Raw genomic sequence first — 57,671 nt, 5'->3', positions numbered from 1 at the left:
TAACAGAATTCCGTTCGCCCGCTCCGACGGCGCCTACGCCAACGCGTCCAACCAGGACATGTTCACCGCCGCGCTGGCCGGTCTGGTCGACCGCTACAACCTGGCAGGCGAGACGCTGGGCGCGGTGATCGGCGGTGCGGTGCTCAAGCACAGCCGCGACTTCAACCTGATCCGCGAGTGCGTACTCGGCAGCGCGCTGTCGTCGTACACCCCGGCCTTCGACATCCAGCAGGCGTGCGGCACCGGCCTGCAGGCCACGATCGCGGCGGCCGACGGGATCGCCGCGGGACGCTACGAGGTCGCGGCGGCCGGCGGCGTCGACACCGCCTCCGACGCGCCGATCGCGCTGGGCGACGACCTGCGCCGCACGCTGCTCGGGCTGCGCCGGGCGAAGTCAAACGTCGACCGGCTCAAGCTGGTTGGCAAGCTGCCGGCGTCGCTGGGCGTGCAGATCCCGGTCAACAGCGAACCCCGCACCGGCATGTCGATGGGCGAGCACGCCGCCGTCACCGCCAAGGAGATGGGCATCAAGCGCGTCGACCAGGACGAACTGGCCGCCGCCAGCCACCGCAACATGAGCGCCGCCTACGACCGCGGGTTCTTCGACGACCTGGTCACCCCGTTCCTCGGGGTGTACCGCGACAACAACCTGCGCGCCGACTCGTCACCGGAGAAGCTCGCCAAGCTCAAGCCGGTGTTCGGCGTGCGCAACGGCGACGCGACCATGACGGCGGGCAACTCCACCCCGCTGACCGACGGCGCGTCGGTGTCGCTGCTGGCGTCCGAGGAGTGGGCGTCGGCGCACGGCATCGAACCGTTGGCCTACTTCGTCGACGCCGAGACCGCCGCGGTCGACTACGTCAACGGCCGCGACGGCCTGCTGATGGCGCCGACGTACGCGGTGCCGCGCCTGCTGGCCCGCAACGGGCTGAGCCTGCAGGACTTCGACTTCTACGAGATCCACGAGGCGTTCGCGTCGGTGGTGCTCGCCCACCTGCAGGCATGGGAGTCCGAGGAGTACTGCAAGGAACGCCTCGGCCTGGACAAGGCGCTCGGCGCGATCGACCGGTCCAAGCTCAACGTCAACGGCTCGTCGCTGGCGGCCGGGCACCCGTTCGCCGCGACCGGCGGCCGGATCGTCGCGCAGCTGGCCAAGCAGCTGGCCGAGAAGAAGAAGGAGACCGGTCAGCCGGTGCGGGGGCTGATCTCGATCTGCGCGGCCGGCGGGCAGGGCGTCGCCGCGATCCTCGAGGCCTGACGGTCCCGCAAAAAATTTGTGCCGGGGCTTGTAACGCCCGCGGCGGGGGTGTCGATAGACCGGGTAGCTCCGTACTGCCGTCTGACCCCCCGACCCGGCGGCAGTGCGGGGCTCTTTACGTTTCAGGATCCCACGTTTTCAAGACCGGGCGGCGGATCCTTTCTCGCCTTGATCGGATCGGACCCCGGCGCGACGAACAACGCGCCGCCGACGCTGTGGCGCGCGGTGCGCACCGCCACCAACGCCCAGGTGCCGAGCAGCCCGACGTAGGCGATCGCCGCGGCGACCGCGAACGCCGGCAGCCCGGTGTGCTTGGCCAACTGCGTCGTGCCCGTGACGAACGTGCCGACCGGGAACGTCAGGCTCCACCACGTCAGCGCGAACGGCATCCCGCGGCGCATCGTGCGCACGGTCAACTGCGTGGCCAGCACGATCCACAGCACCGCGAAACCCCACACCGGAACCCCGAACAGCACCGCGAACACGTTCATCGCCGCGGCCAGTTCGGCTGGGACGGCGAGCGCGGCCTGCGCACCGAGAAGGCCCGCTGCGGTGATGCCCTGCCCGAGCGGTCCGAGCACGATCCACAGCGTCGGCACCCGCGCGGTGCCCGACGTGCCGTACAGCGCGAGCCTGCTCCAGATCATCGTGATGATGATCAGCGCGGCGATCAGCGACAGCCCGAACATCGCGTAACAGCCGTAGAGCATCGTGGCGCGGCCGGTTCCCGGCGCCATGTGCGGGATCAGCAGCGCACCGGAGGCGGCCGACACCATCGGCGGCACCACCGGCATCAGCCAGCCGCCGAACGCGGCGTCGGGTTCGACGTGCAGTTGGGTGAACATCAGGAACGGGATGGTGGCCGCGGTGAACAGCCCGCCGATCGTGCCTGCGGTCCACAGTACCCACGCCAGGTCCACGGCCACCCGCTCACCGAGCAGGTCCTTGCCCAGCAGCAGTGACCCCGAGGCGACGGTCAGCAGCGCCATCGGCGCGGCACCGTAGAAATGGGTCATCTGCGGGTTGCGCACGTACCCGCGCGCCGCCACCGGATGACGGATCCGCTGCGCGCCCACCGCGACGGCGAGCACCACCAGCAGCACGGCCGCGAACACCCAGACCACCCGCGAAAAGACATGCAGGCCAGGCACATTCACCGGTAGTGTGGCGCCGGCCGTCGCGACGATGCCGGTGCCCATCACCGACGCGAACCAGTTCGGACCCAGATGCTGCAGCCGGGCGAGCTCGGTCGAAGCGGCGTCGGTGGCCATGGATCAGTATGTAAGCATGCAAACGAGCCTGAGCATCGTCGGACTGAATCCCAGCGAGCCGTCGCCGGTCGACACGCTGGTCGAGAAACTCGCGACCCTGCGCGACGAGGGTTTCCGCCGAGTGTGGCTGGCCCAACTGCCGTTCGACGCCGACCTGCCGACGATGCTCGCGATCGCGTTCCGCGAAGTCGACGGGCTCGAGATCGGCTCGGGCGTGATCCCAATCCAGGCCCAGCACCCGTGGCAGCTGGCGCAGCGCGCCCTGACGCTCAACCTCATCAGCGGCGGGCGGTTCGCGCTCGGCATCGGCATGAGCCACCGCGTGGTCACCCAGGGAGTGTGGGGCGTTCCGTGGGACCGGCCGGTGCGCCAGATGCGCGAGTACCTCGACGCCCTACAGCCGCTGCTGGCCGGTCAGCCCGCGGACGCGGCGGGCGAATTCTGGACCGCCCGCGGATCGCTGCAGGTCCCCGCGCCGGCACCGGAGGTCTACCTGGCGGCGCTCGGACCGCAGATGCTGCGGCTGGCCGGGCGCCGCACGAGGGGCACGCTGACGTGGATGACCGGCCCCAAGACGCTGGCCGGCCACATCGTGCCGGTGCTGCGCGACGCCGCGGTCGAGGCGGGCCACGGCGCCGACGACGTGCGCGTGGCGGCGTCGCTGCCGGTCAGCGTGACCGACGATGTGGACGGCGCCCGCAAACAAGCGGCCGAGGGTTTCGGGGTCTACGGCACGCTGCCGTCCTACCGGGCGATGCTCGATCGCGAGGGGTTCGCCGGACCCGAGGACGCCGCGATCATCGGCGACGAGAACACGGTCGCGCAGCGGCTCGCGGAGCTGCGCGACAGTGGGGTCGACGAGTTCGTGGCCAGCGTTTTCGACACCGACCCGGAGGCTCAGGCCCGCACCCGGGCGCTGCTGCGAGCCCAGGACGAATGAGCCGGGAAAATTCGGTCTGGTGTGTTCTCGATCACGGGCGTACGATCGATCGCACGACGGGTTCGGGAGTGGCCAATCCGAAGAGTCGGCAAAGGATGAAAGCCGACCGCGTGTAACTGATGTGACGCGCCTATCTGCCCTCCCGAACCCGCCTTCATGTCCGGGGTACGGGCAGCCACACCACGGATCGGCCGGACACCACGATCGACCGCAGCGCCGTCGCCCACCACGATGGATCCCGTGACGACAACCGCCCCCGCAGCTCGGACGCTGTCCCAACCGCTGCGCCCCGAGGCCTGGCGCACCTACGCGTATTTCCTGCTGGCCACCGCGCTGGCAGTCGTCGGGGTCGCGTTCCTGTTCGCCGCCGGTCTGGCCTCCGGTCTGCTGTTGGTGACGCTGATCGGCATCCCGCTGCTGGCGCTGATCGTGATGAGCGGCCGGGCGTGGAACCGGCTGTACCGGTCCCTGGCCCGGCTGACCGGCGTCGAGATCGAGGCCCCGCCGCCGTTCGTCCGGCCGCCGGGCCGGTTGCAGACCGTTGCGGCCGCGCTCACCGACGGTGTCGGTTGGCGCAGCCTCGGGTTCGTCGCGCTGCACTCGCTGGTGATGACGCCGGTCGGCTACGGCCTGATCCTGGCCGTCGTGGTGTGCGCGTCGGCCGTCGCCTCTCCGGTGGCATTCCTGGTGACCGGGGAACCCTTCATCACGATCGGGGAGCCGATCGACTCACTGCCGCTGTATCTGCTGCTGTCGGTGGCCGGCGTGGCCGGGCTGTACGCAACGGGTTGGCTGATTCTCGCCGCGAGCCGCTTCGACGTGTGGATGGCCCGGGCGCTGCTCGGCGCGACCGACCGCGACCGCCGGGTCGGTCACCTCGAGCGAGCCCGCGCCGACGTGGTCGACGAATCGGCGGCCACCTTGCAGCGGGTCGAACGCGATCTGCACGACGGGACCCAGGCGCGGCTGATCACGGTGGCGATGGCGTTGGCCCGCGCCGAGGACCACTTCGCCGCCTCCGACGTCGGCCGCGCCCGCACCCTGGTGTCCGACGCGCTCGCCAACACCAAAGACACGCTGGCCGAGCTGCGCGAGATCGTGCGTGGGATCCGGCCGCCCGCACTAGATCTCGGTTTGGAGGCCGCCGTCGGGACGCTGGCCGCCCGCAACCCGCTGCCGGTCGAGGTGTCGGTCGACCTTCCCGTGCGTCCGTCGTTGGGCGTGGAGACCATGGCCTACTTCTGCGTGGCCGAGCTACTGGCCAACGTGTCGCGGCACTCGGGGGCCGACCACGCCGCAGTGAGCATTCGAAGCGATCCCGCCGAACTACGGATCACCGTGCGTGACAACGGCTCCGGTGGGGTGCAGGTCGGCAACGGTTCGGGCCTGACCGGTCTGCGCGACCGGTTGGCCATGCTCGACGGTGAGCTGACGGTCGTCAGCCCTGACGGCGGACCGACAGTGGTCACCGTGACCGTGCCGCCGGGAGCCGGCCGGTGATCCGCGTCGTCATCGCCGAGGACAACGCGATCCTGCGCGACGGCCTGGCTCAGCTGCTCGCAGAGCGTGGCCACGACGTCGTCGCCAAGGTCGGCACCGCCGAGGAACTGGTCCGCGTCGTCGAGGAGTTGACGCCCGCCGTCGCGATCGTCGACATCCGGATGCCGCCGACATTCACCGACGAGGGCCTGGTGGCCGCGGTGTCGCTGCGCCGCTCGCACCCGTCGGTGGGGATGCTGGTGTTCTCGCAGTGGGTCGAGACCCGGTATGCCACTGAACTTCTCGGTGGCGCACCGGAGGGTGTCGGGTATCTGCTGAAGGACCGGGTGACCGACATCGGCGAGTTCGACGCGGCGCTGCGGCGGGTCGCCGACGGCGGGACGGCGCTCGATCCGGAAGTGGTGCGCCAGCTGATCGGCAGCTGGCAGGCCTCCACGGTGCTGGACCGGCTGACCCCGCGCGAGTCAGAGGTGCTGGCGCTGATGGCCGAGGGGCATTCGAACAGCGGTCTGGCCCGGCATCTTTCGATCAGCGAGCGGGCCGTCGAGAAGCACGTGTCGGCGATCTTCACCAAGCTGGACCTGCCGCCCTCGCAGGCACACCACCGGCGGGTGCTGGCGGTGGTCACCTACCTCAACTCGTAGGCCGTCAACTCGTAAACCGCAACGCAAAACGCCCCCGGGAAGAGTCCGGGGGCGTTTTGGTCAAAGAAGCGGGCCGAAGGCCTCAAAGGAACCGGACTAGAAGGCCGCTTCGTCGAGTTCCATCACGTCGTTGTCGAGATTCTCGACAACCGACCGGGTGCTGGTGAGCAGCGGCAGGAAGTTCTTCGCGAAGAACGACGCCACCGCGACCTTGCCCTCGTAGAAGGCGCGGTCGTCGCCGCTGGCACCCTCGTCGAGCGCGGTGACCGCCACCGCGGCCTGCTGCTGCAGCAGCCAGCCGATGACCAGGTCGCCGACGCTCATCAGGAAGCGCACCGAGCCCAGGCCGACCTTGTACAGCTCGGTCGGGTTCTCCTGCGCGGCCATCAGGTAGCCGGTCAGCGTCGCGGCCATGGCCTGGACGTCCTCCAGCGCGGTAGCCAGCAGCGCACGCTCGGCCTTGAGCCGACCGTTGCCCGCCTCGCTCTTGACGAACTGCTCGATCTGGCCCGCCACGTACGCCAGCGCCTGGCCCTTGTCCCGCACGATCTTGCGGAAGAAGAAGTCCTGCGCCTGGATCGCGGTGGTGCCCTCGTACAGCGAGTCGATCTTGGCGTCGCGGATGTACTGCTCGATCGGGTAGTCCTGCAGGAAGCCGGACCCACCGAAGGTCTGCAGGCTCTCGGTGAGCTTGGCGTACGCCTGCTCGGAGCCGACACCCTTGACGATCGGCAGCATCAGGTCGTTGACCCGAACGGCCGTGTCGGCGTCGACGTCGTGGACGGCCTTGGCGACCTCCGAGTCCTGGAAGGTCGCGGTGTACAGGTACAGCGCGCGCAGGCCCTCGGCGTAGGACTTCTGGGTCATCAGCGACCGACGCACGTCCGGGTGGTGCGTGATCGTGACGCGCGGCGCGGTCTTGTCGGTCATCTGGGTCATGTCGGCGCCCTGCACACGCTCCTTGGCGTACTCGAGCGCGTTCAGGTAACCGGTCGACAGCGTGGCGATGGCCTTGGTGCCCACCATCATTCGTGCCTGCTCGATGACGTCGAACATCTGCGCGATGCCGTTGTGCACCTCGCCGACCAGCCAGCCCTTGGCGGGCGTGCCGTGCTGGCCGAAGGTCAGCTCACAGGTGGCCGAGACCTTCAGGCCCATCTTGTGCTCGACGTTGGTGACGAAGACGCCGTTGCGCTCGCCCAGCTCGCCGGTCTCGAAGTCGAAGAGGAACTTCGGCACGAAGAACAGCGACAGACCCTTGGTGCCCGGGCCTGCGCCCTCGGGGCGGGCCAGCACCAGGTGGAAGATGTTCTCGAACAGGTCATCGGAGTCGGCCGAGGTGATGAAGCGCTTCACGCCGTCGATGTGCCAGGAGCCGTCGTCCTGCTGGACGGCCTTGGTCCGGCCCGCACCGACGTCGGAACCGGCGTCGGGCTCGGTCAGCACCATGGTGGCGCCCCAGCCGCGCTCGGTGGCCAGGACTGCCCACTTCTTCTGTTCCTCGGTCGCGTTGTGCGCGAAGATCTGCGCGAACGCGGCACCGCCTGCGTACATCCACACGGCGGGGTTGGCACCCAGGATGTGCTCGTTGAGCGCCCACAGCAGCGCCTTGGGGGCGGGCACACCGCCGAGTTCCTCGTCGAGGCCGACCTTGTCCCAGCCGCCCTCGATGCAGGCGCGCACCGACTTCTTGAATTCTTCGGGCAGTGTCACCGAGTGCGTCGCGGGGTCGAAGACCGGCGGGTTGCGGTCACCCTCGACGAACGACTCGGCGATCGGGCCTTCGGCCAGCCGGGCCATCTCGGAAAGCATCTCGCGGGCCGTGTCGGCGTCGAGGTCGCTGTACTCACCCGTACCCAGCGCCCGGTCGAGGCGCAGCACCTCGAACAGGTTGAACACCTGGTCACGTACGTTGCTCTTATAGTGGCTCACGGTTCCTCCTCGGTGAGATAGCCACTCACGGTTGGGTACTCGGGATAAGTTACCCACCAGTAACTGGGTCGGACTATACCCATCAGTAACTTCAACTCAAACCCCCCGCGGCCAATTCCTCGGGCCGCACCGACCACCTGGTTGGCCGGGCCGCCCAAACGCCCAGTTGACACGTGCCTGACCAGTCATTTCCCGGTGATGTGAGAATCGTCACGCGGCTCCCGGCTAGGGTGTGGCGATGCTTCGCGTGGCGGTCTGGGGTACCGGAAACATGGGTGCGACGGCGATCCGCTCGGCGGTGGCGTTCCCCGGTCTGCAACTGGCCGGCGTCATCACCTCGACGCCCGAGAAGGCGGGCCGCGACGCGGCGTCGTTCGCCGGGCTGGACCCGGTGGGTGTCGCCGCGACCACCGACGTCGACGCGGCGCTCGGCGCGTGTGACGCGGTGGCCTACATGGCTTCCGGTGACATCCGCCCCGACGACGCGGTGGCCGACATCGAACGGTGCCTGCGCGCCGGCCGGCATGTGGTGACGCCGTCGCTGTATTCGCTCTACGACCCGCGCTCGGCGCCGCAGGAGTGGCTCGACCGGCTCACCGCGGCCGCCGAAACCGGATCGGCGACGCTGTTGGTCAGCGGTGTCGACCCGGGCTGGGGCAACGACGCGCTCGCGGTGATCGCCGCCGGGCTGTGCACGCGCATCAAGACCATCCGCTGCCAGGAGATCTTCGACTACTCCACCTACGACCAGCCGTACGCGGTCAAGGTGTCATGCGGCTTCGGCGGGTCGATGGACGACACCCCGATGATGCTGCTGCCGTCGATCCCAACCATGGTGTGGGGCGGCAACATTCGACTGGTCGGCCGGGCACTCGGCGTGGAGATCGACGAGATCACCGAGGACGTGCAACGGCGACCTCTCGAGGAGTCGGTCGACACCGTGATGGGCCCGTTCGAGAAGGGCACCCAGGGCGCGTTCTGGCTCAAGGTCATCGGTCGCTCCGGGGGCCGCGAGCGGATCGTCATCGACCACATCACCCGCATCCACGCCTCCTGCGCACCGGACTGGCCGTACCCCGACCAGGGCGTCGGCGATCACCGCGTCATCATCGACGGCGACCCGCAGCTGACCATCACCACCCGCGCCGACGTGCCCGGCGGCACCCGCGCCGACGGCGGCAACACCACCGCGGCCAACCGGTTGCTCGGCGCGCTGGCCTGGCTCGTCGAGCAGAAGCCCGGTATCTACGACGGCCTCGACGTGCCGCTGCAGACGACGCTGCCGCCCGAGGTTCAAGCCGAGCGCTGGGCCTAGCCTCAGCTCTCCGCGGGCGGTGGATCTGCGGGCTGCGGCTCCGCTGGTTCGGCGTCGGGCAGCTGACCCACCAGGTACTCGGCGAGCCCGCCGATCGTCGGGTAGTCGAACACCGCGGTCGCGTTGATGGTGAACTTGCCGCCGAACTGGCTGTGCAGCCGGTTGCGCAACTCGATCGCCATCAGCGAGTCCGTGCCGAGGTCCAGGAACCGGCTCGACGGCGCCGGCGGCTGGGCCAGCCGCAGGAACGTCTGCACCTCCCGCTGCAGGAACTCGGTCACGAAACCGGCGCGCTGCGGAACCGGGACCTCCATCAACTGCTTGAGCAGCTCACTGTCGCCGGTCACCTCGCCCTCGGGGCGCGGCAGCACCAGGTCGAGGATCGGCGGCCGGGTGGCGCCCAGCAGCTTGGCGGCCCGGGCCCAGTTGGCCTTGACGACGGTCGCCTGGGCGGTGCCGTTGGCCACCACCTCGCCGAGCGCGGTGAGCGCGGCCGACGGTTCCAGCGCGATCAGCCCCTGCGCGTTGAGGTTTGCGCGCGCGGCCTCCGAGGACGCCATCCCGCCGTCGGCCCACGGCCCGAAGTTCACACCGGTCGCGGGCAAGCCGTGTGCCCGGCGGCGGGCCACCAGACCGTCGAGCCACGCGTTCGCGGTCGCGTAGTTGGCCTGCCCGGGTGAGCCGAAGACGCTGGACACCGACGAGGACACGATGAAGAAGTCGACGTCGTCGTCTCTGGTCAGCCGGTCGAGGTGGAACGCCCCGAACGCCTTGGGCGCCAACGTGGTCCGGAAGCGTTCGACATCCTGCTGCGAGAGCAGCGCGTCGTCGAGCACACCGGCGAGGTGCACCACCCCGGCCAGCGGCGGCAACTCCGCCCGGATCCGCTCCAGCAGCGCCGCCACCTCGGCCTCGTCGCCGACGTCGGCGGACATGGTGTGGATGCGGCACCGGTGCCGCTCGGCGATCTCGTCGATGGTGCGCTGCGCGTCGGCATCGGGTGCGCGCCGGCTGGTCAGCACGATGTCACCGGCCCCCAGCTGCGCCAGATACGCGGCCGTGTGCAACCCGATCGCGCCCAGCCCACCGGTGACCAGGTAACTCCGATCCGGCTGCGGTGCAAGCGGATTGGGGATCTGCAACACGATCTTGCCGATGTGCCGCGCCTGCTGCATCCGCCGGAACGCGGTCCTCGCTTCGGTCAGCGGGTAGATCTCCGCGGGCAGCGGGGCCCACTCGCCGGACGCCAGCCCGTCGGACACCTCGGTCAGCAGCCTGCGGATACGTTCGGGCTCCTGGAACGTCACCGTGTCCAGCGCGACGATCTCGTAGGCGATGTCGGGCCGGGCGGCGGCCATCTGCTCCGGCGTCCAGATGTCGCGCTTGGCGATCTCGGCGAACCGGCCGTTCTGCGCGGTGGCCCGCACGGTCGCTTCGATGAAGCCCTCGTTGGTCAGGCTGTTGAGCACCACATCAACACCGTCGCCGCCCGTATCCTCGAGGATCTGGTCGGCGAAATCGGTGGTGCGCGAGTCGTAGACGTACTTGACGCCCATCTTCTGCAGCGTCGCGCGTTTGTAGGTGCTCGCGGTCGCGAAGACGACGGCGCCGTGCTGCTGGGCCATCTGGATCGCGGCCAGCCCGACACCACCGCTGGCGGCGTGGATCAGCACCCGGTCGCCGGGCTGCAACTGCGCCCAGTCGAACGCGAGGCGGGTGGTCAGCGCCGCCGCGGGAATGGTCGCCGCGGCCACCGGGTCGAACCCGTCGGGCACCGGCGCCACCAACTGCGCGGGCACGTTGAACCGGCTGGCGAACGCGCCCTGCATGAACCCGTAGACCCGCTGACCGACCTCCAGGCCGGTCACCCCGTCACCCAATTGCGTGACCACACCGGCGAAGTCGCCGCCGATCGGACCCGGGTCGCCCGGGTACAGACCCAGCACGTTGAGCACGTCGCGGAAGTTCAGGCCCGCCGCCTCGACCCGCACCTGCACGTAGCCGTCGGCCGGTGCCGGCACGTCGGCTTCGGTCAGCCGCAGGTTGTCGATCGCGCCGCGCTCGGTCGGGGCCAGCACGTAGTCGGTCGACCGCGGCACGTTCAGATGCCCGCTGCGGGCCCACGGCAACAGCCGCGACGCCAACAGTTTGCCTTGGCGCAGCGCCAGTTCCGGCTCCTCAACCGGTGCGGCCAGCAGATCGGCCAGCGCGCGCACCGCCTCGGGCGAGCCGTCGCAGTCGACCAGCTTGCAGCGCAGCGCCGGTTCCTCGTTGATCGTGGTGCGGCCGAAACCCCACAGCGCGGCCTGCACCGGATCGGCGGGTTCACCGGATTCGCATGCCACCGCCCGTTCCGTGACGATCCACAGTCCGCCGGGCAGCTTCACCGGGCTCTGCACGGCGCTGAGCAGGTCGGCGATCTCGGCCTCGATCCGCGAGGCCACATCGGAGCTCGACTCGTCGTGACGCGGCGTCATCGCGCGCCACACCACACCGGTGAACGGCAGCCCGCGCTCCTGCGCCTGCACCAGCATGTCGCCGAGCGACTCGCTGTCCGCGGACCGGTCGGCCGGGATGCAGCCCGGCACCGTCGCGGCGAGTTCGTCGAACCCGGAGATCAACCAGGTGCCATCGGGGGTGGCCGATTCCGGCAGCGGTACCTCGTGCCAACCCAGGGTGTAGAGCAGCCGCGTCGCGTCGCCGCCGAGTCCGCGCAACAGCGCCTCGCGCGGCGCGCGTTTGACCGTGAACTCGGTGATGCCGCCGAGCGGACGCCCGTCGCGGCTGATGAACTCGAGGTCGAAGACCTGCGTCTCGCTCGTCAGTTCGCTTGTGCGCCAATGTGCGCGGCAGTAGAACCGGCGCGGCATCTTCTCCCGCAACGCCACCTGCCCGTAGCGCAGCGGCAGGAACAGGTCGCTGACGCCCTGTTCGGCGGCCAGCAGCGCCGGGAACGCCGGGAACGCGACACCGGTGCACAAATCCATCAGCACCGGGTGCATCGGCTCGGTGCCCAGCTGCTCGGCCAGCTCCTCGCCGACGAAGACGTCGCCGATCGCCTCGCCGTCGCCCAGCCACAGCGACTTCAGCGATCCGGACCACGTCGGGCCCCACGACAGTTCCATGTCCGCGAACGTCTCGAACAGGTCCTGCGGGCGCATGCGGTTGCACCGCTCGATCGCCTCGTCGACCGGATCGGTCGACACCGGCGCGTCGTCGAGTCCGCTGACCACGGTGCCGTCGGCGTTCAGCGACCATTCGGCGCCGCTCTCGCCGTGCGCGCGGCTGTGCACCTGGAACGTCCACTCGCCGTCGGTCCCGCTGGGATGCAGCGTCAGCTGCACTTCGCGGGAACTCTTCTCCGGCAGGATGATCGGCTCGTAGAAGAAGACCTCCCTGACCCGCGCCGGCGCGCCGACCGCGGTCAGCGCCATCGCGGCGTAGGTGGCGCCGGGCACCACGACGGTGCCGTAGATGACGTGGTCGGACAGCCACGGCTGCGACTTCACCGACAGCCGGCTGGTGTAGACGGTGTCGCCGGAGGCCAGTTCCTTGGCGCTGCCCAGGAGTCCGGACATGGCGGGACCGTCGACCGAGATGCTCGACGTCCTGGGCCAGAACCGGCGGCGCTGGAACGGATAGGTCGGCAGCTCCAGTGGGCGGCCCGGCTGCCGGTACAGCGCGGCGAAATCGGGTCGGTGCCCGCCGACGTAGGCCGCGGCCAACGCGTCGGCGATCTGGCGCCGGTCGGCCACGCCCTTGCGCAGCGAGGCGATCGCCCGCGGGGCGGGCATGTGCTCGGGCCAGACCTGCACCGCGGCACCGGTCAGCACCGGCTGCGGGCCGATCTCCATCAGCACCGAACATCCCAGTGCGGCGACGGTGCGCACACTCTCGGCGAACTGCACCGGCTGGCGCGAGTGCCGCCGCCAGTACTGCGCGTCGAGCGGGCTCTGGGCGGTGAGCACGGCGCCGGTGCGGTTGCACACCAGCGGCAGCGTGGGCGCGGCGAACTCGAACTGCCCTGCAAACGCCTCGAACTCGTCGAGCACCGGGTCCAGCAGCTCGGAGTGGAACGCGTGGCTGGTCTCCAGCCAGGTGCAGCGGATGCCCTCTTCGGCGAACTTCTCGACGACCTGCTCGACATCGCCGCCGGGACCGGACAGCACGGTGTTGGGCCCGTTGTAGGCGCCGACGGACACCCGCGGGAACTCCGCGGCGACCTGCTCGACGTGCTTGGCGTCGGCGAATATCGCCACCATGCGGCCGCCGTCGGGCAGGCTGCCGAACATCCGGCCGCGCTCGGCCATCAGCCGCGCGCCGTCCTCGAGGCTGAACACGCCTGCCACGCAGGCCGCCGCGTACTGGCCGACGCTGTGGCCCAGCACCACGTCGGGTTCGACACCCCAGGACTGCCACAGCCGCGCCAGCCCCATCTCGATCGCGAACAGTGCGGGCTGCGCGTACGACGTGTGCCGCAACCGGTTTCCGATCTCGCGGTCGGTGGCGAACAGCACGTCGAGCAGCGGGACCGGGAGCAGGTCGCGCACGGCTTCGGCGCACCGCGTCACGGTCTCGGCGAAAACCGGTTCGGCGTCGAACAATTCGCGGGCCATGCCCGGGTACTGGCTGCCCTGGCCGGTGAACAGCCACGCGGTGGTCGGCTGGTGGGTGTGCTCACCGAGCACGACGCCGGGGCGGCTGCGGTTCTCGACCACGTCGGCCAGCCCCTGGCGGGCGGCGGACACCGAGTCGACCACCATCGCGGCGCGGTACTCGAAATGCGACCGGCCGGTGCCCGCGGTGCGGCACACCTCGGCGAGGTCGACGTCGGGACGCTCGGCCAACCATGTGTCGTAGCGCTTCGCCAACGCCACCAGGGCCTCCGGTGAGCGCGCCGACAGCGGCAGCACGTGCGCGGCAGGCTGATCGGGGGTTGCTTCCGACTCGCGCTCGGCGGGTGTCGGCGGCTCCTCGATCAGCACGTGCGCGTTGGTGCCGGTGAACCCGAACGAGCTCACACCGGCCCGGCGCGGCCTGCCGTTGGCCTGCCACGACACGGCCTTGTCGACGACGCGCACCGGCAGCGAGTCCCACGGGATGTGCGGCGACGGGTTCTGGAAGTGCAGGCTCTGCGGAAGCAGGTTGTGCTGCAACGACAGCACGACCTTGATCAAACCGGCGGCGCCGGACGCCGACTCGGTGTGCCCGATGTTGGTCTTGACCGACCCCATCAGCAGCGGCCGGTCCGCGGGACGCGACCCTCCGTAGGCCGCCGCCGCGGCCTGCACCTCGATCGGGTCGCCGAGCGGGGTGCCGGTGCCGTGCGCCTCGAGGTAGTCGACGTCGGCGCCGGTCCACCCGGCCCGCGCCAGGGTCGACTCGATAAGCCGTTGCTGCGCACCGCCGTTCGGGACGGTCAGGCCACTGGACGCACCGTCCTGGTTGACCCCGCTGGCGGAGATCACCGCGCAGATCCGGTCACCGTCGCGTTCGGCGTCGGGCAGGCGCTTGAGCACCAGCACGCCGCAGCCCTCGCTGCGCACGTAGCCGTCGGCCGACTCGTCGAACGTCTTGCAGCGGCCCACGGGCGACAGCATCCGCGCCCGCGAGGCCGCGACCACGGTGACCGGGCTCAGCAGCACGTTCACCCCGCCGGCGAGCGCGAGGTCGCAGTCACCGGAGTGCAGCGCCTGCACGGCCTGGTGCACGGCGACCAAAGCCGAACTGCACGCGGTGTCCACGGCCACCGCCGGACCTTCCAGGCCCAGCGCGAACGCCACCCGGCCCGAGATCGCGTTGAGCGCGTTGCCGGTGATGAAGTGGGGTTCGATCTTGTCGATCGACTCGGCGGACAGCAGGTGGGCGTACTCGTTGGCGGCCACCCCGGTGAAGACGCCGGTCCGGCTGCCCCGCAGCTCGGCCGGGGAGTACCCGGCGCGTTCGAGTCCCTCCCAGACGGTTTCGAGGATCAGCCGCTGCTGCGGTTCGATCCACACCGCTTCCCGCGGCGAGATGCCGAAGAACTCCGGGTCGAATCCGTCGATGCCGTCGAGGAACCCGCCGAACCGCGTGTAGGTCTTGCCGGGGGCGTCGGGGTCCGGGTCGTAGAACTCCTCGATGTCGAAGCGGTCCTCGGGCACCTCGCGGATCGCGTCCACACCGCCGGAGAGCAGGTCCCAGAACGCCTCCGGGTTCGGTGCGCCCGGGAACCGGCACGACACCGCGACGATCGCGATCGCGTCGTCGTTGCGCGCGACCGACGCAGGCGGGGCGGCCGGCTTCTGCGTCTGCTCGGCCAGCCCGAGCACCTCGTCGAGCAGGTAGTTGGCCGCGTCGGACAGCCGCGGCTGATCCATCACCAGCGTGACCGGAATCTCCTTGCCGAGCCCCTCTTCGAGGCGGCGGCGCAGTTCCACGGCCATCAGCGAGTCCATGCCGAGGTCGAAGAACCCGGCGTCCTCGCGGATCTCGGCGGCGTCGACGCGGGTCACGTCGGCCACCGCGTCGCGCAGATAATCGGTCAGCAGTCGTTTGCGTTGCTGCACAGGAGCGTTGGTGAGCCGATCGACCAACGGGGTCCGGCCTCCGGTCGCCACCGCCGGGGCCGCGACCGCGGTGGGCACCTCGCGCTCGACCTCCGCGAGGAACCCGCGCCGACCCGTCTGCTGGTACAGCGGAAGGAACCGGCTCCAGTCGATGCGGGCCACCACGCCCTGCGCCAGGCCGGGAGCGAGGACGTCGGCCAGCCCGGCCAGCGCGTCGGCCGGCGAAAGCGTGTGCACGCCGCGCTGTTCCAGGCGCGCCCGGGATTCGCTGTCGGCCATGCCCGCCGCCCACGGCCCGAAGTTCACGCTCGCTGCGGCGATGCCGTTCTGGCGCAGGCGCCAGGCCAGCCCGTCGAGGAACGCGTTGGCCGCACCGTAGGCGGTCTGCCCGAAACCGCCCCACACCGAGGCGATCGACGAGGTGCTGACGAAGAAGTCGAGCTGCATGTCCGCGGCGGCTTCGCTCAGATTCCAGGCGCCCCAGACTTTCCCGGCGAAGACGCGGTCCACCTCGGCGTCCTCGAGGTCGGCGAGCGGGGTGGTGCCGATCTCGCCGGCGGCGTGCACGATCCCGGCCAGCGGAGGCAGGTCGGCGATGCCGGTCAGCAGGCGCGCGACGTCGTGCGCGTCGGCGACGTCGGCGGTCACGACCCGGATGTCGGTGCCGTGCTGCGCGGTGAGCGCGTCGATGCGGGCGCGCGTCGCGTCGCCCGGGGTGCGGCGGCTGGTGAGCACCAGGTGGCCTGCGCCGTTCGCGGCGAGGTGCCCGGCGATCTCCAGGCCGATGGCCCCCAGGCCGCCGGTCACCAGATACGTTGCGTCCGAACGTAGCTGCAGTCCTGTGCCGTTGGGCTGACCGGCGCGACGGATGAGCCGGGGCACGTACGCATTCGGCCCGCGCAGCGCGATCTGGTCATCGACGCCACCGGAGGCGATCCGGTCGAGCAGCGCCGACCACTCGTCGCCGCTGCCGTCGCCCAGGTCGGCCAACCCGCCCCACAGGTGGGGAAGCTCCAGGGCCGCCGCCCGGCCGAAGCCCCACAGGCAGCTCTGGTCCGGCGCCACACTGTCGGCGTCCACGACGCGCTGTGCACCACGGGTGACCAGCCAGACCGGCGCCCGCACACCGGTGGCGGCCAGCGCGCGGAACAGGCGACGCGTGCCGCCCAGGATCTGGTGCTGCATGCGCAGCAACGACCGCATCGACGGCGCGACACCGGAGTCCAGCGCCGCCACGTGCACGATGCGCAGGGGCGCGTCGTCCTGCGCGGCCGCACGGATCGCCGCCTCGAACTGCTCCTGGTCGGCGTCGGAGGCCGGCAACCCGACGAGGCGGTGCCGCTGCCCGCGCGCGGTGAGCGCGTCGAGCAGCGGCCGCACCTCAGGGGTGTCGTCGCCGACCAGCAGCCACGTACCGGTCTCACCGGTTGCGGCGGCCGATGCGGCCTTCTCCCAGCGGATCTCGTAGCGGGCATCGGCGATCGACTGCGTGGTGCGCTGCTGATTGTGTTGCGCAGCGAGCTTGGTCAGCACGTCGAGGGTCTGGGGATCGCTCGTGTCGCCGAGCAGGGTGGCCAGTTCCTCGAACCGGCCGTCCTCGAGTAACCGGACCGCCTCGGTGGGCGCGGCCGACGGCGCGGTCTGCTCGGGCGCCTCGGGTTCACCGTCGGGCCGGTTGTCGTGGAACCAGTACTGGCGGTGTTCGAACGGGTAGGTGGGCAGGTCGACCTTGCGCGCGTCGGGCCGCCGGAACGCCGCGAACTCCGGCGTATGGCCGAGCACGTAGGCGTCGCCGAGGGCCTCGATGATCTGCCGGTGGTCGGGGGCGTTGCGGCGCAGCGAGGCGACCGCGCGGGGCGCGGTGGCGGGGTCGGGCCAGGCGGACAGCGCCGCGGCGGTCAGCACCGGTCGCGGGCCGATCTCGAGCAGCACCTTGCAGTTCATCTCCGCCAGCGTGCGCACACTCTTGGCGAACTCGACCGGTTGGCGCGCATGCCTGCGCCAGTAGGCACCGTCGAGACGCACAGTGCGGCCCAGCGCCGCGCCGGTGCGGTTGTCGATCAGAATCCGTTGCGGCGCAGCGAAATCGAACTTGTCGGCGAATGCCTCGAACTCGTCGAGGATCGGGTCCAGCAGCGCCGAGTGGAACGCGTGGCTGGTGTCGAGCCACTCGCAGCGCACGCCGTCGGCCGACAACGCGGCCACGGCGCGCTCCAGATCCGTTGCCGGACCGGACAGCACGGTGTTGGCGCCGTTGTAGGCGGCCACCGACAGGCTCGGGTACTCGTCGGTCAGGCTCTCCACCCGCTCGGCGGGCGCGAACACCGCCGCCATCCGGCCGCCCGCGGGCAGGCTGCCGAACAACCGGCCGCGCTCGGCCATCAGCCGCGCGCCGTCCTCGACGCTGAACACGCCGGCCACGCACGCCGCCGCGTACTGGCCCACGCTGTGGCCCAACACCACGTCGGGCTCCAGCCCCCACGACTGCCACAGCCGGGCCAGGCCCATCTCGATCGCGAACAGCGCGGGCTGCGCGTAGGCGGTCTGCCGCAGCGTCTCCTCGGGGCCGTCGAAAATCACGTCGAGCAGCGGCTTTTCGAGCACATCGGCGACCGCCTCGGCGCACTGCCGCACCGTCTCGGCGAACACCGGTTCGCTGTCGAACAGCTCGCGGGCCATGCCCGGGTACTGGCTGCCCTGCCCGGTGAACAGCCACGCCGTCTTCGGCGGGTCCTGGGAGTCCCCGCGGATCAGGCCGGTGGCGGGACGGTCGTCGGCGAGCGCGTCGAGCAGGTCGACCGCGGACTGGCGCGAGTTCACCACCAGTGCGGCGCGCTGCTCGAGATGTGCGCGCCCGGTGCCTGCGGTGAAGCACACGTCGGCCAGCGGGACCTCGGGGTGCTCGGTCAGCCAGGTGCGGTACCGGTCGGCCAGTTGCTTGAGCGCGGCCGGTGTGCGCGCCGACAGCGGCAGCAGCGCGACCGTGTCGTCGTCCTCGGCTGACACCGGCGGTGCCGGTTCGGGTGCCTCTTCGAGGATGACGTGGGCGTTGGTGCCCGCGAAGCCGAACGAGCTCACCCCGGCGATCCGAGGCCGGCCGGTGCGCTGCCACGGCCGCGTCTCGGTCACCACCTCGACCGGCAGCCGGTCCCACGGGATGTGCGGTGACGGGGTCTCGAAGTTCAGGTGCTTGGGCAGGGCCTCGTGCTCGAGTGACAGGACGACCTTGATGACACCGGCGATGCCCGCCGCGGCCTCCAGGTGACCGATGTTGGTCTTGGCCGAACCGATCAGCAGCGGCTGGTCCGGGTCGCGGCCCGCGCCGAATGCGGCACCGGCGGCCTGGGCTTCGATCGGGTCACCGAGCGAGGTGCCGGTGCCGTGCGCCTCCAGGTAGCCGACGTCGCCGGGCTGCACCCCCGCGCGGTTGAGCGCATCGGTGATAACGCGTTGCTGCGCAACGCCGTTGGGCACAGTCAGCCCGCCCGAGGCACCGTCCTGGTTGATGGCGCTGCCGCGGATCACCGCGCGGATCCGGTCGCCGTCGCGCACCGCGTCCTCGAGGCGCTTGACGACGATGACGCCGCAGCCCTCACCGCGCACGTAGCCGTCGGCGGCGGCGTCGAACGTCTTGCACCGGCCGTCGGGGGCCAGCATGCGGGCGTTGGAGAACGTGATCATGGTGGCGGGGGTGAGCAACACGTTCGCCCCGCCGGCCAACGCCAGGTCGCATTCACCGAGCTGCAGCGCCTGGCAGGCCTGATGGATGGCCACCAGCGACGAACTGCACGCGGTGTCGACCGCGACCGCGGGGCCCTGCAGCCCCATCCGGTAGCTGATCCGTCCCGCGGCGGCGGCGCTGGACGTGCCGATCGCCATGTACGCCTCGATCTCGGGGTACGTCAGCTGATCGGACACCATGCCCAGGTAGTCGTGGGTGGCCAGGCCGACGAACACCCCGGTGTTGGAGTTCGCCAGCGATGTCGGCGCGATACCGGCATGCTCGACCGCGCGCCAGGCGGTCTCCAGCAGCAGGCGGTGCTGCGGGTCGACCATCCGGGCTTCGCGCGTCGACATCCCGAAGAACGGTGCGTCGAAGCCGGTGGAGTCCTCGACGAACCCCGCCCGGCGGGTCACGACCTTGCCGGGCGCTCCGGGTTCGGGGTCGAAGAAGTCGTCGACGCTCCAGCGGTCGGCGGGCACTTCGGAGATCGCGTCACGGCCGTCGCGCAGCAGTTCCCAGAACTCGTCGGCGTCAGCGGCACCGGGGAACCGCGCCGCGTATCCGACGATTGCAAAACGAGCAGCCTCGTTCGGGTTTGCGGCCGATCCCATACCCGTGCTGTCCTCCCTAGAAGCAATGATCGGGAGAACATGACCAACGGGACACCTTTCGCGCCCGAAAATAACGTTCCCCCGCCGCACACTATGGCATGTTCGCAAGCTGTATGCGCGTCGCCGTCAACCCGGCCGTAGCACGGGCCGAGCACGGGCCGGGCAACGTGGCACGGGCGAGAGTATGTTGATCCGGCGACTGCCCATACGCCGATCGTCAGCCGGCGGATCGGGCAGCACTGGGAAGGACAAGAAGCTTTTGCGGATCGGCAAGATCACGGTTGGCGCACTTGAGGAATGGTCGTTGAGCTCGGGCGCTGTCACGTCGTGGCATCCGACGGCCGCTGCGGTCGACAAGGCGCGCAAGGCGCCGGTGAGCACCGTGCCCGTCAGCTACATGCAAGGTCAGCACCTGCGCAACTACTGCGAGCGCACCGACGCGGGGATGAACTTCTCCCGCCAGATCATCGCCAGCTGCGAGGTCGGCGGCCAGTGCGACATCGACGCCATGGACCACGCCGTCAACGCCTATCTGCGCCGGCACGACACGTTCCGCAGCTGGTTCCGGCATGCCGGTGACGGGCAGTTCATCCGGCACGCGCTGGAAGACCCGGCCGACATCGAGTTCGTCCCGGTCGACCACGGCACCATGACCGTCGAGCAGATCCGCGAGCACGTCGTCGGCATCCCCGGCCCGCTGGAGTGGGGGTGCTTCACCTTCGGCATCATCCAGAACGACGGCCGGTTCACGTTCTTCGCGGCCATGGACCACGTGCACGGCGACGCCACCCTGATCGGCACCACCATGCTCGAAGCCAACGGCATGTACTCGGCGCTGAGCAGCGGCGGAGAGGCGCTGGTGCTGCCGGAGGCCGGCAGCTTCGACGAGTTCTGCATCCGCGAACGCGAACGTACCGCCGAGCTGACCGTCGACTCGCCCGAAGTGCGGGCCTGGATCGACTTCGCCGAGAACAGCGGCGGCGGTTTCCCGGAGTTCCCGCTGCCGCTGGGCAACCACCTGGAAGCGAAAAGCAGCACCATGACCACCGAGGTCCTGATGGACACCGGGCAGACCGAACGCTTCGAGGCGGCCTGCGCGGCGGCCGGGGCGCGGTTCGTGGGCGGGCTGTTCGCCTGCCTCGCGCAGGTCGAGCACGAACTGACCGGTGCGCTGACCTACTACGGCCTGACCCCGCGCGATTCGCGCACGGCCACCGACAACTTCATGACCCAGGGCTGGTTCACCGGCCTCATCCCGATCACCGTGCCGATCGGCGCGGCCTCCTTCGCCGACGCGGCCTGGTCGGCGCAGGCGTCGTTCGACTCGAACCTGAACATGGCCAAGGTGCCGTATTACCGGGTGCTGGAACTCGCGCCGGACCTGAACTGGCCGCAACCGAACTTCCCGGTGTCCAACTTCTTCCACGCCGGCGCCGCCCCGCTGAACGCGGTGCTGGCCGCCGCCGACATGGGCCTGGCCGACAACATCGGGATCTACCCCGACGGGCGGTTCTCCTACCAGCTGACGATCTACATCTTCCGGTACGGCGAGGGCACGGTGATGGCCATCATGCACCCGGACAACAACGTCGCGGCCAAGTCGGTCACCCGCTACATGCAGACCATGCGATCGGTGTGCTCACTGGTCGCCGACAGCGGCAGCTGGGGACGCGTCGCTTAGCGTGGAGCTTCAAATCTCGGTGAGGACGATATGCGGCGGTTAGCCGATTTTGTGGTGCGCTGGCCCTGGGCGGTCATCGGCGTGTGGCTCGCGCTGCTGGTCGCGCTGCCGCTGAGTTTCCCGTCGCTCGGCGAGATGTCTCAGCGCAACCCGCTGTCGATCCTGCCGGCCGACGCGCCGTCGACCGTGACGGCCACCAAGATGGCCGAGGCGTTCGGCGAATCCAGCAACGACGACCTGCTGCTGATCGCGCTGATCAACGAGAACGGGTTGACCCGCGAGGACGAGGACACCTACCGCAAGCTGGTCGACACGCTGCGCGACAACGTCACCGACGTGGTGTCGGTGCAGGACTTCGTCGCCACCCCGCAGCTGCGGCCGTTCCTGACCAGCGAGGACAAGACGACCTGGGTGCTGCCGGTCAGCCTCGAGGGTGAACTGGGCACCCCGCGGGCGTTCGACTCGTTCACCCGGGTCTCCGACACCGTCGAGCAGGCCGTCGCGGGCAGCACGGTCGACGTGTACCTGACCGGCCCGGCGGCCACCGTCGCCGACCTCACCGTCGCCGGTGAACAGGACCGGCTGCCGATCGAGATCGCGATCGCGGTGCTGGTGCTCGGTGTGCTGCTGCTGGTCTACCGGAGCCTGGTCACGATGCTGCTGCCGCTGGTGACGATCGGGTCGTCGCTGCTGATCGCGCAGGGCGCGGTGGCCGCGTACTCGTCGCTGACCGGGGCCGGGGTGTCCAACCAGTCGATCGTGTTCCTCAGCGCGATCATGGCCGGCGCGGGCACCGACTACGCGGTGTTCCTGATCAGCCGCTACCACGACTACCTGCGCTCGGGCGACGGCTACGAGCACGCGGTCCGGGCGGCGATGAGCTCGATCGGCAAGGTCATCACCGCGTCCGCGGCGACGGTCGGCCTGACGTTCCTGATGCTGAGCTTCGCCCAGATGGGCGTGTTCAAGACCGTCGGGGTGTCGTCGGCGATCGGCATCGGCATCGCCTACCTCGCCGGGATCACGCTGCTGCCGGCGATCCTGGTGCTCGCGGGCCCGCGCGGCTGGGTCAAACCGCGACGCGAACTGACCGCGCGGTTCTGGCGCCGCTCGGGCATCCGCATCGTGCGCCGCCCGGTGCCGCACCTGGTCGGCAGCCTGCTGGTGCTGGCGCTGCTGGCCGGCATCGCGGTGTTCGCCGACTACAACTACGACGACCGCAAGGTGGTCGACGCGTCGGCGCCCAGTTCGGTCGGGTATGCCGCGCTGGAACGGCACTTCCCGATCAGCCGGTCGATCCCGGAGTACATCCTGATCCAGTCGCCGCACGACCTGCGCTCACCGCGGGCGCTGGCCGACCTCGAGCAGCTGGCCTCACGGGTGGCGCAGCTGCCCAACGTCGGGCTGGTCAGCGGCATCACCCGCCCGGTCGGGGAGGTGCCGCTGGAGTTCCGGGCGACGTTCCAGGCCGGCATCGTCGGCGACCGGCTGGCCGACGGCTCCGCCCAGATCGGCCAGCGCACCGGCGACCTGAACCGGCTCACCGACGGCGCCGACACGCTGGCCGAGAGCCTCGCCGACGTGCGCGGCCAGATCAACACGATCGCGCCGAGCATCCAGGAACTGGTCGACACGTTCTCCTCGGTGCGCACCGAGTACGGCGGCGACAAACTGGTCCGCGACGTCGAGGTCGCCGCCAAACTGGTCACCAGTATCAACGCGCTGGGCAACTCGATGGGCGTGAACTTCCGCACCGTCCGGGACATGTTCGCCTGGATCGGCCCGGTGCTGGCGGCGCTGAACGGCAACGCGGTCTGCGACGCCAACCCGTCCTGCGTCGACACCCGCCAGCAGTTCCAGCGGCTGGTGCAGGCCCGCGAAGACGGCAGCCTCGACGAGATCAACGGTCTGGCCCAGGAACTGCAGGGCGTCGAGGACCGGGAAACCCTCAACGACGCGGTCAAGAAACTCAACAACGCGATGGCCAACGTCACCAAGGCGGTCAACGCGATGGGCCTCGATCAGCCCGGCGGCCCGCAGCGCGGCCTGGCCGAACTGCAGCGCGGCGCCAACCGGCTGGCCACCGGCAGCCGCGAGGTCGCGGGCGGGGTGGACGAACTCGTCGAGCAGGTCAAGGTGATCGCCGCCGGCCTGAACGAGGCGTCGACGTTCCTGCTGACCATGCGCAACAACGCCGCCGACCCGAACCAGGCCGGGTTCAACATCCCGGCCGAGGTGCTCAACCTGCCGGACTTCAAAAAGGCCGCGGCCGCGTACATCTCGCCGGACGGGCGCTCGGTGCGCTACCTGGTGCAGACCGAGCTGAACCCGTTCAGCGCCGAGGCGATGGATCAGGTCAATCAGATCGCCGACGTCGCGCGCGGCGCGCAACCGAACACCATGCTCGCCGACGCGACGATCTCGATGGGCGGCTTCCCCGTCGCGCTGCGCGACACCCGCGACTACTACCAGCAGGACATCCGGTTCATCATCGCCGCGACCCTGATCGTCGTGCTGTTGACACTGATGGTGCTGTTGCGCGCGATCATTGCGCCGCTGTACCTCGTCGGGTCGGTGGTGGTGTCGTACTTCGCGGCCATCGGCATCGGGGTGCTGACGTTCCAGATGCTGCTGGGACAGGAATTGCATTGGAGCGTGCCACCATTGGCGTTCGTGGTGCTGGTGGCGGTCGGCGCCGACTACAACATGCTGTTCGTGTCGCGGCTGCGCGACGAGTCGCCGCACAGCGTGCGTTACGGAGTGATCCGCACGCTGGGCTCGACCGGCGGTGTGATCACCGCGGCGGGGTTGATCTTCGCCGCCTCGATGGCCGGTCTGCTGTTCTCCAGTATCGGCATCGTGATCCAGGGCGGTTTCGTGATCGGAGTGGGAATCCTGTTGGACACCTTTGTGGTTCGCACCATCACGGTGCCCGCGATCGCCGCGATGGTGGGCCGGGCCAACTGGTGGCCGTCGCGCCTGGACACCCCGGGCCCCGCCGAGCGCGTCCCCGCGGACTCGACGAGCTGACCCGTGACCACACCTCAGTCCTCGATCCTGTCGATTCTGCACGGCCGCGCCAGTCTGCGGCCCGACGATCTCGCGTTCACGTTCACCGACTTCAGCCGCGACTGGGCCGGGGTGCCCGAGCGCCTGACCTGGTCGCAGCTGGCGCGCCGCACGATGAACGTGGCCCGTGAGATCCGCAGGCACGGGGCGGTCGGCGACCGGGCGGTGATCCTGGCCCCGCAGGGTATGGAGTACATCCTGGCGTTCCTCGGCGCGATGCAGGCCGGTTTGATCGCGGTGCCGCTTCCGTTGCCGCATCCGGGATCCGGGCACGAGCGGGTCGACTCGGTGCTGGCCGACACCGCGCCGACGGTGGTGTTGACGACGTCATCGGCGGCCGCCGACGTCGGCGACTTCGTCGGTGGGTTGGACACCACGCCGACGCTGATCGAGATCGACTCGGTGTGCCAGGACGACGACGGTGTGGTCGAGTTGACCGAACTGCCGGATATCGCCTACCTGCAATACAGTTCGGGTTCGACCCGGGCGCCGACGGGCGTGATGATCTCGCACCGCAACCTGCAGGTGAACTTCGAACAGGTGATGGGCCGCTTCTTGGCGGGGGTATCGACCGACGCGACGTTCGTGTCGTGGTTGCCCTTCTATCACGACATGGGTCTGGTGCTCGGCATCTGCGCCCCCATTCTGTCCGGCATCCCCGCCGCGCTGACGAGCCCGACCGCGTTCCTGGAGCGGCCGGCCAGATGGATGCAGGCGCTGGCGGAGAATCCGCGCGCATTCTCGGCCGCCCCGAACTTCGCCTTCGACCTGGCCGCCCGCAAGACCGTCGACAGCGATCTGGACGGGCTCGACCTCGGTGGCGTGCGCGGCATCATCAACGGCGCCGAACGCGTCGACCCGGCCACCTTGGAGCGGTTCGCGGACCGCTTCTCGCACTTCAACTTCGAGAGCCACATGCTGTGTCCGTCCTACGGTCTCGCCGAGGCGACGGTGTTCGTCACGGCCGGCTCCTGGAGCGATTCGGTCGAGGTGGCCCGCTTCGATGTCGACGAGCTGTCGGCGGGCCGTGCGCAGCGGTGTGACTCGCGGACCGGGTCGGCGCTGGTCAGCTACGAGCTGCCGAAGTCCCCGGTGCTGTGCATCGCCGACAGCGAGACATCGCGCGAGTGCGCGCCCGACGTCGTCGGCGAGATCTGGGTGCACGGTGAGAACGTCGCCGACGGCTACTGGGGCAGACCGCCCGGGGAGCAGAGTTGTTTCGGCGCAACACTTGTCGACCCGTCGCCGGGAACGCCCGTCGGCCCGTGGCTGCGCACCGGCGACCTCGGCTTCGTCCACGGCGGTGAGCTGTTCATCGTGGGCCGCATCAAGGACCTGCTGATCATCCGGGGCCGCAACCACTACCCCGAGGACATCGAGGCGACGGTGCAGGAGATCACCGGCGGGCGCGTCGCGGCCGTCGCGGTCCCCGGAAGCGGCGCCGAACGGCTGGTCACCGTCATCGAGCTGAAGAAACCGGCCGACCTCGACGACGACGCGCAGCGCCGGCTGGCCGGCATCAAAAGCGATGTCACCGCGGCGATCTCCAATGCCCACGGGCTCAGCGTCGAAGACCTGGTGCTGGTGCCTGCCGGGTCGTTACCCACGACCACGAGCGGCAAGGTCCGCCGGGCGGCGTGCGTGGAGCTGTATCAGCGCGGCGGGTTCGACAGACTGGATGGGGCCCGACGTGACGCGGCGGGGTAAGGTTTGGTGGCAGTGCGACCGACAGGTCGGGGAGGTGTGCGAACAGGCATGAGACGATTTCTCGCCTTCGGGTCCGCGCTGACAACCCTCGGCGCCGCAGGCTGTTTCGGCCTCGGTGTCGCGGCGGCCGACGAACGACCCGCACCGCCACCGCCGCCGGCCCCGGCCGACGGGCCGCCGCCGCTGGGCACGCCGGGACGGGCGTACGCGCTGGGCGGTGCGCACGTGCTGGGCATCCCGTACGACGAATACATCATGCGCACGGGCGCGGACTGGTTCCCGGGCCTGGACCGCCAGATCGTCGACTATCCGGCTGGTCAGGTGCAGGGACACACCCTGGAGCGGCTGTTCCCGGGTATCGGCGCGTTCGGCGACCGCTACGTGCCGGGCCTCGGCCTCGACGGTCCGAGCGTCGGCGAGTCCGTCGACGTCGGCACCCCCAACGTCATCAACGCGGTCCGCGAGGGTGGCCAGGGCACCGTGATCGGGCTGTCCGAGGGCGCGATGGTGCTCAACGACGTGCAGGCCAAGCTGGCCTACGACCCGGCCGCACCGCCGCCGGACCAGTTGAGTTTCGCGATGTACGGCGACCCGGTCGCGCGGCACGCGTTCGGCGAGAGCTTCCTGACCCAGATGTTCCCGGTGGGCGCCGTGGTGCCGTCGCTGGACTACCGGATCCCGCCGCCGGTCGAAAGCCAGTACGACACCTACCAGTTCGTCTCGGCTTACGACAGCATCGCCGACTGGCCCGACCGCCCCGACAACTGGATCTCGGTGGCCAACGCGATCGTCGGCCTGGCGACCGGTCACACCGCGGTGGCGTTCACCCGCCCGGAGATGGTGCCGCCGCAGAACATCCGCACGGTCGTCAACTCGCGCGGCGCGAAGACCACGACGTTCATGATCCCCGAGGAACACCTGCCGCTGGTGCTGCCGTTCAAGTACCTCGGCGTCGACCAGGAGACGCTGATCAAGCTGGACGCGGTGCTCAAGCCGTACGTCGACGCCGGCTACTCGCGCCACGACAACCCGTTGACCGCGCCGATCACCGTCGACCCGGTCAACGGTTACGACCCCGCGGAGGTCACCGCCCCGGCCACCCAGGCCGCGTTCGGCGGCGGCGCCGACCCGGTGTCGCAGCTGCTGTCGGGTCTGCAGTACGTGCTGAACAACCCGCCGACCTGACCCCGACCTGAGCGATTTCGGCGTAGTTGGGTGCGGTGAGCGCAACCCAGTACGCCGAGATCACCCGAGGCCGGCGAGGCCGACCGCGAGCAGCACCCCGCCGGCGACGGCCAGTAGCGCGCCGACCCCGCGGCGGCCCTGCGCGCGCAGCCAGTCGTAGAGCGCCGACAGCGCGGCGCGGGTGCGGTGCGGGGCCACCAGGTAACACAGCAGCGGGATCTCCACCAGCGCGAACGCCACGACGTTGAACACCAGCAGCGCGCCCAGTTGGACCGTCGTCGCGGCGCCGGACGCGGCGATCAGCGCCAGCGCCGCCAGATAGTCGACCGAGGGCAGCGCGATGCCCAGGCCCGCGACCGTCGCCGTCCACAGCGACCGGCCCTCGAGCACGCGTCGGGCGCGGGCGGTCAGGGGGCCGAACCGGGATTCGGTGAGGTTCGCGGCGTCCAGCCCGCGGCTCCACACGCCGGCGACCACCAGCGCCGCGTTGACCAGCAGCACCGCGCCGACGACGATCTGCACGACGGGCAGCGTCGAGTCGCTGCCGCCGAGCGCGGGGCGCAGCAGGAACAGTGCGACCAGACCGACCGCGATGCCCATCGCGAAGCCGCCGGTGAGGAAGGCGAGCAGTTGGCGCGCCGGCCGGGGGCGATTGATCATCAGGACCGTCATGCCCACCCGGAACGGCTCGAGGCTGACCGCGACGGCCATCACCAAGAGCGTGATCCACATGCGATGCGTCAGTCCTCGGCGTAGCGGTCACCCGGGCGGGCGTCCGCGTCAGGTTACCGGTTGGGCTCAGCGCGATTCCGAAGCACGCCGGTGCTGTGCGCACGGCCGATGTCCGTCAGGTGGAACCGGGACTTGGCCGGTCGACCGGGCACCGTGTGAAGATGGAAGCGATGAGCGCTACAGATTTGAACCCCTCGACGCTGCGCGAAGCGTTCGGGCATTTCCCGACCGGCGTGATCGCGATCGCCGCCGAGGTCGACGGTGTCCGGGTCGGGTTGGCGGCGAGCACGTTCGTGCCGGTGTCGCTGGACCCGCCGCTGGTGTCGTTCTGCGTGCAGAACACCTCGGAGACCTGGCCCAAGCTCAGGGAGCTGCCGTCGCTGGGGATCAGTGTGCTCGGCGAGTCGCACGACGCGGCCGCGCGCACGCTGGCCGCCAAGACCGGTGACCGGTTTGCGGGTCTGCAGACGGTGTCACGCGAGTCCGGCGCGGTGTTCATCGAAGGCACCAGCGTCTGGTTGGAGAGCAGGGTCGAGCAGCTGGTGCCCGCCGGCGATCACCACATCGTGCTGCTGCGGGTCTGCGACATCACCGTGCATCCGGATGTCGCGCCGATCGTGTTCCACCGCAGCACGTTTCGCCGCCTCAACAACGGGTGATTTCGGTGCGCCACCAGTCGTCTCGCGATAGGTAGCGCACCCAAACCGCGGTGTTACGGACAGGCGCCGAGCTCGTCGCGGTAGCCGGCGATGCGCTGTTCCAGCTCGGCGGCGTCGGCGGTGCGGCCCTCTCGTCGGGCCAACTGCGCTCGTACGCTCAGCTCGCGGATCGCAGTGCGAATGTCGTTGACGCTATGTCGCTGTCGAAGTGCCACGGTGCAACCTTTCGTCGTTGATTGGCCGCTTCCCCGCAGACTACCTACGGATTCGCGCCCGTCAACGCCCCCGTCAATGCCCTCGTCAACGACGCCGGAACAACTTGTCGCCGAGCCACACCACCGGGTCGTACTTGCGGTCGGCGGCGCGCTCCTTCATCGGGATCAACGCGTTGTCGGTGATCTTGATGTGTTCGGGGCACACCTCGGTGCAGCACTTGGTGATGTTGCAGTAGCCCAGCCCGTGCACCTCCTGGGCGTCCTCGGCCCGCCGCCCGTGCACGTCGAGCGGATGCATGTCGAGTTCGGCCTGGCGCATCAGGAACCGCGGCCCGGCGTACGCCTCCTTGTTCTCCTCGTGGTCACGCACGACGTGGCAGACGTTCTGGCACAGGAAGCACTCGATGCACTTACGGAACTCCTGCGACCGGTTGACGTCTTCCTGCGCCATCCGGTACTCGCCGGGCTGCAGATCCTTGGGCGGCTTGAACGCCGGGATCTCGCGTGCCTTCTGGTAGTTGTACGACACGTCGGTGACCAGATCGCGCACCACCGGGAACGTCCGCAGCGGCGTCACCGTGATCACCTCGGTCTCCGAGAACGTCGACATCCGCGTCATGCACAGCAGCCGCGGCCGGCCGTTGATCTCCGCCGAGCACGATCCGCACTTGCCCGCCTTACAGTTCCACCGCACGGCCAGGTCGCCGGTCTGGGTCTGCTGCAGCCGGTGGATGATGTCGAGCACCACCTCGCCCTCGTTGACCTCGACCGAATAGTCCTGCAGCGCACCGCCCTCGATGTCGCCGCGCCACACCCGCATCTTTGCCTGGTAACTCATGCGTCTCTCCTAGACGAGTGGTTGGCGAGTTCCTCCGGGGTGAAGTACTTCTCGAGCTCTTCGATGTCGATCAGCTCCAGCAGGTCGTCGCGCATCGGCACCTGGTCCTGGCGGGTGATGGCGATGTCGGGCACCGTCGTCTCACCTTCGGCGCGGCACACCAGCAGCGTTTTGCGCCAGGAGGATTCCATCGACGGATAGTCGTCGCGGGTGTGCCCGCCGCGGCTCTCGGTGCGCTCCAGCGCGGCCATCGCGATGCACTCGCTGACCAGGATCATGTTGCGCAGGTCGATGGCCAGGTGCCAGCCCGGGTTGAAGTGCCGGTCGCCTTCGACCTTCACCCGCTTGTAGCGCTCGCGCAGCTCCTTGAGCTTCTCGATGGCCTCGCTGACCTCGTCGGCCTTGCGGATGATGCCGACCAGGGCGTTCATCGTGTCCTGCAGGTCGAGTTGCAGGGTGTACGGGTTCTCGGCGGCGTCCCCGTTGGACGGGCCCTCGAACGGATGCAGCGCCAGCTTCACCGACGCGTCGATCGCCTCCTCGGACACCGCGGGCCGGTCACCGAGCGCGCGCACGTAGTCGGCGGCGCCCATGCCCGCGCGCCTGCCGAACACCAGCAGATCGGACAGCGAGTTGCCGCCCAGCCGGTTCGAACCGTGCATCCCGCCGGAGCATTCGCCGGCGGCGAACAGGCCGGGCGTCTTGGCCGCACCCGTGTCCGGGTCGACCTCGATGCCGCCCATCACGTAGTGACAGGTCGGTCCGACCTCCATCGGCTCCTTGGTGATGTCGACCTCGGCCAGCTCCATGAACTGGTGGTACATCGACGGCAGCCGGCGCTTGATCTCCTCGGCGGGCAGCCGCGAGGCGATGTCGAGGTAGACGCCGCCGTGCGGGGTGCCGCGGTCGGCCTTCACCTCGGAGTTGATCGCGCGGGCCACCTCGTCGCGGGGCAGCAGGTCAGGGGTACGACGGGCGGAGTCGTTGTCCTTGAGCCACTGGTCGGCTTCCTCGATGCTCTCGGCGTACTGGCCTTTGAACACCGCGGGGATGTAGTCGAACATGAAGCGCTTGCCCTCGGAGTTCTTCAGCACTCCGCCGTCGCCGCGCACACCTTCGGTGACCAGGATGCCCTTGACGCTGGGCGGCCAGACCATGCCGGTCGGGTGGAACTGGACGAACTCCATGTTGATCAGCGTTGCGCCCGCGCGCAGCGCCAGCGCATGCCCGTCGCCGGTGTACTCCCACGAGTTCGACGTCACCTTGTAGGACTTGCCGATACCGCCGGTGGCCAGCACCACCGCCGGCGTCTCGAACAGGACGAAGTTGCCGCCCTCGCGGTAGTAGCCGAACGCGCCCGCGATCCGATCGCCGTCCTTGATCAGGTCGGTGATCACGGTCTCGTGGAACACCCGGATGCGGGCCTCGTAGTCGCCGAACTCCTCTTTGTCCTCCTGCTGCAGCGACACGATCTTCTGCTGCAGGGTCCGGATGATCTCCAGGCCGGTGCGGTCGCCGACGTGCGCGAGCCGCGGGTAGGTGTGACCGCCGAAGTTGCGCTGGCTGATCTTGCCGTCCTTGGTGCGGTCGAACAGCGCGCCGTAGGTCTCCAGCTCCCACACCCGGTCCGGGGCTTCCTTGGCGTGCAACTCGGCCATCCGCCAGTTGTTGAGGAACTTCCCGCCGCGCATGGTGTCCTTGAAGTGGACCTGCCAGTTGTCCTTCGGGTTCGCGTTGCCCATCGCCGCCGCGCACCCGCCCTCGGCCATCACCGTGTGGGCCTTGCCGAAAAGGGATTTCGTGATCACCGCGACCTTCAGGCCCCGTTCGCGGGCCTCGATCACCGCACGCAAACCAGCCCCGCCGGCGCCGATCACGACGACGTCGTAGGAGTGCCGTTCTAATTCCGCCATCGAATAAACCTCACTACCGTTTCTCAGAAAGTTCCTACGCGCCAATGAATCTCAGGTCGCTGATGGCACCGCTGGACACCAGCATGATGTAGAAGTCGGTGAGCATCAGCGTCCCCAGCGTGATCCAGGCGTACGTCTTGTGCCGGGTGTTGAGTCGGCTGACCTGGCTCCACATCCAGTACCGCACCGGGTGTTTGGAGAAATGCTTGAGCCGGCCGCCCACGACGTGGCGGCACGAATGGCACGACACCGTGTAGGTCCACAGCAGCACCACGTTGGCCACGAGAATGACGTTGCCCAAGCCGAATCCGAAGCCTTCGGGGGAACGGAACGCCACGATCGCGTCGTAGGTGTTGATCAACGAGATGGCCACGGCGATGTAGAAGAAGTACCGGTGGGTGTTCTGGATGATCAGCGGGAACCGCGTCTCACCGGTGTAGGTCGCGTGGGGTTCGGCGACCGCGCACGCGGTGGGGGCCTGCCACACCGTCCGGTAGTAGGCGCCGCGGTAGTAGTAGCAGGTCAGCCGGAACAGCAGCAGGAACGGCAGCGATATCGCCGCATACGGCAGCCACCACACGTCGGGCAGGAACTGGCCGAAGTGGCTGGACTCCGGGATGCACCCGGACTGTTCGGCGGCGTTCCACCGCGCGAGGCACGGCGAGTAGAACGGCGTCAGATAGTGGTAGTCGGCGACGTAGTACCACTTCTGCATGAACGCCCGCACCGTCGCGTAGATGATGAACGCGGCGAAGCCCAGGTTGATGATCAGCGGTGACTGCCACCACCGGTCGGTGCGCAGGGTGCGCTGCGGGATTTCGGCACGGCTCGGCGAAAAGACGCCGGTCGCCTTGCGGTCGGCGGTGGGTGCGCTCACTGTTGCCTTTCGGTGTTGAGTTGTCCCGGGATCCGGCGGAGGTCCGTGTCAGCGGACCCCGCCGAGCCCTTCGTCGTCGACGCCGCGCCAGAAATCGGTGTCGTACTGGGTGTCCGGGATCGGGATGCGGTCACCGGCGTGGTGGTGCACCACGCCGCGGGCCAGCTCCAGCTCTTCGGCGTCGATGTCCAGACGATCGATGTCGTTGAGGATGCGTTCGGCGTCGTTGACGATGCGGCGCGTGGCCGGAGTATCTCCGTACCTCGACGCCAGCGATGTCACGCACCGGCGCAGGCTTCCAATTAGCTCGTGCAGTTCGGCGAGTTCGGTAGTGCTGGACAAGTGACCTCCTTGGGCTGAAGGGTGTCGGGAATCACAGTACGACACCCGATGCTAGCTACATCATGCAGTGCACAGTGAGACAGATCACGTCAAACCCGTATTAGGAGGCCCGATGCCCGACGCAGCCGCCAATCAGCGCGCGGAGGCGCTGCTGGCGTTACACCAGCCCGGCAACCCGGTGATTCTGCCGACCGTCTGGGACGTCTGGTCGGCGCGTCTCGCGGTCGACGAGGGATTTGCTGCGTTGACCGTCGGCAGTCACCCGCTGGCCGACTCCCTCGGTAAGGCCGACAACGAGGGGATGGCCTTCGAGGACGTGGTGGCCCGGGTCAAGGAGATCACCGCGGCCGTCGACGTGCCGGTGTCGGTCGACCTGGAGGCGGGCTACGGGCAGACCCCGGCACGGCTGATCGAGGGCCTGCTCGAGGCCGGTGCCGTCGGGCTGAACATCGAGGACACCGTGCACAGCGAGGGCGGCCGGCTGCGGTCGGTGGCCGAACACGCCGAGTTCGTCGGCGGGCTGCGTCAGGCCGCCGACGACGCCGGAGTGCATGTGGTGGTCAATGCCCGCACCGATCTGTTCCTGCGCCAGGACGGCGACGAGTCCGACCGCGTCGAGCGGGCCGTCGCCCGACTCCGTGAGGCCGCGTCCGCCGGCGCCGACGTGCTCTACCCGGTGGGCCGCCACGATCCGGACACGCTGCGCCGCTTGTGCTCTGAGTTGCCGCTGCCGGTGAACGCGATCGGCGTGCCCGACCAGGACGACCCCGCCTCGTTCGGTCCGCTCGGTGTCGCGCGGGTCAGCTTCGGGCCCTTCCTGCAGCGCGCCCTGTCGGTGCGGGCCAAGGAGCTGCTGCAGCGCTGGGTTTAAGGTGCGGGGCGTGCCCACCGACAAGCACCACGAGCACGACGAGCATGACGAGCATGACGGCGACGAGCCCGACCGCGACTGGCATGAGCAGCAGCCGCTGGTGATCGCCGGCGGTGTGGCGCTGGCGATCCTGCTGGTGATCCTGGTCTACGCCGTCGTCCGTACCGCTGACTCGTCCAGAACCCCCGAGGTCATCCCGCCGCCGGTGCCGTCGTTGACCCGCACGACGACCACCACGACGACGCCCACGACCACAACGACCACGACGACAACAACGACGACGACGTCGCCGACCACCACCACGACCACGTCGCCCACGACCACCACCACGACCACCACGACGACGACCACGACGACCACGACCACGACTTCATTGACCACGACGGCGACCAGCGAAACGACCGAGACCACAGATACTTTCGAGACCGAGACGACCGTCGGCTGACACGACGAAGCCGGCGGAACCCTTGGAGGTTCCGCCGGCTTTTCGGTCGGTTACTTGCTTTCGATCGCGATGCGCTGCGGTTCGGCGCCGCGGTGCGCACCGGCGACGCGTACGGTCAGCACGCCCGCGTCATACGAGGCGGAGACGGCCTCGCGGCTGACGTGCGACGGGAGTTTGAACGCCCGCCGGAACGACCCGTAGCGGACCTCGCGAAGCGTGCGGCCGTCCTTGTCCTCGGCGCGTTCGTCGCGGCGCTCACCGTGGATCACCAGGTAGTCGCGTTCCACCTCGACGTTGACGTCCTTTTCGACGTCCACGCCGGGGAGTTCCACGCGCACCAGTGCGTCCTCGCCGTCGCGGACGATCTCCGCGGCGGGGGTGAACGCGCCGGCGAACCAGTCGTCGGCGGTCGCGGGGCCGAAGAAGTCGCGTACCCAGCGGTCGATGTCCCAGGCCGGGCGGTTTCTCAGTGCCAGAGTGCTCATGTCCCTCTCCTTTGCTCGACGGACCGGCACCGCGCCGGTCGGCTACCCACTACAACTTGAGTCGACCACGCTCATGTTCCCGCGGTGTCGTTCGCCGCCGGCGAAGCGCACTCACACCACCCGGCAGCGGCTGGTGAGCACACCGTGATCGGTGCTTCACACGAGGCGACATTGCGGCAATATCGGCTGCTTAGCGTCGGCGGCATGCAGGAACCCAGAGATGTGGTGGTCGTCGGCCACGGGATGGTCGGGCACCGGTTCGTCGAGGCGTTGCGGGCGCGCGACGTCGACGGTTGCTGGCGCGTCACCGTGCTGGCCGAGGAGGCCGACGCGGCCTACGACCGGGTCGGGCTGACCTCCTACACCGAGCACTGGGACCGCGGCCGGCTGGCGCTCGCCGGCAACGACTACCGCGGTGACGACCTCGTCGACCTGCGGCTCGACAGCCGGGTGGTCGGCATCGACCGAGCGGCGAAGACCGTGCGCACCGCCGACGGCGGACAGGTGCCCTACGACGCGCTGGTGCTGGCCACCGGCTCGTATGCGTTCGTGCCGCCGGTGCCCGGCCGCGACCTGCCGGTCTGCCACGTCTACCGCACCCTCGATGACCTCGACGCCATCCGGGCCAGCGCCGCCGCCGCCCTCGAGGGCGGGCGCCCGGCGGCCGGGGTGGTGATCGGCGGCGGGTTGCTCGGACTGGAGGCGGCCAACGCGCTGCGCTCGTTCGGCCTGCACGCCCATGTCGTGGAGATGGCGCCGCGGCTGATGGCCCAGCAGCTCGACGAGGCCGGCGGCGCACTGCTCGGCCGGATGATCGGCGAGCTCGGCATCACCGTGCACACCGGCGTCGGCACCCAGGACATCCGCCCGGCGCAACGCAACCGGCCGCTGCGGCGCTCGGCCGACGACGACTCGGTGCGCGTCACGCTCAGCGACGGCAGCACCGTCGACGCCGGGGTGGTGGTGTTCGCGGCCGGGGTGCGCCCGCGCGACGAACTGGCCGTCGACGCCGACCTGGCCCGCGCCGAACGCGGCGGCGTGCTGACCGACCGCGGTTGTGTGACAAGCGATCCCGACATCTACGCGATCGGCGAGGTAGCCGCGATCGACGGCCGCTGCTACGGGCTGGTCGGTCCCGGCTACACCACCGCCGAGGTGGTCGCCGACCGGTTGCTCGGCGGCGCCGCCGAGTTCGGCGAAGCCGACCTGTCGACCAAGCTGAAGCTGCTCGGGGTCGACGTGGCCAGCTTCGGTGACGCGATGGGCACGACGCCGAACTGCCTCGAGGTGGTCGTCAACGACGCGGTCAACCAGACCTACGCGAAGCTCGTGCTCTCCGACGACGCCAAGACGCTGCTCGGCGGGATCCTGGTCGGCGACGCCTCGGCCTACGGCATCCTGCGCCCGATGGTCGGCGAACCGCTGCCCGGCGACCCGATGGCGCTGATCGCCCCGGCCGGAAGCGATTCGGCGTCAACCGGTCTCGGTGTCGGATCGCTGCCCGCGGGTGCCCAGATCTGCTCGTGCAACAACGTCACCAAAGGCGACCTGACCGACGCCATCGCCGGCGGCTGCTGCGATGTGCCGGAGCTGAAGAAGTGCACGCTGGCCGGGACCTCGTGCGGGTCGTGCGTGCCGTTGCTCAAACAACTGCTCGAGGCCGAGGGCGTCGCCCAGTCCAAGGCGCTGTGCGAGCACTTCGGCCAGTCGCGCGCCGAACTGTTCGAGATCGTCACCGCCACCTCGATCCGCACGTTCTCCGACCTGATCGAACGCTTCGGCAGCGGAAGAGGTTGCGACATCTGCAAACCCGTGGTCGCCTCGATCCTGGCGTCGACGAGTTCGGAGCACATCCTCGACGGCGAGCAGGCCTCGCTGCAGGACTCCAACGACCACTTCCTGGCCAACATCCAGAAGAACGGCAGCTATTCGGTGGTGCCCCGGGTGCCCGGCGGCGACATCACCCCCGAGCAGTTGATCCTGATCGGCGAGATCGCGCGGGATTTCAACCTGTACACCAAGATCACCGGCGGGCAGCGCATCGACCTGTTCGGTGCGCGCGTCGACCAGCTCCCCGAGATCTGGCGCCGCCTCGTCGAGGGCGGCATGGAGTCCGGGCACGCCTACGGCAAGGCGCTGCGGACGGTGAAGAGCTGCGTCGGCAGCGATTGGTGCCGTTACGGACAACAGGATTCGGTGCAGATGGCCATCGACCTGGAACTGCGCTACCGCGGGTTGCGCGCCCCGCACAAGATCAAGATGGGCGTCTCGGGGTGTGCCCGCGAATGCGCCGAGGCCCGCAGCAAGGACGTCGGCGTGATCGCCACCGAGACCGGCTGGAACCTCTATGTCGGCGGCAACGGCGGGATGACGCCGCGACACGCGGAACTGCTCGCCGGCGACCTCGACGACGAGACGCTGATCCGCTACATCGACCGGTTCCTGATGTTCTACATCCGCACCGCCGACCGCCTGCAGCGCACCGCGCCGTGGGTGGAGAGCTTCGAAGGCGGCCTGGACCATCTGCGCGACGTGGTGTGCAACGACTCTCTCGGGCTGGCAGGGGAATTCGAGGAGGCCGTCGCCCGGCACGTCGAGGGGTACGCGTGCGAATGGAAGGGTGTGCTCGAGGATCCGGACAAGCTGTCGCGCTTCGTGTCGTTCGTCAACGCCCCCGACGTCGCCGACCCCACGATCGAGTTCGCGGCCCCCGCCGGCCGACGAGTCCCCGTGTCCATCGGAATGCCGAAGGTGCCGCAATCATGAGCCTGGTCAACGACATCGCAGTGTGGACCGTCGCGTGCAGGTACGACTTCCTGATCCCCAACCGCGGGGTCGGGGTGCTGCTGCCCGACGGTGCGCAGGCCGCGCTGTTCCGCCTCGACGACGGATCGCTGCGCGCGGTCGGCAACATCGACCCGTTCTGCGGTGCGGCGGTGATGTCCCGCGGCATCGTCGGTGACCGGTCCGGGCGTCCGACGGTGCAGTCGCCGATCAAGAAGCAGGCGTTCGCGCTCGACGACGGCGTCTGCCTGGATGACCCGGCGGTCGCGCTGCCGGTGTACGCGACGCGGCTCACCGAAGCCGGAATGGTCGAGATCTCAGCGCGAGCAGACGCGAAGTGACCTGTTTTCGCGGGATTTCGGGACAGTTTGCGTCTGCTCGCCGGGGACGATCGCGCGGCGGAACCGGTTGACGATCAGCCGGACCAGCGCCGGGTGGGTGCCCAGCGGGTCGGCCACCGCGTCGGCGCCGCTGAGACGCAGCCGGTCCTGGAACAATCCCTCCGCCAACAGGTACGACGCGACCACGACGCGGCGCGCGCCCAGGCGACGCAGCCGGGCCACCGCGTCGGCGACCCTGGGTTCACCGGTCGCGGCGTAGGCCAACTCCACGCGGTCGCCGGTCACCGCCGACAGCAGCGCCGACATCTGCCGCAGATCCGAGCGCGCCCGCGGGTCCGATGTCCCCGCCGCGGCCAGTACGACGGAATCGCCGGGCCGCCAACCGCATTCAATGAGACGGTCGATCAGGACGCGGACCAGTTGCGGGCTCGGGCCCAGCGCCTCGGTCACCGTCACCGCGGGATGTCCGCTTTCCGCGACGTGCGCCGGAATATCGGTGCCGACGTGATAGCCCCGCGACAGGAAGGCCGGCACCAGCGTGGTGCGGTCGTCGATGCCCTGCAGCACCTCGCACGGCGTCGGGCCCAGCACGTCGACGAACGCCACGTGCACCGGCGCGTCCAGCGTCTGCGACACCTGTTCGGCCAGCGCTCCGATCAGCGTGACGCCGGTCCGTTTGCGGGTACCGTGCGCCACCAGCAGGTAGCTCATCGTGCCTGCGCCAGGTTGTCCTCGACGGCCAGCCGGTAGCCGCGTTTGACGACGGTCGACACGATGTTCTTGTCGCCCAACGCTGTTCGCAGCCGAAGCACCGCGGTCTCCACCGCGTGGGTGTCGGTGCCGCTGCCGGGCAGTGCGCGCAGCAGGTCGGTGCGCGACACCACCGCGCCGGGGCGGTGGGCCAGCGCGCGGATGGTGGCCATCCCGGCCGGCGACACCGCCTTGACCACACCGTCGACCAGCACGCAGGTGCCGCGGATCTCGAGCACGTGACCGGCCACCCGCACGGTGCGCGCGCACAGCAGCGGCAGTTCGTCGGTGATGTGACGGGCCAACGCGCCCAACCGCATCCGCTCCGGCGCCGACGTCGGGACCCCGAGCCGGACCAGCGGCCGCGCGGTCACCGGGCCCACGCACATCGCGTGCACGTCACCGCGCAGCGCGGCGAGCACCCGGTTCTCGATGCCCATCTCGGTGGCGCGCAACAGCATCGACGCCACCGCGGGCGCCGAGGTGAAACTCACCGCGTCGAAGCGGCCGTCGGCGATCCCGGCGACGAGCTGGTCGAACTCGCCGTTGCGGGGCGCCGGACGCCACCGGTACACCCGGATCGGGACGACGTCGGCGCCCGCGGCGCGCAGTTCGTCGAGGAACTCGGGGAACGGGTCCCACTCCTCGGTCGCCCCGTGCAGCTGCACCGCGATGCGCTGGCCGTCGATGCCGCCCTCGACCAGGTAGTGCAGCAGCTCCCGCGACGACTCCGACTCCGGCGACCACTCCTCGGGCAGACCCGCCGCGCGCAACGCACCGGTCGCCTTGGGGCCGCGTGAGACGACCCGCGCCTTGCCCAGCGCGGCGGTCAGCTCGCCGGCCAGACCCCAGCCGTCGGCGGCCGCGATCCAGCCGCGCAGCCCGATCCCCGTCGTCGCGATCACGATGTCGGGCGGCGTGGCGATCAGATCCTCGGTGTGCGCCCGCAGCGCGTCGTCGTCGGGCAGCGGCACCATCGTGATCGCGGCCGCGGTGGTGACGGTCGCGCCGCGGCGTTGCAGCAGCGCGCTCAGTTCCTCGGCACGGCGGGCGGACGTCACCGCCACCCGGAACCCGGTGAGCGGTGCCCAGTCGGGCGCACTCATGAGCCCTGTGTATTCAAGGGTTGTTTCCGAGGAGTTACCCGGCCATTGCGCCGACGTGTCGACGATTCGCGGATACTCATGACGACCACGCTACGCAGGCAGTATTGCCTCAACGTGCCGTGCGGTGACTCCGCCGTGAACTTCCTCTCACGCCCCCGGTCGACGTGCTGTGAGCGTCACCAGGGGTCGCCGTCGCGCCAGTCGCAGGTGATGGCGGCGGTGGTGTCGAGTTCGAGGCCGTCGGGCAGGTTGACCGGCAGCACGAACAGCCCGTTGTCGTCGTCGGGCGTGCGGGTCAGCCCCTGCGGGGCGAGCACCGAGGTGGGGCCCTGCCACGGCAACCACCCGCGCGCGACGTAGAGGCTGCGGCCGGCCTCCGAGGCGCTCAGCGCACCCAGCTGGTACGCGCCGCGCAGCACCTGCTCGATCGCGTCCATCACCGCGCGCGCCAGGCCCTGGCCGCGCCAGTCCTCCCGCACCGCGACGGCCTCGAGGTAGCCGCACCGCAGCGCGGTGTCGCGGTAGAGCAACCGGCGCTGAACCACCGCGCCGTGCGCGATCAGCGCGCCGTGGTCGAAGATCAGCGCGTGCATGCCGCCCAGCGAATGCTCCCAGTCGGTCTCGGTGAAGTCGCCGTCGAAGGCGTCGATCACCATCCGCCGGGCGTCCGCGCGGGTCTCGAAGTCGAGGTCCGAGGTGTGGATCAGGCGCGCGGTGTGGATGCGGGCGACGGCAGCATGGGGGTCGGCGACATGCACACCTTTGTTCTACCAGCGCGCGGCAGCGCTGTCTGTACCAACGCTCAGCTGTCCTGAAACGGCCGCCGCGGCCGCGTCCAGTGCATCCGGACCGTCTGTCCCGGCCGGACCTGGGCCACCTTGTCGATGTCCTCGTCGGCGACGACGCCGATCACCGGATATCCGCCGGTGACCGGGTGGTCCGGCCCGAGGATCACCGGAAACCCGTTCGGCGGTACCTGGATTGCGCCGCGCATGACCCCTTCGCTGGGCAGTTGGCGGTCGGGCTGACGGTATTCGAGGGGCATGCCGATCAGCCGCATCCCGACCCGGTCGCCCTTGTTGGTGGCCTTCCAGTTGGTCCGGGTCAGCACGTCGGGGTCGACGAACCAGTCGTCGCGCGGGCCCGGCACCACATGCAGTTCGACGACGTCGTCCTCGATCGCGGCGACCGGCGCCTGGTCGAGTTCGGGGAACTCGTCGGTGTGCTCGCCGACCGGCAGCACGTCGCCGGGCCGCAGCGGCTGCGGGCCGATCGCCGACATCACGTCGTAGGAGCGCGAGCCGAGCACCGGTTCGACGGCGATGCCTCCGCGCACCGCGAGGTAGGTCCGCAGCCCGGAGTGCGGCGCCCCCAGCGTGATCACCTCGCCGTCGTGGGCGTAGTGAATGCTGTTGGTGCCAAAGGGGATTCCGTTGACCGCGGGATCGGTGTCGGCGCCGGTGACCGCGACGGCCACCCCTTCCTTGCCGCCGCCGTGGACGCGGGCCGCCAGACCACCGAACGTGACCTCGATCGTGGCGTGCTCGCCGGGGTTGGCCACCAGCCGGTTGGCCAGCGTGTGCGAGCGACGGTCGGCGGCCCCGGAGCGACCGACGCCCAGGTGCGCGAGCCCCGGCCTACCGAGGTCCTCGATCAACGCCAGCGGGCCCGAACGCAGGATTTCCAGTGTGGCGGTCATGACCCCACCGCCCGGAACTGCACCCACAGCCCCGACCGAAGTAGCGCGGGCGGGTCGCGGTCGATGTCCCACAGCGGGTCCTGGTCCTCGGAGATGCGCCCGATCAGCTGCCAGCCGCCGGGGGACTCGCGGGGGTAGACGCCGCTGAATTCACCGGCCAGGCCGACGGCGCCTGCGGGCACCTTGGTGCGGGGTTCGGCGCGGCGCGGCACTTCCAGCCCTCCGCCGACCAGATAGGCGAAACCTGGTGCGAAACCGCCGAATCCGACCCGCCACAGCGAGCCGGTGTGTGCGGCCACGACCTGCTCGGCGGTCAGCCCGGTCAGTCGGGCGACCTCGTCGAGGTCGGGTCCGTCGTAGACGACGTCGATGGTGACGTCGGGGCTGCGGCCCTGCGGGGCGGTCAGTTCGGCGTCGAGGTCGGCGCTGATGCGCAGCGTGCCGAGACGCTGGCGCGTCGGCGCCTGATACCGGGGGCCGACCAGTTTGACGAGGATGGTGCGCGCGGCGGGCACGATGTCGAGCACGCCGGGCAACTCGGCCTGCCGGATCGCATCCATCCACGCCAATACTTCGGCGGTGCTGTCGAACTCGAGCAGCAGCGCCTGGTCGCCATAGTCACGCACGGTGCCGAGCTTCCGTCGGTCCACCACATCGGCTGTCACGCTCATGGCCCGAACTTACCCACGAGTAGCTACCGGTACACGCGCTCTGCGAGGCTTGCCAGAGGAGCCTTAACGAAGCCTCATTCGGCGGGCTGATACGACGGCTCATGACGCTTGACGTACGCGATGACGCGGTAGGTCACCGGCAGCACGACGGCCTCCACCGCGGTCTTGTAGAACCACCCCAGCGCGGCGTACACCACGAACGAATTCATGTTGCCGAACCCGATGATCGGCGCGGCGATGGCACAGAACACCACCGTGTCGGCGAGCTGGCCGACGACGGTCGAGCCCAGCAACCTGGCCCACAGGTGCTTCTCCTTGGTGCGTGCCTTGATGCGCACCACCACCCAGGCGTTGACCAACTGCCCGACCAGGAAGCCGGCCAGCCCGGCGACCGCCAACCCGGTGATCGACGCGACGGTGGCGGCCAGCGCGTCCTGGTTGGCGTAGTCCGGCGCGGCGGGCAGGTGCACCGTCGCCCACAGCACGAGCACCGCCAGCGCCTGCATGCAGAAGCCGATGACGACCGCGCGCCGGGCGGCTCGGAACCCGTACACCTCGCTCAGCACGTCGCCGATGACGTAGGTGAGCGGGAAGACGAGGAATCCGCCGTCGGTGAGCAGCGGGCCGAACGCGACGCCCTTGGTGGCGGCGATGTTGGAGATCAGCACCAGGCCGGTGAAGACCGCGACCAGCGTCGGGTAGTAGGCGGATCCGGGGGTCGCGAACCCGCGCTGCTCCGGCGTCTCGGTCACCCGGACATCCTCTCAGGCGAGAGCGTCGGCGATCATTCCCGGCAGCCGGTCGGCCACGACCGGATACGACAGCACCGACGCGAACGCCAGTGCGCCGGCGAGTTCCTTACCGGTGAAGACGTTGGTGCGGGCGGCGACGGCGGGGTCGGCCAGCAGCGCGGCCTGTTCCTCGTCGCTCTCGGTGGCCCAGATCGCGACGTCGGCGTTGTCGAGCCCGTCGGCGAGCGTGAGCCCCATCGCGGTGAGGAACTCGGCGCGCCACGGCGGGCTCAACGGCTGCGGCTTCCCGTCGTCGAGGCGGCCGGCCAGCAGCGCGGCCGATCGGCCCTCGAACGACGGCCTGGCCGCGGCGGCGAACTTCTCGTCGACGCCGGCGATCAGCGCCTGCATCTCGTCGTGCTTGAAGACCGCCTGTCCGATCGTGGTGGCCTGGTCGCGCCACGGTTCGAAGAACGGGGCCTGCCCGCTCTGCGCGACGGTCGGCGCGATCTGCGAGAGGCGGGCGTAGGTGTCGGCGTCGAGGCCGGCGTTGGTGGCCACGATCAGATCCGGTCGCAGCGACGCGATCTGGTCGACCTGGATACCGTCGGCGAGGCTGAGCACGACCGGCTGTGCGGGCCCGAGTCGGGGCTGCGCCCACGGCCAGACGGCGAACGGTTCGGCGCCGAACCAGTCGGTGACGGCGATCGGGACCACCCCGAGCGCCAGCAGATCGTCCTGACCGGTCAGGCCGGCGCTGACCACCCGGGTCGGCGGCGCCGGAATCTTGGTCTCCCCGAAGGCGTGTCTGACGGTTACCGAGCCGTCTTCGGCCACCGTGCCCGGTTCATCGGAACCGCACGCGGTGAGGACGAGCGCCGCGCCCGCGGTCATCGTCAGGAACCCGCGCCGAGTCAGCCCTGTGGCCACCCGGCGAGCGTAGCTAACCGACGTGGAAGTTCCCGAACAACACGGCGGCCAGGCCCAGAGCGACGACGATGTTGACGACGGTGGCCGAGGCGAACAGTGCGACCGGACGCCAGCCCGCTTCCTTGAGGCCCTTCAGCGAGAACTCCAGGCCGATCGCGACGAAGGCGAAAATCAGGAACCAGGTGCGCAGATCGTTGACCGTGCCGATCGCGGCCTTGTCCCCGCCCCACGCCAGGTACAGGGTGCCGATGATCGAGGCCGCGATGAAGCCCAGCACGAACTTCGGGAACCGCTCCCAGAACTGGCCGATACCGGGCCGGGCTTCGGCCGCGGACCGGCGTTCGACCTTGAGCGCGAAGTAGGCGGTCAGCGCGATCGCCACGAGGCCGATCAGCGCGTTCTGGGTGGTCTTGACGATCGTCGCGATCTGCAGCGCCTCCTCGCCGGCGATCGCCCCGGCCGCGGCCACCGCGGCGGTGGTGTCGATGTTGCCGCCGATCCACGCCCCGGCCACCGCATCGGAGAGGTTCAAAACGTCTGCCAGCCAGGGCAACAGGAAGATCGAAGGCAGCGCGAACGCGATCACCAGCGAGGCGGCGTAGGCGAGTTGTTCGCGTTTGGCCTGCACCGCCCCCGCGGCGGCGATGGCCGCGCTGACCCCGCAGATCGACACCGCAGAGGCCAGCAGCGCCCGCAGCTTGTCCTCCAGCTTGAGGACCCCGCCCAGCCACCACGTGAAGCCGAACACGATGGAGATCAGCAGCAGCGCCTGGATGATCGCCGGACCCGCCGCGGTGACGAGGACCTTCAGGTTGATCGACGCGCCGAGCAACACCAGGCCGGTCTTGATGAAGAACTCGGTGCGAAACCCGTTCGACAGCGCGTCGCGCAGCGCCAGCCGCGACAGTACGAAGTTGCCGAGCAGACCCAAAGCGATTGCGTAGACCGGGAATTCGACCGCCTTGGCTACACCCTCGAAAGCGGTGCCGTCGGCCCACTTCGGTACCTGAGCCTCCAGGAACCGGGTCACCGCACCCAGCACGAGGACTACGAGCACACCGGCGACGGCGTAGCCGACCCCGGACGGACGCGCCTTGGGCTCGGCCTCGGTGGCCTGTTCGGTCACGGGATCACGCTGCCCGGGATCGCGCCGACCAGGACGAGCGCAAGCAGCGCCAAGCCGACGACGACGGCGAGCCAGTCCTCATTCATGCGCGCACCGTATGACCCGGTGCCGCCCGGGGTCACCGGTTGGGATCAGCGCGAACCGAAATTCAGGAGTGCGCCAGCTTCTTGTTGATCACCCTGGTCAGCCATGCCGGCGAGAACCGCGACCCGGTGGTGAGCACCTTGGTCTGCGACCCGACCGGGAAGTGCACCTGGTGCAGAGCGCGGCGCAAAAACGACGGCTCGGTGGCCGCCAGGATCGCGTCGGCGACGTCCTGTGCGGTCAGCCGGATTCCCAGCGAGTCGGTGGTGCCGGTCTTGATGTTCTCGGTCATCGCGGTCTGCGCGTACAGCGGCCACATCGCGATCACCCGGATGCCGTAGCGGCTCCACTCGATGTCGAGTGCCTCGGTGATGCCGCGGACGAAGAACTTGGTCGCGCTGTAGTTCGCGAGCTCGGCCTGCCCGTAGATCGCCGATGCCGACGCGAGGTTGACCACCATCGACTTCGGGGTCTCACGTAGATACGGGAACGCCGCGTAGAGCCCGTTGACCACGCCCTTGGCGTTGATGTCGATCTCTTTGTGGTGGCCGGCGATGTCCATCTCGTCGAACCGGCCGGCGCGCAGGATGCCCGCGTTGTTGATCATCACGTCGAGCCGGCCACCGGTCACCTCGGTGAATTCGGCGACGCGGCGGGTCATTTCGTCGGCGTCGGTGACGTCGAGGTGGCCGGTGTGCGACTGTCCGCCCAGCCGGTCGATCTCGTCGGCCAGCGTCTTGAGCCCGACCTCGTCGATGTCGTAGCCGCCGACGAAGTAGCCCTTGCGCGCGAACGTCAGCGCGGTCGCGCGGCCGATGCCTGCGGCGGCGCCGGTGATGAAGACGGTTCTGTGGTTCGAGGTCGGTTTAGTCACTGCAACTGCATACCCGATTCGATGAAAATCAGATGCGCGCATCATGTCCGCTTCCACCGAGCCCTCGACCCGGTCGATAACGGCCATCAGCGCGCCGACCAGTGCCCCGAAGAACGCCCTCGCCCTGAGGTCGTCGAGTTTGCGGCCCAGGCGTCGGTTCTCGGTCGCGGCGCAGTGCACGATCGCGCGTCGGTAGGCGTCGAACTGCGCGGCCTTGAGTTCGGGCACCGAGAACACCACCCGCTGCCGGACCCGTTCGAACGCCCAATCGTCCTCGGACACAGTGGCGGCCGTGGTCTCCAGGGCGCGGCGGAAGGCGGTGAAGGAGTCGAGTTCTCGCGGCTGTGCGGCAAGCAGGGTGAGGAACAGCCGCTCGAGGTCGTCGGAGATCAGCACCGTCTCCTTGTTCGGGAAGTACCGGAAGAAGGTGCTGGGCGAGATGTCGGCGGCCTCGGCGATCTGCTCGATCGTCGTGTTCGCGTACCCGGTGCGGTCGATCAGCCGGATCGTCTCGGTTCGGATCGCTTCGCGGGTACGCAGTTTCTTGCGGTCCCGCAGAGTGCGCGCTTCAGTGGTGACCCCCATGGCCGATGATTGTGTCAGCTGAGCGCCATCCACATGCCGAGTCCGATCATTGTCGCGGCGATCAGACCGTCGAGGACGCGCCACGTCGTCGGGGTCGCGAACAGCGCGGCGAGCCGACGGGCGCCCAACCCGAGGCTGACGAACCACACCGCGCTGGCGGTGACGGCGCCGACGCCGAACAGCCAACGCCCGTCGCGGTGCTCGTTGGCCAGCGCCCCGAGCAGCACCACGGTGTCGAGGTACACGTGCGGGTTGAGCCAGGTCAGCGCGAGGCAGGTGAGAAGGACTTCGAGCAGTCGGGCCGGTGTTCTCTCCGACGGCGTGAGCGCCGACGGCCGCCAGGCCCGGCGGGCGGCCAGCAGCCCGTATCCGATCAGGAACGCCGCACCGCCGAACTTGGCGAGCGCGATGGCTTCGGGGTGCGCGCTGATCAACGCCCCGAAACCGGCGATGCCCGCGGTGATCAGCAGGATGTCGGAGACCGTGCACACCGCGACGACCGCGAGCACGTGTTCGCCGCGGATGCCCTGGCGCAGCACGAACGCGTTCTGCGCGCCGATCGCGGCGATCAGCGCGAACGAGGTCAGGAAGCCGAGCACCAGCGGGGAACCCATGGGCTCGACGTTAGGGACCACCGCGCGATCAGTACAGCTAAAGAAACTAGACAGCCATTAGTATCTCTAATGTGAGGGTCGACGGGCAGCAGCTGGCGGCGTTCGCCGCGGTGATCGAACACGGCTCGTTCGACGCCGCGGCCGCGCACCTGCACGTCACACCGTCGGCGATCAGCCAGCGCATCAAGGCGCTCGAACAGAACGTCGGTCGGGTGCTGGTGGTGCGCGAGAAACCGTGTGCGCCGACGGCCGCGGGGGTGCCGCTGTTGCGGCTGGCCACCCAGACCGCGCTGCTGGAGGCGGAGGCGCTCGCCGAGATCTGCGGTGGATCGGCCGGTTCGCCGCGAATCGCCTTGGCGGTCAACGCCGATTCGATGTCGACGTGGTTCACCGCGGTGCTGGCCGCACTCGACGATGTACTGTTCGACATCCGCATCGAGGATCAGGACCACTCGGCGCGTCTGCTGCGCGAGGGCGTGGTGATGGGCGCGGTGACCACCGAGCGGACGCCGGTGTCGGGGTGCCGGGTGCGTCCGCTCGGCGTGATGCGTTACCTGCCGGTGGCCAGTCCGGCGTACCGGGACCGGTACCTGCCGCAGGGGTTTACGGCCGCGGCGGCAGCGCAGGCACCGTCGCTGGCCTGGAACCGCGACGACGCTCTGCAGGACATGTTGGTGCGCAGGTTGTTTCGACGTGACATCGGCCGGCCGCAGCATTTCGTTCCGACGGCGGAGGGGTTCGGCGCGGCGGTGCAGGCCGGGCTGGGCTGGGGGATGTTCCCGGACGTGCTCGCGGAACCACGGTTCGCCGACGGGTCATTCGTCCGGATCGCCGACGCCCACCTCGACGTGCCGCTGTACTGGCAGTGCTGGAAGCTCGACAGCCCCACCGTCGACCGGGTGACCGAGGCCGTCACCGCCGCGGCCGCGGGACCGCTCGCGGCATGAGGACGCGGCATGAGGACTACGCCACGCGCACGTCGTCGCCGACGCTGACGTCGCCGACCGAGACCACCTCGGCGTACAACCCCGCGCACGGTGAGGGCCCGAAACCCGGCACCTCCACGCGGTTGTTCTTGATCAGATACCGCACCGCATCCGGCAGGCGGTCGAGGTTGCCGTGCTCGAGGGTCGGCACCGAGCACCGCGGGGTCGGCACCATGCCGCGCAGCGTGACGCCGCCGACGCGGATCTCGACACCCGGCCAGTCGTTCTCCGCGAACGGCGGGCCGGGCACGTCGACGATGATGTTCGGCCGGTACCGCAGCGCCTCGGCCATCCCGACGCCGATCTCGTCGAGCGTCGCCGTCGTGATCAGGTGCACCGGGGCGAGGTCGACGAACGCGCCGCCCGGCGCGCCCTGTCCCAGTTCGAGCAGCACCGGATCGAACTCCGCCTCGACGCCGTGCTCGAGCACCTGCAGCGGGTCCGAGCGCTCGAGCACCGCGCCCGCCGCCCGTTTGTCCGCCAGATGCACTGTGCGGCCGAGCATTTCGGACAGCCGGCCCGCAGCCTCGGTGACCGGGATCGCGTCGCCGCCAGGTAGCGTGACCACCACGCCGTCCGCGCCGGTCATCGCCGAGCACTGCAGCAGTGCCTTCCACAACCGCGGATGCTTGGCCGTGGCGACGCGGCCGGTCTCGTCGTCGATGAACGCGAACTGGCGATCGCCCTCGACCCCCGACGGTCCGACCCGCAACGAGTCACGAGGCTCACCGAGCATCGACTTGACCGGATAGCGCTGCAGTGCGGCCACCCGGCCGGCAACAGAGTCGTTCATCAACCGATCTCGGTTTCTTCCGGCTCGGATGCGGGGGCCGGGTCGGCGGTGAGGTGGTCGAGCACGCCGGTCAGTTGCAGGATGCGCTCCAGGTGCGCGGGCCGGTTGTCCAGGTGCAGGCGCGCACCGGCGCTCGACGTCTGCCGGTGCACCTGCAGCAGCGCCGACAGTCCCACCGAATCGCAGAACGTCAGGTCGGCGAAGTCCAGGTGGATGTCGCGCACGGTGCCGGCGTCGGCCAGCAGGTCTGAAACGGCGGTGAGCAGATCGTCGGTGTGCCCGTAGTCCAGGTCGCCGGCGATGCGGAAACACGCCGATCGGGCGGTGGGATCGAAAGTCACGGTGTGAGTCATGCGGTGGTGGGGGTCGAGTGGGTGGTCAAGGCGGTGCGCGCGGCGTCGAGCAGACGTTGCGTGCGGGGAAATTCTCGCAGTTGCTCCGAGAGCACGTCGAGAGTCGGCATCAGTGAGTTCGCCGGCACCCCGCGGGCCGAGAGCACGCTCGCGGTCCAGGTGAGGAACCCGGTGAACAGGTCGTCGTCGTCGGTGTAGAGCGCGGTCGCCAGGAAGTCGACGATGTGCGCGATGTCCTCGGACGTGTGCTGGCGCTGCTGCTCGGTGTACTCCTTCATCGGCGGGAAGCGGTCCTGCAACTCGCCGACGGTGGTGCGGACCAGCTTGGCCTTGGCGGCGCTGACCATCGAGTACTCCTGATCCGCCAGATGCGGCAGATCGTAGATCGCCTGATGGCCGGCGGCCAGCCGCAGCCGGGGCAGACCGGCGCTCAGGCACGAAGCGGCGGTGCGGGCGTCCGGCGCCCAGGCGTCCGCGCCGAGCAACCGGGCGTAGCGGCCGTCGACGCCGAACGCGGCGCCGCCCACCAGCACCGTGACACCGGCGGCCTGGCAGGCGGTGATGGCGGCGTGCGCGGTGGGCAGCCGGGTCGGGATCGAACACGACAGCGCGACGGCGTCCGGCGCGTGCTGATGCAGGTGCGCGATCAGATGCGGGGTCGGCACCTGCGCGCCGAGGAAGTCGACCTGCCAGCCCCGCAGCCGCAGCACCTCGGCGAGCAGCCGCGCGGGCAGCGCATGCCACTCGCCGTCGACGCACGCGACCGTGACGCGGCCCGCCTCGGCCGGAACCCGCGACGCCGGGTGGCGCGACAGCGCGGCGATCACCCGGTCGTTGATCGCGGTGGCGGCGTGCTCCTGCGCGACGGTGATGTTGTTGTCGGCCCATTCGGTGCCGACCCGGCGCTGAACGGGCGCGATCACCTCGAGCAGCGCGTCCTCGGGGGTCAGCCCCGCGTCGATGGCGGCGAACACGGCCCGCACCGCGGCGTCCTCGTCGGCCGCGAGCGCCGCTTGCCAGAGGTGCTCACGCACCGCCGCGGCGTCCGTCGCAGGCGCCTCGGCGCCCTTCGTGCTCAAGCGATATACCTACCCGGTGTGTGGCCGTCGACCGCGCTCAGATGGGTCCGGCGTGGTGCGGTGATGGCGACGACGGCCATGTCGTCGTGTTCCCGGTCGGTTACCCATTCCGAGGCCAACATCATCATCCGCTCGACCACCGCTTCGGCGGGCAGGCCGGCGCACTGCGCCATCGCGGCCTCGAGCCGCTCGTCGCCGAACACCTCCGCGCCCAGCGGGCCGCCGCGGGCCTCGGTGAGCCCGTCGGTGTAGAGCAGGCAGGTCTCGCCGGGAGCCAGCGTCGTCTCGACCGACCGCGCCCGGAACTGCGGCAGCGCGCCGACCAGCATGCCGCGGGTGTCGGCGGCCTCGACGGTGCCGTCGTTGCGCACGATCAGCGGCGCCGGATGCCCGGCGCAGGTCAGTCGCAGTGCGACGTGCCCGTCGCGGCGGGCGACCGACGCGAGCACCACGGTCGCGAAGCGGCTGTTGTCGGGGGACAGCAGCGCACTGTTGAGCAGCCGCAGCACGTCCTCGTGCCGGTCGGCCAGCGGCGCCAGTGCCTGCAGGGTGTTGCGGATCTTGCCGGTCAGCACGGCGGCTTCCAGGCCCTTGCCGCAGACGTCGCCGAGCACCACCAGCGTCTCGCCGTCGGGCGTCTCGGCCGGGTGCACGTCGTAGAAGTCGCCGCCGACCAGTTCGTGGTCCGCCGAGGCCCGGTAACCGCCGGCCAGCTCGAACTCGTCGCGCCGACGCAGCTGCGGCGGCATCAGGTCCTTCATCAGGGTGCGGGTGATCGCGGACTGCTCGGCGTAGAGCCGCGCCGCCGACAGCGCCGCACCGGCCCGCGCGGCGAACAGCCGCGCGAACAGTTCCTCGCCCTCGCTGAACGCGGCCTGCGAGGTGTGGCGCAGCAGGACCAGCGCACCGGCCGGGACGCCGTGGCCCGGCAGCGGCGTGATCAGCACCGAACCCACCGGACCCCGGAAGTGGCGGGGGATCAACCACCCGGGCATCAGCGCGGGGTCGATCCACCGCGACGGCACGGGCGGGAAGCCGCGCAGCGCCTCGCTGAGGCCGGGGACGTCGGCCGGATCGGCGGCGATGCTGTGCTGTTCGGTGCCGTCGGGGCCGCCGCAGACGATGACGACGTCGCGGCCGGTGTCGGGGGCGACGACGACGGCGGCGTCGGCCAGGTACCGCGCCGCCATCTGGACCGTGGCCTCCATGCACCGGTCGTGGTTCAGCGAGGCCATCAGCACCGCGGAGGCGTCGTCGAGGAACGTCGCGCGTTCACGCTCCCGCTGCAGTGCCTGCTGGGTGTCGTGCAGGAAGCGTTCGGTGTCGCCGATGACGAGCCACCAGGCCACCAACCCGGAGGGCAACGGGGTGGGGTGCGCCTCGACCCGGCTGCCGCCGAGCGTGCCTGCGGGAACGTCGGCATCCGGGGCACGGACGTATTCGTCGTGGGCGCGCGCGAGCCATTCGGCGTTGTCGGCCAGCGTCGCGCCGGGGGCCACTTCGGGTAACAGGGTCTGGGCTGCGGCGCTGAGCGCCCGGACGGTGCCGGTGCGGTCCACGACCACGACCGGGTGCGGAACTGACCGCCACGCGGCGTCGATGCCGTCGCCGACGGAAGCCTTATCGCGCAAAACTGGCCTCCTCAACCGGGCCGGCGCCACTTCGCACCGCAACGATCACCCGCGCAGCGTGACTGACGGAGCGCGCCCGTACGTCTGACGGTACAGGCCGGAAAAGCGTCCGGCATGGATGAACCCCCAGCGGGCGGCGACCATGCCGACCGTCGTCTCGGCCGGATCGGCGAGTTGGAGGTCCCGGTGGGCGTGGTCGAGGCGGACCCGGCGCAGGTACTCCATCGGCGTCATGTCGAGGTGTCTGCGGAACATGTACTGCAGCGTGCGGGCGGTCACGTGCACGGCCGCGGCGATGTCGGCGAGCGCGAGATCGGCCTGCGCATTGGATTCGATGAACGCGATCGCCCGGCGCAGCAGCACCGGCCGGGCGTCGACCCGATCGCCGGCATCGGGATCCAGCACGGCGTTGGTGGGCAGCGTCGAGACCACCACCGACGCCAGCAGAGTCGCGGCCGTGGACGCGACCAGCGGCGCGACCTCGCCGGTGTCGGGGGCCACGTATTCGCGCACGAACCCGATGGCGGCGCTCAGTTGACGCGCGGCCTCCTCGGAAACGGGCCGGGTGCCCAGCAGCCGTACCCGCCCGCCGGGACTGTCCGGCCCGGGCGAGGCGACGCGGTTGAGCAGATCCGGGTCGAACATCGTCAGGTCGTAGCGGGCTGCGCTGAGCCGCCCCGAGTACGGCAGCTCAGGGGGCGATGCCAGCGCGACGTCGCCCGTTTTGATCACGTTGTCGGTGTGGCCGCCGATCGTGCCCTCCAGGTGACCGCGGTGGACGCGGCACAACGTGACCCGGCCCAGGGCCTCCGCGTCGAACGCCAGGTCGAAGCCGAAATCGAGTTCGTCGAAGCTGATGTCGCCGAGCCAGCGGCGGGTGATGGACACCCCGGCCCGCTCGGCGTCCCCGCCGATGGACATCTTGGTGTAGACGTCGCTGAGGAAGTCTTCGGTCTCGCCGAGGTCGTCGCTGTCGAAGACGACGCTGGATCCCGGAATCATCGCGCACCCCCACGGACACGGCCATATCAGTCAGGCGTGGGCTCAGCCTCTGGAACGTCCGACTCTACCTGGTGGCCGTCCCGCCGGGTTCGCGGTCAGAACGCGATGACACCGCGAATGTTGTTGCCGGCACGCAGGTCTTTCATCGCCTCGTTGATGTCGTCGAGCTTGAGCGTGCCTGCCTCGTACATCGACAGCAGTTTGCTTGTCTTGCAGGAACTGCCGTGTCGGGCAGGCGGTCGGCTGGCCCGCGGGCGGACATCGCCCGTTGCGCCGCAAGCCGCTGACCGATGTCGCGGCCGTGGACACCTGGGATCAGCCCTGGCCGCCCGTGGTGTCCCGGTCGGCGTCGAACCGCACACTGACTCGCTGAAAACCCTTGACCCGCTCCGCTTTTGCCCGACGCGTGTAGGTCCGGCGATCGGCCGAGGTGAGCTCGACGTCGTCGGTGAACGGGGTCATCAGCGACCTCGGATACAGCTTGTCGACGCGCACCACGTTGACCTCCGCGCACATCACCAACGTCACCGAGACCAGGTACAGAAACGCCAGCAGACCCAGCACCAGCGCGAACACGCTGTTGGTGGCGCTCGCGGTCTTCACCGTGTGCGCGACATAACCCGCGCCGAACCACTGCAGCAGCTGCCAGATCACCGCCGCGGTCAGCGCGCCGGGAAGCACCGCGCGGTACGTCAGGTGCCGCGCCGTGGTCACCCGGAACGCCACCAGGCAGATCACCGCGTTGATCGCGACGGTCAGCACGGTGACTCCGGCCTTGCCCAGCCAACCCAGGTCCGCGGTGGCGTGCCCGGCCGCCGAGAGCACGGTCGCGGTCAGTGCCGCGGTCCCGAGCACGAACAGCAGCAGCAGGCTGCGCAGCCGCGACCGGATCGGGTCGGGACGGCTGTGCCGGGGCACCGCCCACACCGAGTCCATCGCGTTCTGCAACGCCTGGCCGACACCGAGCCCGCCGTACAGGGCGCCGACGATGCCGATGACGACCGCGGTGACACCGCCGCTGAGTTCGTCGGGCCGCTCGAGTTGCGTGCCGATGACCGGGAACTGCGCCAGCGTCGACGTCAGCACCTGCTGCTGAAGCTCCGGGTGCCCGACCAGCACCACCCCGAGCGCCGTGGTCATCAACAGCAGCAGCGGGAATAGCGACACGAACGCGTAATAGGTGATCAGCGCGGCGAGGTAGCCGCCCTGGTCGTCGACGTACTTGTAGATCACCGCGATGACGAAGCCCACGCGGCGGTGGCGGCGCTGCAGCCTGTCCAGCCAGCCCACCATCGGGACCCCCTCAGCACGGATGCGCTCGGCGATACCCGGTTCGCCGGGGAGTCAATCAGTGCGGCGCGCCCTGGCCCGTCGTTTGCCCTCGTGCATCGCGGCCACCCGCGCGACCGGGATCGTGTGCCCGTGCTCGATGAGGTCGCGGGGCAGGCGCTGCGGCGCGGGCATGCGCTCGTGCCACGGGTCCTTCTCGCCGAGAACCTCGAGCGCGGTGTGCACGGTGAAGTCGCGGGGGCTGATGCGGTCGAGGTCGGACCAGTCCAGCGGGAACGACACCGGGGTGCCCTCCCGCAGCCGGGGGCTGTAGGCGGCGACGACGGTCGCGCCGCCGGAGCGGGTGGAGTCGATGAACACCTTGCCTTCGCGGTCTTCGACGATGAAAGCCGTTGTGGCGAGCCCGGGATCGAGAGCTTCGGCCCGGGCGGCGAGCGCCCTGGTGGCCGCGGCGACGTCCTCGACCGGGGCGCTGTCGTCGACCGGGACGAACACGTGCACCCCCTTGGCGCCGCTGGTCTTGACCGCCCCGGTCAGCCCGCAGTCCGAAAGTGCCTGCCGGACAAGGTATGCCGCAGCCACCACGGCGTCGAAGCCGCTGTCCGGCGGTGGGTCCAGGTCGAGCACCAGATGGGTCGGACGGTAGATGTCGTCGGCCAACCCGAGGGTGGGGTGATACTCGACCGCGCGCTGATTCGCCAGCCACAGCAGCGTGCGCCGGTCGTCGCACAGGGCGTAGCGGACGTCGCGGTGTGACGACTCGGCCCACATCGACACGGTCCTGACCCAGTCCGGGGTGTACTTCGGGACGTTCTTCTGCATGAACGGCGCGCGGCCGCGCAGCACCCGCAGCACGGTCAGTGGCCGGCCGCGCAGCCCGGGCAGGATGCGCTCGGCCACCGCGTCGAGGTAGTCGACCAGATCGCGTTTGGTGGCCCCGGCGTCCGGGGTCAGCGGCTGGTCCAGGTTGGTCAACTCGACACCGGCGCGCTCTCCGTCGGAGCTCATCGGACCACGATATGCCGCCTACACGCTGAGCCGCCGGTACCGCTGCAGGCGGCGCACCGAAGCAGCCGGCGCCGGCCCGGCATGCGGCAGCAGCGCCGCGGACAGGCGGGCCCGCACGTCGTCGGTGTCGAGGTGGGTGCCGATTGCGACCAGGCTGTTGGCGCGCGCCGCCGCCGGGGCGGTCGCGACGTGCACGGACGGCCCCACGACGTTGACGACGTAGCGGCGCGTCCGGTCGCGGTACCTGACCGCGACCGTGCCCTTGAGCCGGTACACGCCGGCGGGTGGTTTCTCCAGCAGGTCGATCACCGGACCGGGGTCGACGCATCCGTCGCCGGTCACGGTCACCGAGTCGGCGTGCACGTGCGGATGCCCGTCTTCGTCCGGATCGGCGACCAGCAGTTCGCGCAGCGACAACTGCCCGTCCTCGGCGGCGGTGTCGCTGACGTCGTACAGCAGTGCAGGGTCGATGCGGCCGGCCACCGCGCCGACGACGTGGGCCTGCGGGTTGCGTTCGTGCACGCGGCGCTCGATCCGCTCGAGCGCGGCGGCGCGGATGTCGTCGGGGATCCGGTCGAGTTTGTTGACGACGACCAGCGATGCCGCCGCGTACCGGGCAGGGGGCGTGAGCCCGTCGTCCACGGTGTCGAAATGCGCTGCCGCGTCGATGATGTCGACGATGCCGCCGGAGCGCACCCGGTCGACGCCGCTGTAGCGGATGATGCGTGAGATCGCGATCGGGTCGGCCAGTCCGCTGGCCTCGACGATGATCGCGTCCAGGCCCAGTCGCGGGTCGGCGAGCTTGGCCAGCGCCTCGTCGAGTCCGCCGTCGTCGGGCAAGCAGCAGATGCAACCGCCCGCGATCGACGCCGGTTCGTCGACCTGCCCGGTGACCAGCGCGGCGTCGACGTTGAGTTCGCCGAAGTCGTTGATCACCACGCCGACCCGGGCGCCGGGTTGGCGCAGGACATGGTTGAGCAGCGTCGTCTTGCCCGCGCCCAGGTAACCCGTGAGCGCGATGACGGGAATCGGGGCCACCACGCGACACATGATCGCAGGCCGCCGGTCCTCTGTGCGTCGGCACACATGGTGTTTCGGACCCCGGCGCGCGTGGAACCTTAGCCCTCGAGAGGAGGCCCGAATGACGGACCACGATAAAGCTGGTCAGGCGCGCGAAGGCCTGATGGACACGGTGAAGGGCAAGGCCAAAGAGGTGTTCGGCGCGGTCACCGGCAACGATTCGCTGACCGCCGAGGGGCAGCTTCAGCAGGCCGAGGCGCAGCGACGCAAGGAGGCCAACACCGTCGACGCCGTCGCCGAAGCCGAGGCCCAGGAGGCCCGCAGCGACTTCGTCGAGGCCAAGCGCGAGGGCGCCCAGGAGCGCGCCGCGGTCAACGCCGAGGCCGCCGCCGAGAAGCGCGCGGTGGAAGACCAGAAGGCCGCGCAGAAGCGCGCCGCCGAGCAGGAGGCGCACCGCAAACTCGACCAGGAGCGCGCCCAGGCCGAACTGGACGCCGAGCGCAAGGCCCAGCAGGCCAAGGCCGAACAGCGCGCCGAGATCCGCGACGCCGACAGTCAGCTCGCCGAAGCGGTGGAGGACCACCGGGAGGCCGTGCAGGAATCCGGGGCCGCCCACGCCGAGGCCGCGCGCATCCGGCGCCAAGCCGAGAACCTCAACAACGACGCCTGACCACAACGACGCCTGACCCGGCGACGAAGGAGCTTGACCATGAGTTTGACCGCGATACCCAAAGCCGTGCTGAAACTGCAGTACCAGGTGGCCCGGTTCCCGCTGCAGGTGATCGACGACCGGGTCGTCGCCCGGATGGACAACGAGGCGCCCGCCCGGCTGTTCTTCGAACGGTCGGTGGGGATGCTCGACACCGCCGTCGGCACCGCGCTGGGTGATCCGGTGCTGCGCAAGCGCGGTACCACGTTGGTCGATCGCAGCGACGCGCTGCGCCGCGCGGCTCGACTCGATGAGGCCGCGACCGAGAACGTCAAGCAGGCCGAGGCCGACCTGAAGGCCACGCAGGAGAAGGCCGCGCAGGAGAAGCAGGAGGCCTTCGAGGAGACCACCCGCGAGACCCAGCGGGCGCGCGAGCAGGCGCAGCAGCGCAAGCGTGCCGCGGTCGAGAACACCGAGAAGCGCATCGTCGAGGACAAGAAGCGCGCCGACGACGTCGCTGCGCAGCGCAAGCAGAACGTGGAATCCGCCAAGCGCCGCGAAGAGGCCGAGATCGCCGACGCCGAGCAGACGGTGGCGAAGGTCAGCGCCGCCAAGCTCGAGGATGCCCAGGACAAGAAGGTCGACGCCGCGGTCACCCGGGCGCAGGCCGACCGGATCGAAGACCTGGCCGACGCCGAGAAGGAGAAGCGTCAGGCCGGCAGCTGATCAGATCCCGAGCAGCGACTCGATCCACCCTCGCGCGAAGTACAGCAGGAAGCCCGCGGCGACCACCCACAGCAGTG

At 69.8% G+C, this 57,671-nt stretch carries 47 protein-coding genes and 1 pseudogene (2 of these 48 running past the window's edge); 17 read left to right on the top strand and 31 right to left on the bottom strand.

All coding sequences use genetic code 11. The annotated features are described in order from the left end of the window. Positions 1-1,258: the 3' portion of an acetyl-CoA C-acetyltransferase gene (locus BHQ18_RS06015; protein ID WP_069412734.1), read on the top strand. It extends 41 nt beyond the left edge of the window; only the last 1,258 of its 1,299 coding nucleotides appear in the window; the start codon falls outside the window, past its left edge; the stop codon is at positions 1,256-1,258. A gap of 122 nt (positions 1,259-1,380) precedes the next feature. On the opposite strand, the gene BHQ18_RS06010 is transcribed toward BHQ18_RS06015, so the two are convergent. Continuing rightward, entirely contained in the window at positions 1,381-2,529 is a 1,149-nt protein-coding gene (locus BHQ18_RS06010) for a TDT family transporter (protein ID WP_069412645.1), read from the bottom strand. Between the two features lie 16 nt (positions 2,530-2,545). Between BHQ18_RS06010 and BHQ18_RS06005 the strand changes: the two genes are divergently transcribed. The 3 genes from BHQ18_RS06005 to BHQ18_RS05995 all read left to right on the top strand — a co-directional run bounded on the left by BHQ18_RS06005 (position 2,546) and on the right by BHQ18_RS05995 (position 5,613). Continuing rightward, positions 2,546-3,469 (top strand): TIGR03564 family F420-dependent LLM class oxidoreductase, encoded by a 924-nt coding sequence (locus tag BHQ18_RS06005; protein WP_069412644.1) that lies wholly within the window; start codon positions 2,546-2,548, stop codon positions 3,467-3,469. A gap of 231 nt (positions 3,470-3,700) precedes the next feature. Next, positions 3,701-4,969: a sensor histidine kinase gene (locus BHQ18_RS06000; protein ID WP_069412643.1), complete on the top strand. Its 1,269-nt coding sequence runs from the start codon at positions 3,701-3,703 to the stop codon at positions 4,967-4,969. Then, entirely contained in the window at positions 4,966-5,613 is a 648-nt protein-coding gene (locus tag BHQ18_RS05995; RefSeq protein ID WP_069412642.1) for a response regulator transcription factor, read from the top strand. Before BHQ18_RS06000 ends, BHQ18_RS05995 begins: the two co-directional genes overlap by 4 nt. Before the next feature lie 96 nt (positions 5,614-5,709). Here BHQ18_RS05995 and BHQ18_RS05990 read toward each other — a convergent pair whose 3' ends face one another. Further along, positions 5,710-7,545: an acyl-CoA dehydrogenase gene (locus BHQ18_RS05990; protein ID WP_069412641.1), complete on the bottom strand. Its 1,836-nt coding sequence runs from the start codon at positions 7,543-7,545 to the stop codon at positions 5,710-5,712. A 238-nt stretch (positions 7,546-7,783) separates the two neighbouring features. Here BHQ18_RS05990 and BHQ18_RS05985 point away from each other — a divergent pair, with 238 nt between their 5' ends. After that, positions 7,784-8,860, top strand: a complete 1,077-nt coding sequence (locus BHQ18_RS05985) for an NAD(P)H-dependent amine dehydrogenase family protein (protein WP_069412733.1) — start codon at positions 7,784-7,786, stop codon at positions 8,858-8,860. 2 nt (positions 8,861-8,862) lie between these two features. Here the strand turns inward: BHQ18_RS05985 and BHQ18_RS05980 are convergent, their stop codons facing one another. After that, on the bottom strand, positions 8,863-19,743 hold the full coding sequence (locus BHQ18_RS05980; RefSeq protein ID WP_069412640.1) for a type I polyketide synthase: 10,881 nt from the start codon (positions 19,741-19,743) through the stop codon (positions 8,863-8,865). Between the two features lie 259 nt (positions 19,744-20,002). Between BHQ18_RS05980 and BHQ18_RS05975 the strand changes: the two genes are divergently transcribed. Genes BHQ18_RS05975 through pe form a run of 4 tightly spaced genes read left to right on the top strand, consistent with a single transcriptional unit; the run spans position 20,003 to position 27,385 of the window. Continuing rightward, positions 20,003-21,424 carry a condensation domain-containing protein gene (locus tag BHQ18_RS05975; RefSeq protein WP_069412639.1) on the top strand — a complete coding sequence of 474 codons (1,422 nt, stop codon included), beginning with the start codon at positions 20,003-20,005 and terminating at the stop codon, positions 21,422-21,424. Between the two features lie 30 nt (positions 21,425-21,454). Further along, complete coding sequence (locus BHQ18_RS05970) at positions 21,455-24,454, top strand: MMPL/RND family transporter (protein ID WP_069412638.1); 3,000 nt, start codon at positions 21,455-21,457, stop codon at positions 24,452-24,454. Between the two features lie 3 nt (positions 24,455-24,457). Next, the gene (locus BHQ18_RS05965; protein WP_084293898.1) at positions 24,458-26,200 is read left to right on the top strand and encodes an AMP-binding protein; all 1,743 of its coding nucleotides are present in this window, start codon (positions 24,458-24,460) and stop codon (positions 26,198-26,200) included. Positions 26,201-26,248: 48 nt separating this feature from the next. After that, complete coding sequence (gene pe / locus BHQ18_RS05960; protein ID WP_069412637.1) at positions 26,249-27,385, top strand: acyltransferase PE; 1,137 nt, start codon at positions 26,249-26,251, stop codon at positions 27,383-27,385. Positions 27,386-27,445: 60 nt separating this feature from the next. On the opposite strand, the gene BHQ18_RS05955 is transcribed toward pe, so the two are convergent. After that, positions 27,446-28,117: a GAP family protein gene (locus BHQ18_RS05955; RefSeq protein WP_069412636.1), complete on the bottom strand. Its 672-nt coding sequence runs from the start codon at positions 28,115-28,117 to the stop codon at positions 27,446-27,448. Between the two features lie 170 nt (positions 28,118-28,287). Here BHQ18_RS05955 and BHQ18_RS05950 point away from each other — a divergent pair, with 170 nt between their 5' ends. Beyond that, entirely contained in the window at positions 28,288-28,776 is a 489-nt protein-coding gene (locus BHQ18_RS05950) for a flavin reductase family protein (RefSeq protein ID WP_069412731.1), read from the top strand. 53 nt (positions 28,777-28,829) lie between these two features. On the opposite strand, the gene BHQ18_RS30035 is transcribed toward BHQ18_RS05950, so the two are convergent. The 5 genes from BHQ18_RS30035 to BHQ18_RS05930 all read right to left on the bottom strand — a co-directional run bounded on the left by BHQ18_RS30035 (position 28,830) and on the right by BHQ18_RS05930 (position 32,961). Beyond that, the gene (locus tag BHQ18_RS30035) at positions 28,830-28,991 is read right to left on the bottom strand and encodes a glycoside hydrolase family 92 protein (protein WP_165614536.1); all 162 of its coding nucleotides are present in this window, start codon (positions 28,989-28,991) and stop codon (positions 28,830-28,832) included. Positions 28,992-29,076: 85 nt separating this feature from the next. Next, positions 29,077-29,829, bottom strand: a complete 753-nt coding sequence (locus BHQ18_RS05945; protein WP_069412635.1) for a succinate dehydrogenase/fumarate reductase iron-sulfur subunit — start codon at positions 29,827-29,829, stop codon at positions 29,077-29,079. Further along, positions 29,826-31,742, bottom strand: a complete 1,917-nt coding sequence (locus BHQ18_RS05940; RefSeq protein ID WP_069412634.1) for a fumarate reductase/succinate dehydrogenase flavoprotein subunit — start codon at positions 31,740-31,742, stop codon at positions 29,826-29,828. The genes BHQ18_RS05945 and BHQ18_RS05940 overlap by 4 nt, the downstream gene beginning before the upstream one ends. Before the next feature lie 34 nt (positions 31,743-31,776). Further along, positions 31,777-32,619, bottom strand: coding sequence for a succinate dehydrogenase subunit SdhC (locus BHQ18_RS05935; RefSeq protein WP_069412633.1), 843 nt, complete (start codon positions 32,617-32,619; stop codon positions 31,777-31,779). Between the two features lie 48 nt (positions 32,620-32,667). Then, positions 32,668-32,961, bottom strand: a complete 294-nt coding sequence (locus BHQ18_RS05930; protein WP_064349304.1) for an Rv0250c family protein — start codon at positions 32,959-32,961, stop codon at positions 32,668-32,670. Between the two features lie 112 nt (positions 32,962-33,073). On the opposite strand from BHQ18_RS05930, the gene BHQ18_RS05925 reads away from it, so the two are divergent. Beyond that, positions 33,074-33,832 carry an isocitrate lyase/PEP mutase family protein gene (locus BHQ18_RS05925; protein ID WP_069412632.1) on the top strand — a complete coding sequence of 253 codons (759 nt, stop codon included), beginning with the start codon at positions 33,074-33,076 and terminating at the stop codon, positions 33,830-33,832. 10 nt (positions 33,833-33,842) lie between these two features. Then, positions 33,843-34,277, top strand: coding sequence for a hypothetical protein (locus BHQ18_RS30030; RefSeq protein ID WP_205866055.1), 435 nt, complete (start codon positions 33,843-33,845; stop codon positions 34,275-34,277). A gap of 50 nt (positions 34,278-34,327) precedes the next feature. Here the strand turns inward: BHQ18_RS30030 and BHQ18_RS05915 are convergent, their stop codons facing one another. After that, complete coding sequence (locus tag BHQ18_RS05915) at positions 34,328-34,762, bottom strand: Hsp20/alpha crystallin family protein (RefSeq protein WP_069412630.1); 435 nt, start codon at positions 34,760-34,762, stop codon at positions 34,328-34,330. Positions 34,763-34,966: 204 nt separating this feature from the next. On the opposite strand from BHQ18_RS05915, the gene nirB reads away from it, so the two are divergent. Beyond that, on the top strand, positions 34,967-37,528 hold the full coding sequence (gene nirB / locus BHQ18_RS05910; RefSeq protein WP_069412730.1) for a nitrite reductase large subunit NirB: 2,562 nt from the start codon (positions 34,967-34,969) through the stop codon (positions 37,526-37,528). After that, positions 37,525-37,887, top strand: coding sequence for a nitrite reductase small subunit NirD (gene nirD / locus BHQ18_RS05905; protein ID WP_069412629.1), 363 nt, complete (start codon positions 37,525-37,527; stop codon positions 37,885-37,887). The genes nirB and nirD overlap by 4 nt, the downstream gene beginning before the upstream one ends. Here the strand turns inward: nirD and BHQ18_RS05900 are convergent. From BHQ18_RS05900 to lysE, 11 genes and pseudogenes are all read right to left on the bottom strand, one after another. Continuing rightward, complete coding sequence (locus BHQ18_RS05900) at positions 37,864-38,598, bottom strand: sirohydrochlorin chelatase (protein WP_084293897.1); 735 nt, start codon at positions 38,596-38,598, stop codon at positions 37,864-37,866. The genes nirD and BHQ18_RS05900 overlap by 24 nt on opposite strands. Continuing rightward, the gene (locus tag BHQ18_RS05895) at positions 38,595-39,743 is read right to left on the bottom strand and encodes a uroporphyrinogen-III synthase (protein WP_069412628.1); all 1,149 of its coding nucleotides are present in this window, start codon (positions 39,741-39,743) and stop codon (positions 38,595-38,597) included. Before BHQ18_RS05895 ends, BHQ18_RS05900 begins: the two co-directional genes overlap by 4 nt. Before the next feature lie 176 nt (positions 39,744-39,919). Continuing rightward, a complete protein-coding gene (locus BHQ18_RS05890; RefSeq protein ID WP_069412627.1) occupies positions 39,920-40,501 on the bottom strand; it encodes a GNAT family N-acetyltransferase in 582 nt (193 codons plus the stop codon). A gap of 44 nt (positions 40,502-40,545) precedes the next feature. After that, positions 40,546-41,442, bottom strand: coding sequence for a 5-oxoprolinase/urea amidolyase family protein (locus BHQ18_RS05885; RefSeq protein WP_069412626.1), 897 nt, complete (start codon positions 41,440-41,442; stop codon positions 40,546-40,548). Then, complete coding sequence (locus BHQ18_RS05880; RefSeq protein ID WP_069412625.1) at positions 41,439-42,113, bottom strand: 5-oxoprolinase subunit B family protein; 675 nt, start codon at positions 42,111-42,113, stop codon at positions 41,439-41,441. Before BHQ18_RS05880 ends, BHQ18_RS05885 begins: the two co-directional genes overlap by 4 nt. A 74-nt stretch (positions 42,114-42,187) precedes the next feature. After that, positions 42,188-42,865, bottom strand: a complete 678-nt coding sequence (locus BHQ18_RS05875) for a queuosine precursor transporter (RefSeq protein ID WP_069412624.1) — start codon at positions 42,863-42,865, stop codon at positions 42,188-42,190. Between the two features lie 12 nt (positions 42,866-42,877). After that, positions 42,878-43,774: an ABC transporter substrate-binding protein gene (locus BHQ18_RS05870; protein ID WP_069412623.1), complete on the bottom strand. Its 897-nt coding sequence runs from the start codon at positions 43,772-43,774 to the stop codon at positions 42,878-42,880. Positions 43,775-43,787: 13 nt separating this feature from the next. Continuing rightward, complete coding sequence (locus BHQ18_RS05865) at positions 43,788-44,900, bottom strand: YeiH family protein (protein WP_069412622.1); 1,113 nt, start codon at positions 44,898-44,900, stop codon at positions 43,788-43,790. 148 nt (positions 44,901-45,048) lie between these two features. Then, a complete protein-coding gene (locus tag BHQ18_RS05860) occupies positions 45,049-45,900 on the bottom strand; it encodes an SDR family oxidoreductase (protein WP_084293913.1) in 852 nt (283 codons plus the stop codon). A gap of 36 nt (positions 45,901-45,936) precedes the next feature. Beyond that, a pseudogene (locus BHQ18_RS30270) lies at positions 45,937-46,443 on the bottom strand (TetR family transcriptional regulator); the annotation flags it as partial. Positions 46,444-46,457: 14 nt separating this feature from the next. Beyond that, entirely contained in the window at positions 46,458-47,057 is a 600-nt protein-coding gene (gene lysE / locus BHQ18_RS05855; protein WP_069412621.1) for an L-lysine exporter, read from the bottom strand. Positions 47,058-47,128: 71 nt separating this feature from the next. On the opposite strand from lysE, the gene BHQ18_RS05850 reads away from it, so the two are divergent. Next, entirely contained in the window at positions 47,129-48,004 is an 876-nt protein-coding gene (locus BHQ18_RS05850; RefSeq protein ID WP_069412620.1) for a LysR family transcriptional regulator ArgP, read from the top strand. 16 nt (positions 48,005-48,020) lie between these two features. Here the strand turns inward: BHQ18_RS05850 and BHQ18_RS05845 are convergent, their stop codons facing one another. The 9 genes from BHQ18_RS05845 to BHQ18_RS05805 form a co-directional block, all read right to left on the bottom strand. Then, the gene (locus BHQ18_RS05845; protein ID WP_109789199.1) at positions 48,021-48,836 is read right to left on the bottom strand and encodes an MOSC domain-containing protein; all 816 of its coding nucleotides are present in this window, start codon (positions 48,834-48,836) and stop codon (positions 48,021-48,023) included. After that, positions 48,836-49,177, bottom strand: a complete 342-nt coding sequence (locus BHQ18_RS05840) for an STAS domain-containing protein (RefSeq protein WP_308204727.1) — start codon at positions 49,175-49,177, stop codon at positions 48,836-48,838. Before BHQ18_RS05840 ends, BHQ18_RS05845 begins: the two co-directional genes overlap by 1 nt. A gap of 8 nt (positions 49,178-49,185) precedes the next feature. After that, positions 49,186-50,268, bottom strand: coding sequence for a cobalamin B12-binding domain-containing protein (locus BHQ18_RS05835; RefSeq protein ID WP_069412617.1), 1,083 nt, complete (start codon positions 50,266-50,268; stop codon positions 49,186-49,188). Continuing rightward, the gene (locus BHQ18_RS05830; protein WP_069412616.1) at positions 50,265-51,899 is read right to left on the bottom strand and encodes a PP2C family protein-serine/threonine phosphatase; all 1,635 of its coding nucleotides are present in this window, start codon (positions 51,897-51,899) and stop codon (positions 50,265-50,267) included. The genes BHQ18_RS05835 and BHQ18_RS05830 overlap by 4 nt, the downstream gene beginning before the upstream one ends. A gap of 45 nt (positions 51,900-51,944) precedes the next feature. Beyond that, positions 51,945-52,901 carry a helix-turn-helix domain-containing protein gene (locus tag BHQ18_RS05825; protein WP_069412615.1) on the bottom strand — a complete coding sequence of 319 codons (957 nt, stop codon included), beginning with the start codon at positions 52,899-52,901 and terminating at the stop codon, positions 51,945-51,947. A 95-nt stretch (positions 52,902-52,996) separates the two neighbouring features. After that, positions 52,997-53,092 (bottom strand): alcohol dehydrogenase, encoded by a 96-nt coding sequence (locus tag BHQ18_RS29475; protein WP_069412614.1) that lies wholly within the window; start codon positions 53,090-53,092, stop codon positions 52,997-52,999. A 124-nt stretch (positions 53,093-53,216) separates the two neighbouring features. Continuing rightward, positions 53,217-54,194, bottom strand: a complete 978-nt coding sequence (locus tag BHQ18_RS05815) for a YihY/virulence factor BrkB family protein (protein WP_069412613.1) — start codon at positions 54,192-54,194, stop codon at positions 53,217-53,219. A 51-nt stretch (positions 54,195-54,245) separates the two neighbouring features. Beyond that, positions 54,246-55,199, bottom strand: coding sequence for a non-homologous end-joining DNA ligase (ligD, locus tag BHQ18_RS05810; RefSeq protein WP_069412612.1), 954 nt, complete (start codon positions 55,197-55,199; stop codon positions 54,246-54,248). A gap of 18 nt (positions 55,200-55,217) precedes the next feature. Next, complete coding sequence (locus tag BHQ18_RS05805; protein ID WP_069412728.1) at positions 55,218-56,237, bottom strand: CobW family GTP-binding protein; 1,020 nt, start codon at positions 56,235-56,237, stop codon at positions 55,218-55,220. Between the two features lie 103 nt (positions 56,238-56,340). On the opposite strand from BHQ18_RS05805, the gene BHQ18_RS05800 reads away from it, so the two are divergent. Together BHQ18_RS05800 and BHQ18_RS05795 are read left to right on the top strand one after the other, a co-directional pair. After that, positions 56,341-56,889, top strand: a complete 549-nt coding sequence (locus BHQ18_RS05800) for a CsbD family protein (protein WP_069412611.1) — start codon at positions 56,341-56,343, stop codon at positions 56,887-56,889. Positions 56,890-56,928: 39 nt separating this feature from the next. Beyond that, on the top strand, positions 56,929-57,594 hold the full coding sequence (locus BHQ18_RS05795) for an IF2 family translation initiation factor (RefSeq protein ID WP_069412610.1): 666 nt from the start codon (positions 56,929-56,931) through the stop codon (positions 57,592-57,594). Here BHQ18_RS05795 and BHQ18_RS05790 read toward each other — a convergent pair whose 3' ends face one another. Further along, positions 57,595-57,671: the final stretch of an NCS2 family permease gene (locus tag BHQ18_RS05790; RefSeq protein WP_069412609.1), read on the bottom strand. The gene runs 1,336 nt beyond the window's last position; the window shows 77 of its 1,413 coding nt (coding positions 1,337-1,413); the start codon falls outside the window, past its right edge; its stop codon occupies positions 57,595-57,597.

Source organism: Mycolicibacterium flavescens (genome assembly GCF_001722335.1).
Classification (GTDB): Bacteria; Actinomycetota; Actinomycetes; order Mycobacteriales; family Mycobacteriaceae; genus Mycobacterium; species Mycobacterium flavescens.
This window is presented reverse-complemented; position numbering and strand designations above follow the sequence as displayed.

What these genes read in the sequence shown, in the direction of transcription:
- BHQ18_RS05900 (WP_084293897.1), bottom strand. Translation starts at nt 38,598, where the DNA reads ATGAGCTACCTGCTGGTGGCGCACGGTACCCGCAAACGGACCGGCGTC.
- BHQ18_RS05980 (WP_069412640.1), bottom strand. Translation starts at nt 19,743, where the DNA reads ATGGGATCGGCCGCAAACCCGAACGAGGCTGCTCGTTTTGCAATCGTC.
- BHQ18_RS05915 (WP_069412630.1), bottom strand. Translation starts at nt 34,762, where the DNA reads ATGAGCACTCTGGCACTGAGAAACCGCCCGGCCTGGGACATCGACCGC.
- nirD (WP_069412629.1), top strand. Translation starts at nt 37,525, where the DNA reads ATGAGCCTGGTCAACGACATCGCAGTGTGGACCGTCGCGTGCAGGTAC.
- BHQ18_RS05800 (WP_069412611.1), top strand. Translation starts at nt 56,341, where the DNA reads ATGACGGACCACGATAAAGCTGGTCAGGCGCGCGAAGGCCTGATGGAC.
- BHQ18_RS05815 (WP_069412613.1), bottom strand. Translation starts at nt 54,194, where the DNA reads ATGGTGGGCTGGCTGGACAGGCTGCAGCGCCGCCACCGCCGCGTGGGC.
- nirB (WP_069412730.1), top strand. Translation starts at nt 34,967, where the DNA reads ATGCAGGAACCCAGAGATGTGGTGGTCGTCGGCCACGGGATGGTCGGG.
- BHQ18_RS29475 (WP_069412614.1), bottom strand. Translation starts at nt 53,092, where the DNA reads ATGTACGAGGCAGGCACGCTCAAGCTCGACGACATCAACGAGGCGATG.
- pe (WP_069412637.1), top strand. Translation starts at nt 26,249, where the DNA reads ATGAGACGATTTCTCGCCTTCGGGTCCGCGCTGACAACCCTCGGCGCC.
- BHQ18_RS06005 (WP_069412644.1), top strand. Translation starts at nt 2,546, where the DNA reads ATGCAAACGAGCCTGAGCATCGTCGGACTGAATCCCAGCGAGCCGTCG.
- ligD (WP_069412612.1), bottom strand. Translation starts at nt 55,199, where the DNA reads ATGAGCTCCGACGGAGAGCGCGCCGGTGTCGAGTTGACCAACCTGGAC.
- BHQ18_RS05895 (WP_069412628.1), bottom strand. Translation starts at nt 39,743, where the DNA reads ATGAGTGCGCCCGACTGGGCACCGCTCACCGGGTTCCGGGTGGCGGTG.
- BHQ18_RS05945 (WP_069412635.1), bottom strand. Translation starts at nt 29,829, where the DNA reads ATGAGTTACCAGGCAAAGATGCGGGTGTGGCGCGGCGACATCGAGGGC.
- BHQ18_RS05925 (WP_069412632.1), top strand. Translation starts at nt 33,074, where the DNA reads ATGCCCGACGCAGCCGCCAATCAGCGCGCGGAGGCGCTGCTGGCGTTA.
- BHQ18_RS05955 (WP_069412636.1), bottom strand. Translation starts at nt 28,117, where the DNA reads ATGTGGATCACGCTCTTGGTGATGGCCGTCGCGGTCAGCCTCGAGCCG.
- BHQ18_RS05950 (WP_069412731.1), top strand. Translation starts at nt 28,288, where the DNA reads ATGAGCGCTACAGATTTGAACCCCTCGACGCTGCGCGAAGCGTTCGGG.
- BHQ18_RS05795 (WP_069412610.1), top strand. Translation starts at nt 56,929, where the DNA reads ATGAGTTTGACCGCGATACCCAAAGCCGTGCTGAAACTGCAGTACCAG.
- BHQ18_RS05970 (WP_069412638.1), top strand. Translation starts at nt 21,455, where the DNA reads ATGCGGCGGTTAGCCGATTTTGTGGTGCGCTGGCCCTGGGCGGTCATC.
- BHQ18_RS05845 (WP_109789199.1), bottom strand. Translation starts at nt 48,836, where the DNA reads ATGAACGACTCTGTTGCCGGCCGGGTGGCCGCACTGCAGCGCTATCCG.
- lysE (WP_069412621.1), bottom strand. Translation starts at nt 47,057, where the DNA reads ATGGGTTCCCCGCTGGTGCTCGGCTTCCTGACCTCGTTCGCGCTGATC.
- BHQ18_RS05985 (WP_069412733.1), top strand. Translation starts at nt 7,784, where the DNA reads ATGCTTCGCGTGGCGGTCTGGGGTACCGGAAACATGGGTGCGACGGCG.
- BHQ18_RS05885 (WP_069412626.1), bottom strand. Translation starts at nt 41,442, where the DNA reads ATGACCGCCACACTGGAAATCCTGCGTTCGGGCCCGCTGGCGTTGATC.
- BHQ18_RS05940 (WP_069412634.1), bottom strand. Translation starts at nt 31,742, where the DNA reads ATGGCGGAATTAGAACGGCACTCCTACGACGTCGTCGTGATCGGCGCC.
- BHQ18_RS05825 (WP_069412615.1), bottom strand. Translation starts at nt 52,901, where the DNA reads ATGATTCCGGGATCCAGCGTCGTCTTCGACAGCGACGACCTCGGCGAG.
- BHQ18_RS06010 (WP_069412645.1), bottom strand. Translation starts at nt 2,529, where the DNA reads ATGGCCACCGACGCCGCTTCGACCGAGCTCGCCCGGCTGCAGCATCTG.
- BHQ18_RS06000 (WP_069412643.1), top strand. Translation starts at nt 3,701, where the DNA reads ATGGATCCCGTGACGACAACCGCCCCCGCAGCTCGGACGCTGTCCCAA.
- BHQ18_RS05880 (WP_069412625.1), bottom strand. Translation starts at nt 42,113, where the DNA reads ATGAGCGTGACAGCCGATGTGGTGGACCGACGGAAGCTCGGCACCGTG.
- BHQ18_RS05860 (WP_084293913.1), bottom strand. Translation starts at nt 45,900, where the DNA reads ATGCGCGCATCTGATTTTCATCGAATCGGGTATGCAGTTGCAGTGACT.